The sequence below is a fragment of the Stieleria mannarensis genome (assembly GCF_014154935.1).
Taxonomy (GTDB): Bacteria; Planctomycetota; Planctomycetia; order Pirellulales; family Pirellulaceae; genus Stieleria; species Stieleria mannarensis.
Genome location: NZ_JACEHH010000013.1, coordinates 1 through 57671, shown reverse-complemented (window position 1 = coordinate 57671; position 57671 = coordinate 1). Strand labels below are relative to the sequence as shown.

The following is a 57671-nucleotide window of genomic DNA, read 5'->3' as shown; positions in this document are numbered from 1 at the left end:
CGCCGTCGCAACCGCGCTGCCGAACCTGCCGCGAATGGTCTCCACGGCGGAGTATGCCGCCAGCGGTATCGATATTTTTAACGCCGTGCTGGCGCGCCATTCGGTGGCGACACTCGGCTATTGCCTGTTGGCATTTTTGATCAGTTACTTCTTTTTGAAAGCTCGTGAGATCGCGGCATGAATCAGTCGACAGCTTTTCGTCGCAAGATCATTTACTTGGTGATCCTTGTGGCCACCCTGGTCCCGCTTTATCTGCTGGGGCAGCCCTCCGATGGAACGCCCGATTCGGGCGGGCAACTGGCAACGATGCGCCAGCAATACGGCATCGCCGAAAGCGATCTCGGTGAGATCAGCCCGGCCAGCGAGACGATGAAACTCGCGTCGTTGGGATTGCGTGGCGTCGCGGCGACCCTGCTGTGGGAAAAGGCGCACAAGTATCGCGTGTTGCACGAATGGGACCGCCTGAAAGCGGCACTGAACAACATCGCGCTTTTGCAGCCGCACTATGACAAAGTCTGGGAACACCAGGCGCACAACCTGGCCTACAACGTCTCGGTCGAATTCGACGACTATCGCCAACGCTATGAAATGGTCCGCGAAGGCACCGAGTTCCTCACCCGTGGTGTCCGCCAAAACCGCAAGGCGCCGCGGTTGATCTGGTACACCGGTTGGTTCTACGGACAAAAGATCGGGATGTCGGACGAGAAACGTCAGTTCCGTCGCCTGTTTGCCGACGACACGGTGCTGCACGATTCCTTGGCCGACCAAGGCATCGCGGTCGACAGCAGCGAAGCCCTCGGCCCGTTCCAAAAACCGGACAACTGGCTCGTCGGACGCCTGTGGCTGAACCACGGCTATGACGTCGTCGATGCCGGTGTCGCCATCCGTCGCCAAACCCCGATCAACTTCTATGAAACCGGACCGAAGTGGTCCATCAAACACGCCGAAGCGATCGAAAACGAAGGGGTTCTGGATCAACGCGCCATTAGCGCCTGGACCAAAGCCTCCGAAAACTGGGACCGTTTCGGCAAGCGGAGCATCCCCACGCTCGCCCGATTTACGGTCAAATTGGGATCCCTGGCGGACCTGTTGAACGAACGCGGCGAACTCATGGACCGGTTCCGTGAACTCGCCGGCGACGTCTACCTGGACATGAAGCAAGAAAAGATTGATGCCCTGCCGATCGACATGCGAAACGTCTATGAGAAGAACCCGGAGGATCGCACCGCGGCCGGCAAGCAGGCCATGCCCAACATCCTGATGGCGATCGAACCCAACCCGGACGAAGTCACCCAGCGATTGCCCGCCGAGAAACAACTGCCCGCCCTGCAACTCCTGGACGAATTCGAAGACCTGAGTGCCCGGATCCAAAAGACGGATGGCTTGCGCAAACAGATCAACTACGTCTATTGGGAAAGCCTGTCGATGGCGGAACAGGAAGAACGGACCGTCAAGGCGCGCAAGCTGATCTATGACGCGGAAAAAGCCAACCGCGAAGCCGAAGTCGACCTGGCCATCAAACTCTACCTGGAAGCCTTTCAAATCTGGTACGAGATCTTCGAAGACTATCCCGTGCTGACCATCGATGATTCGGCCGAAGACCTGTACGCGTCGATCCGACGCTACATGATCATGATCGACTCCGAAGAGCTTCCCGAAGACTTCCCCCTGCTCGCCTTTACCGAAATGATGCGGCAAGGCTTGGGGCGAACCGGACCGGAAAGCTACGAGCGATTCCGCGAAGAGCAAGCCGAGCTGGCCGCAAAACGCCAGCAGGAGCTGGAGGAAGAAGAACGCCGGCGCGAAGCCGAAGCCGCCGAGGAGATGAAATCCGGAGCGGACCAAGAACCCGCCCCGGAAAAACCGCCAGCCGAGTCGGAAGAATCGCCCGCGGAACCCAAGGCTGATTCAGAGGCTTCGAAGCCAGAGGATTCGAAGCCAGAGGAACAGGAAACGGAATCCGACGAATCCAAGGCGGACGCTTCCGAGCCCGAGGAGGCGAATCCGGAGGTCGCAGAAGAATCCGCTGCCGATGACGACCAAACGGACTCGGACGCTTCGCCGCAAGAGTGAATCGGAATGTCGCCGTGTTCTCCGAACTCGGCGTACCCGAAACGCGGAGCGTTGCTCCGCGCCGACCTCGGAGAGGACGGCGACTATGTCCCGCTACAACTCGGTTTCGATCATCGACCAGGACGCCGAATCGGTCTCGCTCTTCCACAGGCTGGCCAGGTCATTGCCGCTTAGCAGGCACTCAACGACCGAAGCCAGCGGTTCGGGGATGACCATTGCGACGACTTGATCGCGGCCTTTCTTGACGCATTTGCGGAGCGTTTTGTCGACGCGGGCCTTGGCCACGGCCACGGGCTCGCCGCCGGGAGGACAGAAGTCATCGGGGTTCTCGACGCCTTGGCGGTAAACCTTGGGATGATTGCGTCGGACCTCGTCGATCAATTTGCCGTGCCACAATCCGTGGTCCAAGTTCTTGAACGCGTCGATGACCTTGACCTTGACTTCGCGTCCGGCCGTCCGCTGCTCATCGGCCAGTCGCTTGGCCGTCTCGCGCGCCGATTCGCAGGGGGAACAATAAATCGTTTTGACGCTCACGCCCGCCAGTTGCCTGGCCAGATCCGCCGCCTGTTCTGCGCCACGGCTGCTCAGCGGCATGTCCAGACAGCCCTTCATGCGGCCCTGTTCATCGAAATCGGTCGCACCGGGGCGAATCAATAGCACGCGAGTCAAAGTTGCCGAACGGATCATGAGACGGCTCCTGCGATCGCGTCATCGAGTGCCGCGATTGCCGCCGCGTAATCGTCCTGCTTGAAAATCCCCGAGCCGACGACAAACAGGTCACAACCGGCCGCCCTGGCTGCGGCGATCGTCTGCAGATTGATGCCGCCATCGATTTCCAGCATCAGGTCCGGGTGAGACCGCTTCAACGACGCAAGTTTCGCAAGCGCCACCGGGTTAAAGGCTTGCCCGCCGAACCCCGCGTTGACACTCATGACCAAAACCAAATCCACCTCGTCCAGACAGCCGTCCAGTGCCGACAGGTCCGTGTCCGGGTTCAACGCCACGCCGACCCCCACGCCCATCGAGCGGATCTCTCGCGCGACCGCACCGGCATCCTCGACCGCTTCGACATGAAACGTCAGCAGGTCCGCCCCCGCATCGACCATCGGCCGGGCGTATTGCAGCGGATCGCTGATCATCAGGTGAACGTCCATCGGAAGCTCACTGTGCCGGCGAATCCCTTCGACGATCGGCATGCCGTACGTCAGATTCGGCACGAAATGTCCGTCCATCACATCCAGGTGCAACACCTGCGTTCCGGCATCTTCCAGACGCGACAATTCGGTCTTTAAATCGCCAAAGTCACACAACAGCAGACTCGGCAAGACACTCGGCCCGGCGTTGCGTATCAGTTCAAGCTTGTCTTGCGACATGCAGTTCTCTCATCAGATTCGGACGAGCAGACACCGCGTCGGCCCGAGTTTCCCGGACCCTGGAGCCTGCCGAGGCCATCGCCTCGATCCGCTCCAGGAACGCCACCGTCTCGGCGGCCTCCATCGCTGCCGCGAACCCCCGAGGGGTGCCGCGTTCGATCTGCTCCAAATTTGTGAGCGACAGAGTGGTCAAAACACTGGCCAGTTGTCAATTCGACTGACTCCGGCCGGCCTCGCCAATCGGACGAACCCCGCGCCGTTTTTCCCAGTATTTCGCGTCAGGGGCATTTCCAGGACACCTCTAAGGGAACTTAAATTCACCTTAAAAAACATTCGACTCCAGGCCCCGAAAGCCCGAAAATCTCCACAAGACCGCGATACGATCTAAACCGCTGGCGGGGACGTCAGCCTCAACCGAAAGCTCTTTCCGCCCCACATCTGTGAAACTGCCCCATGCGAGTCTTTGTCACCGGAGGGACCGGGCTGCTCGGAAACACCATCATCCGCACGCTCGGTGAACGCGGCCACCAAGTGAGCGCGTTTGTCCGCAGCGAGCCCGATGCCGACGTCTTTGCCGGCTTGGACGTCTCCTTGGTTCACGGCCGACTCGTTCCCGATACAGTTGGGGCTGATGCGGATGGGGCTGATACGGAGCAAGCGACCGACATCGAAGACTCATCCGACGACCCGGTCGATCAAGCGATCGCACAATCCGATGCGGTCGTGCACGCCGCGGCAATGATCCACCTGGGCTGGCATAGGATCGACGAGTCGATGTTGGTCAATTGCGAGAGCACGCGAGGGATCATCCAGTCCTGTATCCGCCACGCAAAGAAACTCGCCTACATCGGCACGGTCAATGCCATCGCACTCGGGTCGCCACACACGATCGCCGATGAAACGACTCCGTTGGATCACGCCGGTGGTCAGGTCCAGTGCGCCTACGTCAAAAGCAAACGCGCCTCGCTGGAATTGGTCCGCCGCTCGATCGCCGACGGGTTGGAAACCGTGATCCTGCACCCGGGCTTCATGCTCGGGCCTTGGGATTGGAAACCCAGCAGCGGACGGATGATGCTGGAGGTCGGGAGGGGGTGGAAACCGATCGCCCCCTCGGGCGGTTGCAGTCTGTGTGATTCACGCGATGTCGCCGCAGGCGTGGTCGCGGCACTGCAGTCGGATTGTCCCAATGGACGCGAGTTCATCCTCGCCGGCCACAATTTCACGTACAAGAAACTGTGGACCGAGATGGCCAATCGGATGGGGACGCGACCGCCGATCCGCGCGGCCGGCCCCGGCATGGAGTACCTGGCGGGATTGGCCGGAGATTTTTGGGGGCGTGTGACCGGAGTGGAACCGGACGTCAACAGCGCCGGCGTGGCGATGAGTAGCCAATACCACTGGTATTCCAGCCGGCGCGCTGAGTCGGAGTTGGGTTATCAGATTCGCCCCGCCGACGAAACACTGGATGCGGCGGCCGAGTGGATTCGTGAACGATTCGTCTTGCCGGCCAAGGCTGAAACGAGCTAGTCTCCGAAAAGTCTTGCTTTTCGACTCTCACGTCTTTCATTGGTCATGATCGGACACGGACGTCCTCCAGTGCCTCGCCACGCCGCGTTCGCCCCCGCAGCGGTCGTCGCCATCGCGACCCTCGCCATCGCGATCCTCGTGCCGGGCATTGTCGCGGACTGCCAGGCCCAAATCCCGCCACAGCCGGTGGGGATGCCTGACTCGGTGGGGATGCCTGACTCGGTGGGGATGCCTGACTCGGTGGGGATGCCTGACCCGGTGGGGATGCCTGACCCGGTCGAACCGATGCCGGTATCGGGTTCGCCGGTCGCTGGCGAAGCAGACGCCGACGCCGCTGCAGGCGCCGCAGCAGACGCCGCTGCCGATGCGGGGGCTCGTCTGGACAGCGCCACACGGCCGTTCGAATTCCGCTCGGCCAATCCCACGTGGCCGTTGGTGGCTGCCGACGACGGATGCCAACTGTCGGTCCGAATCCGAGCCCTGCCACAACATGCCGACCGCGACTTGGTGTTGAGCTATGAATTGATCCGTGTCGACGACGGCGTCATGGTGGGTCGCGAACAAACCGATCTGCGGCTCGACGCGTCAGGCGATTCGACGCAGATCGCGATCGCGGCGTCTTCCCCCCGCATCGCCGGCGTTTACGAAATCCGTTGTCGCTTGACCGAAAAAACCGATCGCATCTGGTCGCGACTGACCGGATCGGAGAACGAACTCGCGTCGGTGCAAACGCCCTGGATGGTGTTTCAAGACCTCGCCGAACCAACGGAAACGCCTTCGCAATCCCGCCCTGCCATCACCCCACTTCGTTGGCGGCCACTGGGGCCGGTCCGGCCGATCGATCCGTCGGACTGGCAACCGCTGGGATGGGTGCCCGACGGGGCGACCAAACTGGTCCCCAAAGTCAAACGCGTCAGCGAATCGCTGCCCTTCACGCCGCGACGAGCCGCCTCGGGGACTGAGCCGCATGAGATCGCTCCCGGTGAATCGTGGATCGGGTTGCTGAGCGATTTGAACGCCCACCGGCCCTATCAGCTGTCTCTCACGCTGGCCGAACCGGAAACCCCGACGACTTCGAAAACCGTCCGCATCGAATTCGCCAACCGTCCCGACTTCGATCCGGTCACCCAGTCACTCTCGATGCAACTGGGGCGCCCGATGGATGTTTCCTCCGAAGACCTCAAGGCCGTCATCACCGAGCAGATTCTGCACCATGCCCATCGGGACAATCAGTTCGTCAGAATCAGCAACGATTCTCCCGACCAGCCCCTTTCGGTCCAGTCGCTGGTCTTGGCCGAATTGGATGCCGACCAATCCCTGCCTGTAATGGTTCGGCCGACGCGCCACGTCGCACTTTGGGTCGAATCCACCGAGTGGCTCTCCGACCTGACCGGCGACCATCTCGACCAACTCACCCACGGTGGATACGCACCATCGACAGTGTTGATGTATTCGCTTTGGAAAGCGACCTCCCGTTTGGCCACACACGCCGCGTGGTGCGGCTACGACGAAGTCTCCGTTCCGATCGATCTTCACCACTGGGAATCAGTCTCCGGCGGACAAACCGCCGACGCGGCCAAGCCGACGTGGATCGCCCAGACGATCGCCCCCGCGATGAATTCTTGGAGCGCGTCAGGCGGACTGCGTGTGCACCCGCGATTGACACACCGACACCGCCGGGTTTCGATCGACGATTCGAACCGGCAACCGCGTCGACCCACGCTGATCGACGGCCGGTCACCGTTGACCTCGCCGCTACGATTGCTGGAATCCTGTGTGCATGCCCCGTCTCACGGCGTCTCGATCCGGGCCACGGAACTGCCGCTGATGCTCAATCAATCCGTTCGTCAGACGATGAACCATTACCGGGAAATCGCAACCGATGCCCGAGCGGTTCGGTCCGCACCGGATTCCGATTACGTCCACATCTTGGTTTCCCAGATGTCACCGGATCCATCGCCCGATCAACCTGCGGCGATCGATCTGACCGTGATCAACACCGCTCCTTGGACCAGCCAAGTCAAACTGCGGTTCTCCAGCGAACAGATCGCCGATTGCAGCCTTCAATGCGCCGACGATCCCAATGCGATTCTTCAACCGGCCGGCGTCCCCGATTCGCGTTTGCTGACGGTTGCCCCGACCTCGATCGTCAGGCTCCGGGTGCGCGGCGAGTCCGAACCGATTTCACTCGCTGCGTGGCAAGGCAACATGGTCGGCGGCGAGCAGACGTTGCAACGACTCAAAGGACACGTCAGTGCGGTGGTCGGCAAGATCGGCACGCTGGCCTCACCGGACGACTACAACGAATTGACCAACGGCGGGTTCGAGATCCAAGGGCAAGTCGGCATCGTCGGCTGGATGCACACTCAATTCCCGGCCGACGCCGTCACACTCGACTCCAGCGAATCGATCGAGGGCAGCCACTCGATCCGGATGACCTCCGACAGTGCATCGGCCGGTCGCATTTGGTTGGTCAGCGAACCCATCCCCGTGCCAACCTCGGGTCGGATGGCCGTATCACTATCGGTCCGCGCCGGCAAACGATCACCCGAATCCAGCGCGGCGACGCCAAGCATCCTCAAGTCGGCCGCATCGACGGCGCCACCGAGCAAACCACCACGTCACCGAATTCGAGTTTCCTTGGAAGGCAATCGACTGCGGAAACCCGTGCGGTTCTCAACCGAATTCGACGTCCCCTGTGACGGACACTGGCAACCCAGACACTTGGTCTTGGAAGCCGATCAGATCCATCGCGAGGAAATGGAGTCGGTGCGGTTGACGATCGACAGTTTGTCGCCGGGAAAACTTTGGGTCGATGACATCCACCTGCACGACGAGTTTCCCACCGCAGCCGAACGCACCGCGCTCCAGGAAAATGCGTTCCTGGCGATTCAGGGTCTGCAGCGAGGAAACTTGAAACCGGCGGCCGGACTGCTAAATAATGATTGGTCGCGGCACCTGATGGCACGATCCGCCTTGCGGGAACCCGCACCACCGGACTCGACCGAGCGGAACCCTTTGTCGGTCGCGGGCGTAGGAAAACAAACCGGGGCGGTCCCGGCTGACCCAGCAACGGACGCCGGCACCACGTCGCCCCACCCCCCGAAACGGGAGAGTGTGGCCGACCGACTGCGTGACTGGTTGCCCAAACCGATTCGTTTTTAGAGAGAACACGGGGCGATGTGGAAGCGTTTGATCAAACGGATGCTCTTGGTCGGCGCTCTACTGGTCGTGTCACTCGGTGCGACCGCGTTTTGGGCGCATCGGGAAACCAAAAAGGTTCCCGAATTCTACGAACGCGCCATCGCCACACCGCCGCCGCAGGAGGTTGCCGAGTCCATCGAACAACTCGAAAGCGACGTTCAGCAACTGCAAGACGATGTCGCACGTCCCGGGGCCTGGGAGGCTGAATTTGCCGCCGAACAAATCAACGCCTGGTTGATCGATCAACTGCCCAAACGGTTCCCCCGGCTCAAGGCCAAAGGATTGCAGGAGCCGCGGATCGTGATCGACGACGGCGTGTTGATGGCGGCCGCGCGTTTCAAGGACCATCGCCTGGATGCCGTGTTGTCGTGCGAGCTAAGTGTCCAGTTGACCGACCAACCGAATCGCTTGGCCATCGCGATCGATCAGATCCGCGCCGGCGCGTTGCCGCTGCCGCTGTCCCAATTCAAAGACCGGATCAAATTGATCGCGTCGAAGTTAAACCTGAACTTGCAGTGGGAAACGCGCGACGGCGAATCGATCGCGCTGATCGACGTGCCCGACCAATACCCGGGGCACAGCGAGGGATCGTTGATCATCGAATCGATCGAGCTGGCCGACCATCAACTGAAAGTGTCCGGACAAACCGGCGATCTGCAAACGTCCACGTTTTCTCCCCAAGGTGCGGTCTACATCCTGGCACAACTGGACGACGAATCGGAATCCGACGCGACACATCCGACACGCGATCCACACCCCGATGGATGATCGCAGCCGGCCAACCCCCGCATCATTCTGCCCCGCATCATTCTGCCATCCTTTCCTGGTTCCCACCGCCGAGACAGCACACCGTCACCTCCCACCGCGTTGCCCCACCCGCTTGATCACCCGTCGTCGTGAAAAACCGAATCTCCGCGGCACCACCGTCGGCAAGACCGCCAGCGTCTCCCGAACGCTGACTCGACCACCGGAGCACCGCTTCAAAACAGCACTCTGTTTGCTGCCGCAATTCATAACCCCCGGTCACCAGCTGCCGCACCGATCCGCGGCCGCCGCCGACCTCGCCTTCAAAATCCAAGTAACGCATGCGGTGGTCGGCCAACCGCAACGCCGGCATCGTGATCGCAGCTGTCTCGGCCCACATCGGCAACGGATCGGTCGCCCACGTCCACAATCGTTCGTCCGCTCGATTCCCCCCAGGATGGAACAGCCAATCCCAGTGCACCGGTCCGGTCGCAATCGGCGGCATTGCCGGTTCCGACTGCCTGGCAGCACCAGAGCCGACGGTGTGAATCAGGATCGTGAATCGTGGCAATCTCGCGTCCACTGGACTCAACGCCCCCCGGCACGTTTCTTGAGGTGCTTTTCCAACAGCACGGCATTGCGTCGATTGGATTTCCAGTACAGGTCAAAAAGGTCGCCGGCGATCGGAACGGATCCCAGTGTCGCATCGACCAGCCAGTTCCCGCACATCCGAACCAACACACCCTTGGGAACCTTCATGCGGGCCGCCTCGGCGATCAACCAGACGCCCATCGCCGCGGTTGCCGCGTCGCCCACCCCGGGCAAAAGCCCCAGCAAACTGTCCAACCCGAATCGCAGCCGCGTTCCCGGCAAGGCGAATTTGTCGTCCATCAATCCGGCAAACTTGCCAACCCGTTCCAGACGTCGCTGAACGTCTTCCCACTGCGACATCTCACGCACTCCCGTTTGTCGTATTGGCATTGCCCCAGACGCCCAAGTTTACCTATAGCAACCTAAAACGATCGAGAGGGTGATTCGGCAAGGAGGCCGAAGTGGGGATCTTTTCCAAACGTCGACGAAAGAACTCCTTCAGCAGTTCGATTCCGCTGCTGCGCTGGTTGGGCCCGGGGGCAACCACGCTGGGAGTGTTGTACGCGGTCTACATGCTGTTGACCGGGGGCTTGAGTTTTTCCTCGCTGGATGGATTGCTGACCCCGGATCCCGCGTCCGAGTTTCGTGGCGAAACGATCTCACTGGGCGACCGGACCGACCGGCCGGCGGATCGCATTCGTGTTGCGACGTTTAACATTGAACATTTCGCCGACAAAAAATCCAGCATTCGCACCAACGAACACGGCGTCGATGTGTTGGGAACGATCGCAAGAATCGTCAGCACGTTTGATGTCGTCGCGATCCAAGAACTGCAGGGGGCCGACGGCATCGCCCTGCAGCGTCTGGTCGCGTTGCTGAATGAATCCGGCGGAAGCTTTGCCGCGACGATGAGCGATCCGATCGGCGAATCCTATCTGGAATCGTACGCCTTTGTCTGGGATCGATCGCGGATCAACCTGGTCCCCGGATCAGCCTACGTCGTGCAAGACCCCGGCAAACGCATGTATCGCGAACCGATGGTGGCGACTTTCGAAACCGTCGTCCCGCCCGATAGCGGACAGCCGCCGTTTCGATTCACCATGATCAACGTGCATACCAAACCCGATCGCGTCGATCCGGACGATCAAGAAAGCGAAATCAACGTGTTGGCGGACGTGTTTCAACGCGTGCGAGATTATGAGTTCCAGCAGTACTCCGAAGACGACTTCATTCTGCTGGGCGATTTGAACGTCAGCGAAAAGAACCTCGGACGACTTAAATCGATCCCCGGTGTGCTGTCGCTGGCCGCGGACATCCAAACCAACATCAATCGCACCAAGACGAACGACCACATCCTGATCGACAGCAGCGTGACCGCCGAGTACTCGGGGCGGCGCGGCGTGATTGACTTGAAGGCCGACCTGGGCCTGACCGAGCAGCAAGCCAACGCGATCAGCGACCACATCCCGCTGTGGGCCGAGTTCGATCTGTACGAACGCCCGCCCGTTCCCAGGGCTGCCGCGACCGCGACCGCCAGCGGCCCCGGAACACGTCTGATTCAATAGGCGAACCCGCTTCAAGGCCCCTCCGCCAACGCTCTTCCGATGTACGATGGCCCTTCCGGGCTGTCGCCCGTGGGGCTCTGCGCGACGACCTCTGGTAGGGAGAGTGTCTTCAGGAGTTCGACAACTTCGTGTCATAACTTAGTGCGTAGAGGGTTGCCCGCTATTAGCCCTTCCCGCTCGAAATGCCTGAGAGAATCGAGGGTAAACCCTCATCGTGGCCCTACAATCGCTACGCCCGTCATGACATACGCGGGGGGGCGTTGGCGAAGAAACCGTTCTTCCCAGGAAACGCCGATTTACCGAGGCAAATCGACATAGCGTTTTGTTACCGCGTTGGATTCCAACGGTTCCCTCTCAATGACCCTCGAAACGGCAAACCGCGTGAGAGCGTGGGACGCAAAGCCATGGGTCCGAAACGCATTTGACGATGCGACCGGATCGCCAGGCCACCGAAGGGGACAAACAGGGTCCGACGCGGGATCCCATCTTTTCTGCCTCGTCCAAACAGGGAACCGATATGTCTCAATCCATCACACGATTCGGTGCCGCGCGCACCAGCTTGATCGCCGGGGGGTTGTGCTTGCTTACCATGCTACATGGCCAGGCGCTTGCCGAAGGCCCCGAACTCTTCATGGTCGAAGAGGATTGGGAGATGACCCTCAATGAGCCCGAGCCGAATATCAATTCGCCTCAAGTCGCCTTCTTCCTTTACCCCGACTCCGATCACGCCGACTGTTACTTTCAGTTGCAGATGAACTACGCTGCCGAAGATGCATACTCCAGCGGCGGTTTTCGCGTCGGTGCGTTTTGCAACGAAGTTCCGGTCGACGAAGAGCGCAGCCCGATCCGCCAATCACTGGCCTGGGACAACGACCACATCGAGTGGACCAGCGCGATGGCCGTCTTCAACGGGCAGTTGATGTTCGCGGTCAAAGACGGCTATGGGATGCAATGGGGACACTTTGGCGGTCCCGAGTACCTGGTGCAGATGGATGACCAGAATCTCCACTGCCTGGATCACTACACGCCCCAGAAGAGTCTCGAGTCGGTCGACATCGGCTTCGGAGCCAACCGTGTCGCCTCGATCCGGCTCAAAACGGTGCGGTTGACCTACACCGACGGTCACACCACGACCATCCATGTCAATCAATTGGCCCACTAGCCATGACTGTCAGTTTGATTGTCAGGTAGCGGAACTCGCCACGAGTTTCGGCCCTCCCGACTCGACGCCGAAAGTGTTGGCGACCTCGGCTACCGTTCGACCCGACATTTGAACTGACATTGAAACGACGTGCCGTTCGGATCCCCATCGATCACTTCATCTTCTCAGGTAGTCTCATGTTCCACACACCCACCACGCGCGACAACGCGCCCCGCTCACGCGGCTGTTCCCCCCAAACAAAAACCAATCGCTATCCGGCCAAACGCCGCAAAGGTTCGGCGCTCGTTTTCAGTGTCTTCCTGGTCGCGGGCCTGTTGGTCGTCTCTGCGGTTGCGATCGACTTTGGACACATCAACGTTTCACGCTCGGAAGTCAAACGGACCGCCGATGCCGCGGCCATGTCGGCGTGCTGGGAATTGTTCGACGGTGTGGTCCAAGGCAACGATGCATCGGTCGTGCAGTGTAACATCAACGACGCGGCCGGCTCGATCGCCGCGAAAAACGTCATCAGCTCACGCGCACCGACATTGAATGCCGCCAGTGACATCGAAATCGGATTCTACGACAGGAACAACCCTGGCGTCCTCGATACATCCCAACCGTCACGATTCAACGCCGTCCGTGTCCACGTCCGCCAAACCGAAGCCCAAAACTCCGCGATCCCGTTGTTCTTCGGTTCGGTCACCGGCCGAGCCGAACAGTCGCTGCAGGCACATTCGACCGCCGCTATGTTTAAAACCATTTCCGGATTTCATGCGCCCAGCAATGCGGAAGAGACACTGGACATCTTGCCCATCGCACTCGACCTGGAAACCTGGGAAAAGGTTGTCGCTAACGAGACCGAAGACAACTACAGCTATTCCGGCGGAACGATCTCGTCCGGCAGCGACGGTTTCTGTGAATGCTCGCTCTACCCGACCGGTACCGGTTCGCCAGGCAACCGGGGGACCGTCGATATCGGAGGTGCCAACAACAGCACCAGTGACATTAGCCGTCAAATCGTGCACGGCATTTCCGCCCAAGACATGGCCGACTTAGGTCGCCCGCTGGAATTTGATTCCAACGGCGAACTGGAACTCAACGGCGACACCGGGATCAGTGCGGCGATCAAAGACGAACTCGCATCGATTATCGGCCAGCCGCGAATGATCCCGATCTTCACCAGCGTGAACGGAAACGGCAACAACGCCATGTACACGATCGTCCGCTTCGAAGGCATTCGGATCTTGAGCGTCAAACTGACCGGTCCGATGAAGAAGAAACACGTCACCATCCAGCCGGCACCGATGGTCGCCCGCTACTCCGTGTTTAAAGAAGCCCCGATCGAAGAAAGCGAGTTCTTGTTCACTCCGGTCATGCTGGTTGACTAGCAGATCCGGAATCGAACTCGATAGAAACTCCCGCTCGGGCCCACGTGGGCCCGAAACACCAACTTCAACACCACCCTGAAATGTCAGTCAATCCAGTGAAACATCGCCAACGCAAAAGGGCTTCGCGTCGCGGAGCCGCGACGGTCGAATTTGCCTTGATCGTCCCCGTCATGTTGACCTTCACCTTCGGGCTGATCGAAATGGGACGGATCAGCATCATCAAGGAGGCGGTCGTCCAAGCATCGCGCGAAGGCGCCCGCGTGGGGATCCGGCCCACGGCGTCGATCGAAGACATCCAGGCACGCATCAACGAAGAGCTGGCGATCATGAACATCAGCAGCGCCAACGTGGTCATCACGCCGTCCTACCTGGGCGAAGCCGAACCTGGGGACGACATCCGAGTCCGCATCACGATCCCGATCACCGACGTTAGCTATGTGCCCGGGTTCTTTGCCTTTGAAGGCATGGACATCGTCGCCGAAACCGTGATGCGGCGCGAAAGCACGGGATGATGCGGCGCGCCCATTGTCAGCACATGGCGTGAACCGGTGGCCGCTGATCGCGTCCCCGCGCCGCACGCTGGTCGCTTGTTGAATTGATCCGACGCAGTGGTTCACATGCTGGCCCAATGCGTGAGCGAGGGGCCACGGTGGGTGACTTAAGAGAACCTGCAAACCAGGACGCGCCGCTCGCTTACGCTTCCCGCTGGCAGGGGTCGGCGAAGTATCGATTGAGGAACTCTTTTCGATCACCTTGTTCGGCGGCGAATTGAACCATTGCGTACAGTCGTTGTTGATCGCGGCGTTTCTTTTCGGCCAATTGCTCGTCGTCTTGCAACCTGGCCGGCAGCGGCGCCTGCACTTCGAAACACTCCGGAGGCCGTGGACCGGCCACCACGCCATGTCGATCCAGAATGGAGATCGCGGTGGCGATCCGATGATCGTGTTTGCTGCGGCGCTGCAGTTGACGGTTCATCCATTCCAATCCGAACGCGCGGCATTGTTCGCCATGCTCGGCCATCAACTGATACAACCGGGTGTAGAACGCGGCGTCGGGATTGGACCATTCGATGAACTGCATTTGCGTCATCAAGTCTTCTTGCGCGTACAACCACACGCAGCGACTCGGTCGACCATCGCGCCCCGCGCGGCCGATCTCCTGGTAATACGATTCGATCGATCCCGGGGTCTCGGCATGCACGACCAATCGAATGTCTTCTTTATCAATCCCCATCCCGAACGCGTTGGTCGCCAACACCAGATCGGCCTCGCCGGTCATGAATTCGTCCTGCACTCGCCGGCGTTGACGCCGGGGCAGATCCCCGTGGTAACAAACGTGATCGATTCCCTCGGCCAGCAAGTGATCACTGAAGCGTTGCAGCGTCTTGATCAACGAGAAATAGACGATTCCGCTGCCGGATCGGTACTCCGGATCAGCGATCACGTCGCGGAGACGGGCCAATTTTTCTTCTTCGTCGTAAACCTCCATCACGTCCAAGTGCAAATTCGGCCGATCGATGCCGGCGTGGAACAATTTGATCTGCGAGGCGTCGATCCCGATTTGTCGGTAGATGTCCTGGCGGCACTCGGCGGTCGCGGTCGCGGTCAGAGCGATCGTCGTGGGGTTGCCGATCGAGTCACGGATTTCGGCCACACGCGTGTAGTCGGGCCGAAAGTCGTGTCCCCACTGGCTGACACAGTGTGCTTCGTCGATCGCCAACAGGCTGACCGTGCGGCGTGACAAGGCCTCGCGAAAGTCATCTTTGCGGAACCGCTCGGGGGTCACAAACAGCAGCTTGTACCGCCCTCGGGCCAGATCGTCATAGCGTGTCAAACGCGTTTCGCGGTCCAACGACGAATTGATGAAACTGGCATCGATCCCACGCCGCAGCAGGGAGTCGACCTGATCTTGCATCAGCGCGATCAACGGGGAAAGGACCAGGACGATCGATCGATCGGCGTCGGCACTTGACAGCGACGGAATCTGATAGCAGAGCGATTTGCCCATACCGGTCGGCATCACAACCATCGCATGCCCCCCGGCCAAGACGTGATCGATGATCGCCGCCTGTCCGGGACGAAAGTCATCGAATCCGTAATAGCGGCGGAGCAGTTCCTTGGGGGGTGGCGCATTCATGCCAACATTGTTCACGGACAATCCCTTCTGGGAACGGGGCGAGCCGCGTTTTTTGCGTTGCGCGGCGTAATCGTTCATATTAGCCCCTCACCTCTCTTGTCCGACCTCTCCGCTCCTCTTGGATGACCGCCACGTGAACGACGAATCGATGATCGATTTTGAAGATCTTGACAACGCGGAGGGCGAAACGGAACTTTCGCCTCCCGAACTCTTCGCGGCCAATCTGATCGAATGGTCGCTGGAACGACATGCGAGCGATCTGTTTGTTTCCGACATCGACGGCGCGGTTCTGATCTCCGTTCGGCGACTGGGACGAATCGAACCGGTGCGAAAACTCGCCCGCGACTACGGCCGCCGTCTGCAAGGACACTTACGCGTGATCGCCGGTGCCGATGCCGGCGAATCGGTGCGTCCGGTCGAAGGCCGCGGCAACATCACCACCCCGGACGGTTCCAAGGCGCATCTTCGCCTCAGCAGTCTTCCGACGTTGTACGGTCAAGACGTTTCGATTCGACTGTTCGATCCCGTCCGCGGGGCACGACCGCTGGACCAGTTGGGAATGGATTCGGTCGACGTCGAATCGATCGAACATTTGATCGATCAACGCAGCGGATTGATCTTGGTCACCGGTCCGGTCGCGAGCGGCAAGAGTAGCACGCTGTATGCGATGATGAAGCGGCTGAATGATGGCACCCGGAAAATCCACACGATCGAAGACCCCATCGAGCACGCGCTATCGGGTGTCATGCAATCGCAAACCAACACCCGTCTCGGACTCGGGTTTGCCGAGCTATTGACCGTGGTGCTTCGGCACAGCCCCGACGTGATCATGATCGGCGAGATTCGGGATCGCCAGACCGCCGAGACGGCGATCCGCGCCGGGGCGAGCGGGCAACTGGTGTTGGCAACCGTCCATTCGACCAGCACCGCCGAAGCGGTCGACATGATGCTGCAATACGACAGCGATCATCAGTTTCTCGCAAACGCCCTGTCGGGTGTGATCAATCAGCGACTGGTCCGTCGACTTTGCCCGGTCTGTCGCAAACCGTCCAGTGCCCCCCACGACGACGGAGAGATCCCGGAGCGGATTCGTTGCCGCATGCAAGATGCACCACCATCCGTCTTTGATCCCTTCGGATGCCACCTGTGCCACGAAGGCGGCTACGACCAATTGATCGCGTTGCCGGAGATCATGTTGGTCGATGAAACGATCGAAGCGGCGATCGCCAAGCGGGTCTGCGCGACCGAATTGGAAACGATCTGTGCCGAAGACGGCATGCTGCGGCTGGCCGAAGTCGCGCACAGTTACGTCCTACGCGGGCTCACGTCGCTGGACGAAATCAATCGCGCCGTGACCGACCCGCACATCGCCAGCATGCGACGCCGCGGAAACAAGTCGGGATGAGCCACTAGCGATTCATTCCTTGGTTTCGTCTTCCGGCTCGGGACGCGCTGGCGGCTGGCCGCTGGCGGCTTCGGACGCTGTGTTGTCCGCTTCTTCATCGCCCGAACCGTTCTCGGCGTCACCCTCGGATTCCGGCCGACCGCCGCCACCGCCGCCACCGCCACCGCCGGCCATCTCCTCCTCGTCGTACGATGCCGGGGGTTCATCATCCGGTGCCGACGCGATCGGACGATCGGGAGTCACGATGTCGGCCGCTTCGTAAACGAATTTTGCGTGACGGTTGAACATCAAACCGTCCCCGTTTTTCATGTACACCGCGTACAGCTTGTGCGGTTTGACGATCAGCCCACCCGGCCAATGAAACACTTCGACGGTGTAGCGGCCATCATTGAACGTCTCAACCGGTTGTTTCCCGATCAGCTCTCGAACCTGTTCATTGGACAGAAATCCGGCTCCTTTGCGATTGGCCGCCATGCTGGCTTCGGCGATCTGATCGTAAGCGGTGTTGACCGCCGGCCGGGCCACCAAGTAGTCGTACGCAAGTGCGGCGACCATCAATCCCAGCAAACCGTACAGCACGATTTTTCGAGCGCCGCCGCCGCCGGAGTCGCTGCGGGGCGAGGATTCATCCTGGGTTCCGGCCGATGCCTGGGGAGTCTCTGACATAAAACTGCCTTCGAAAATGATTGGGGAAAAGAGGAGCGTCAAGAATCGCCCTACGTTGTACTAAAGGTTTTTCAAGGCGTGGGATCCGCGACCGCTCGGCGGCGCGATGAATGCCAGAAAAACAGACTCTGGCACCGGTTTCCTGAACCGCTCTTCCCCGGAACGGTTCCACAGCCGGCGGTCAACGCGTGAAGGACAGTCGCACCGGGCCGGCCGAGTGCGAGATCATCGCGACCGGAGCCTGGGGCGTGGCGACGTCCCAGCGTGCCGCCAAGTAGCGAAGGTAGGCCGCCTGATCGACGTTGACACCGTCGCCGGACTGGAAACTGTCCACCAGGCATTTGATCAAAACCTTCAGTTTGGTCTTGGGCAAATGCGAAAGCGTTTCCACCGCATCGACCAGCAGCTCGCGACAGATCTGGTCCCCGGGGAGAAACTCGACTGACTCAAGGCCCGTGGCCATCCACAGTCGTTGGAATCGCAGTTCCCGCATGTTCACGGCCGATGGGGAACCGGAATCGAAGCAGACCGCCAAAGAGAAGATCTCGGCTAGTTCCTCGGTGCATCCGCGACAGTCGTTCATCGTCACACGGGCAGGCACCTGGTCGTCGACGATCGCATCGACGAAGACCTGGGTCCAGAACCACGCGGTCCAGGCGTCCTCGGGCAAGGCCCCATTGATCGTTTGAAGCATTCCGATCACCGACGCGTCTTCGGTACCGAGTGCGGTCGAAAAGGCCAGTTCCGTCAACGCGAATCGCTCGGTCGCGTCCACATCACCGATGCACTGCCACAACATCTCGGTCGACTCGGCCGCCGACTGGTCTGGCAGTTTTTTCATCAGAGAACGCAACTCTGGTTCGTACAACAACAAGGATGGAATCGTAACCAGCAAGGCTTTCGGATCGCGATACAAGTCCACCTTTGCCGCATCGACAGCGGCCAACGCCGATTCGACCTGATCCAGATCGACCAATTGTGAAGGATCAAATGCGTGTGCGTCGTTGTTTTCATAGGTCGGGACTCCATCCCAGGAACGATCGACCAGCCGGATGCGTTTTCCCATCGCGGGATGTGAACCGAACAGTCCGCCCGATCCGCCGGATGCTTGCGAGAACATCAAGTGCCCCAGCTTGCGCGATTCCGCTCCGGCAATCCTGCCACTACGGTTGTGCCCCAGGATACGTTTGAGCGCTTCGGCAATCGGCTCGGATGATCCAAGCACCGTTGCCGCCAACCGATCGGCACGCAATTCACGCCGTCGATTGTTCATCGCCATCGCCACCGCACCGGCGCACGACGAGATCAATCCCATCGGCCAGATCATCATTCCGAACAACAGCAACAAACAACCCCACTGAATCGTCCGCATCGCCGAGCGGTGATTCGACGAACCGCCGAACAACAGGTTCCAGCCCGTTCGCAGCATCCATTCGGCGGTATGACGAACGCTGTTGACACCCAACTCCAGCGCCAACAATCGCATGTTGTGGACCATATCGCCACTGGACAGGTGCGCGAATTCATGCGCCAGCACGCCTCGCAATTGCGTCTCGTTTAAATGCCGTAAACCGTGCGTGACGACCAGCACGGATTCGCTTTTTCGCCGCCCGGCAATGAACGCATTGATCCCTTCCTCCTCCGGTAAGATGTACAGATCTGGCGCGGGAACATTAAAGCGGACCGCCAAGTCATGCACGACCTTGGGAACCAAGTCCAGATGTCCGGCATCGGAGAACGTCAGCAACGGTTCGGCGCCCAGGTCATCGACCAGCTTGGATGCGCCGGCCGCCAGACGACGCAATTGATAGATCGTCGCAATGTTGACGATCATGACAAACACGACCGCCCCGACCGCAAAGCCGACCAGGAAGTACCAACCGACAATCGGCATCTGCTGCACGACTTCGCGCACGTCGCCAGCCCATGCCGCCTGATAAGCCGCGTCCCATTGCTCGATGTACACACCGGTCAGCACCTCCTGCTGGCCCGATGCCTGCCTGAATTCCTCCGGGATGAACTCATAGCGCATCAAATTGATGTACGCATAAACGCCGAACGCATAGCCGCAAGCGAGCCCACAAAACAAGAAGGTTTGAATTTGAGCGATGATGCTGAAAAACATCATCGATCCCCAAGACATCAGATTGCGCATCACATCGCCCGGAGCAAAAAAATTTTCGACAGATCCAGCAGAACTTTAGCTCGCTAAACGTCGACACGCCCGGCGCCGAAACGGGGTCAGGCAAAGGGTAGTGGACGACGCGAGGAGTCCCCGCAGCCGGCAATCCGAATGGATTCGTCGATTCCCCAGCTGATATGGGTCACTCGGGTTGTGACGCTCCGAAGGATTGGGTGGCGAGGGCACGCCGCAAAGGCCTGTGGTCACATCAGGGCGCAAAAAAAGGCGGCTCTTGTCGGCGAGCGACCCGACTCGTTCGAGTCCCGATCCTTGCCCCGAATCGATTGGTCGCGATCACCGACGAAGACGCCGCCTTTGCCCCGTGCCCCTAACAGCCCGTGCCCCTAACAGCCCGTGCCCCTAACAGCCCGTGCCCCTAACAGCCCGTGCCCCAAGAGTTCAGTGATTTGCCGGCCTTGACCTTGTGATCGCAAGCATGTTCGATCCGTTGAACCTGTCGCGTCGGCGGCAAGAACGCCTGCCCCGCGTGCTCCGTCCGCCCCACATGCTGCGGTATCCCCACATGCTCAGTGCGTCGCGACCTGTTCGCTCGAGAATCAAGTGGCGGCTCAGAGGAATGTTCCGGCGTTGCCGCCGGAACATTCTCCAAGAGCCCCATTGGTTCTGCGGATTCTTTCCGTGATCGAAGCCCCAGCCTCCGTACCAAGATTCTTCCGGTGAATCAATAACTCCATCGATGGGCGGAGTATTGCTCAACAGGCCGTTGGTTTTTAGAGAAGAAACCGAAAAGCGATGCGGGAACCCGCAACGGGTGGGGTCGATCGTTTAGGTATCCAGCATGTCGGCTTCGATGACCATCCGCACCAAGTCGACCACCGATTCGGCTTGCAACTTGGTATAGATCTCACTGCGGCGGTTTTCGACCGTTCGCACGCTGACGTCCAGACGATTGGCGATCACCTTGTTCGGTTTGCCGGCCACCACATAGGACAACACAGTGCGTTCGGACGGCGTCAATTCGTTGATCCGTTCCCGAATCGCTTGGCGATGCGCCTCTTCGACCCGCTTGCGTGCATCTTGGGCCAGCGCTTTGCGGATCGCGTTCCAAAGATCATCGTCGACGTAGGGTTTGTCCAACAACGTGATCGCGCCACGCTGGATCGCTTGGACGGTGACCGGCGTTGTCGCAAATGCGGTCAGAACGATCACCGGCAACAACGACCCCATGTCGCTCAGTTCCGCCTGCAATTCCAACCCGCTCATCCCCAGCATGCGGATGTCGGTGACCAAGCACCCCGGCTTGTCCTTGGTGTAATACGCCAGAAAGTCTTCGGCCGATGCAAAGGCCATCGACTCCAACCCCATCGAACTGACCAACGCACAGACCGATTCCCTGGCACGCTCGTCGTCATCGACGACAAAGATCACTTGTTGCTGCCAAGACATCGAATACGTTCACCCCAAGACGACGGATGGAAAACGGAACACGGCGCCAAGAAACGCCCGTCAACTCCCAACTGCAGGGTACCGGTATACCACCGTGGGCGACGCCGTGTGGACATCAGTGTCGAGTTTTTTGACAGAGTTTTCAATCAGCCGGCGCCAGTAGAGGGGGAGATTCGACAGGATTCAGCCGACTCAGCCGCGGAAAACGTGTGCCGCCCCCCATGGGATCGATTCGCCCGCTGGTTCGGTTCTCGTCGAAATCTGAACATTAATACAGGCCAGTTCATCGTACAACGCGACTGAGCCGAGTCTGTTCGGGGCTGAAATCATTCCTCGATCCGCGTGACGATCGCCGACGTCGGAGTCAACATTCCCCTGCGGATTCGGCCATTGGCGACCGATCCTGACCGTTTGTCCTCATTGCCGCCGAATCGGTTCACGCCGCCGGAATCAGCATGGATCGCGCCCAAATCACGAGCCATGTTCTATCGCGAGCTGTCCGATATCGCTCGCCCCCGATAGTCCCCGACGCGACCCACCACCGGCGAAAAACTCAGATGATCCGACCCCGTCAACCGCTCCAGCATTCCGATCCACTCGACACGCACCAGAAGGCGCTCGACGTCAACCTGGATCCCCGCCGCTACGGCACCTTCGCCGAAATCGGTGCCGGCCAAGAGGTGGTGCGTTGGTTCTTCCGTGTCGGCGGCGGCGCCGGCACGATCGCCAAGAGCATGTCGGCTTATGACATGAAGGTCAGCGACGCGATCTACGGCCGCGCCGCACGCTACGTCTGCCGCGAACGGTTGCAGGCCATGTTGGACTATGAACACACATTGAACCTGGACCGGTTGAGCGACGTTCGCGGCGAAACGACGACCTTCTTTACATTCGCCGACACCGTTTCGGCGCGAAACTACCACGGCACCAACGCTTGCCACGGTTGGATGGGCATCAAATTTCAAGCCCACCCGCAAGACGAAGACAGCCAGATCATCCTCCATGTTCGCATGCTCGATGACGAAGCCGCCTTGCAACAGGAAGCCCTCGGCATCGTCGGCGTCAACCTGGTCCACGGCGCGTTCGCTTTGCACCACGAGCCGGAATTGCTGGTCGCCTCGCTGCTGGACGGATTGTCGACCTCGCGGATCGAGATTGACATGATCGAATTCTCGGGCATCGCCTTTCGACACGTCGACAATCGCCTGATGAGTCTGAAACTGGTCGAATTGGGACTCAGCGGCGCCGCCATGTTCGCCGCCAACGGAGAAGTGCTGCAGCCGTCGGAATTCTTTTACCGCAAAGCCATCCTGGTCGAACGGGGAAGCTTTCGTCCGGTTTGCAACGTCAACCTGGACATGCTGCACAGCGCCGGCCAGCAGTTTTCCAAGCACCCCAACGTCGTCGGCAAGGAGGTGGTCCCGGTGATGGAACTGACGATGAACAACTTGAAAGCCGCCGGTGAGATCGACCTGAGCGACTTCCTGGCCCGAGCCGACGTGATGGCCGCTTGCGGAATGCCCGTGATGATCTCCGACTACTTCCAGTACTACCGACTGGCCGCCTACCTGTCGCGCTACACCAAAGAAAAAATCGCGATCACGATGGGTGCCGGCAGCCTGTTGGAATTGTTCGACGAACAGTATTACACCGGACTTCCGGGAGGCATCCTGGAATCCTTCGGACGAATGTTCAAGAACGGATTGCAGGTCTACTGTTACCCCATGCTGGATGCCGAATCCGGGGAACTGATCACCTGTGACAACCTAAAAATCGATCCGCAACTTCAACACCTGTTCGCGTACCTGCGCGACTGCGGTGGCATCATCGACGTGCAAAATTACGATCCGGCCTGCTTGAAAGTCCGTTCGAGAGAGGTGTTGGAAAAAATCAAATCCGGCGACCCGGGTTGGCAATCGATGGTCCCCGAAGCCGTCGCCGAAGTGATCCAACGCCGGTGCTACTTCGATTACCAACCCTGCGAGGCGTTGGAAGGCGTCTGAGGTTTCGCCCCGACCAATCCGGTCGCACAACCAAAGAAATAGGATCGCCGGCTGGGATCGAGTCCGGCCTGTCGGAACGCCGCGACCGCGGTGTGACAATCGCCAAAGGCGACGGTGTAGACCCCCAGCATGCGATAGTTGTCGGGATTGCCCATCAAGATCCGCCCGATGATGGGGATCAACTGGTGCAAGTAAAACAGGTAGGGAACGCGAAGCCAGCGAGCGGGCGGCACCGAGATCTCGATGAAGGAATACGAGCCGCCGGGTTTCAGGATGCGATGGACTTCGTGTGCCAAGGCAACCGTCTGATCGAGTGAAAACGTCTTCAGCCCGAACGAACAGACGACTCGATCGGCCGATGCGTCAGGAATCTCGCTGCCCAGTGCGTCTTCTTCGCGAATGTCCAATTCGCACCCCAGTCGCCCGTCGTGGTTCTGCCAAGCCTTGCGACACATGACCGGAGAATTGTCGACCGCGATGATCTTGCCCCCTGGACCGATCCGTTTGGCGATCGCCGGGCAAAGCTCGCCCATGCCGGTCATCAAGTCGACCACGGTCAATGATTCGCGATACGACAACTGCTCGATGCACTGCCGCCGCCAACGACGACAAAAACCGAAAGACGAGATCAGATTGACGATCCCGTAGGTCGCCGACATCTCATCGAACAGCTGACGAACAAAATTCGGGTCATAGATCTGTACCATTCTGCCCCCTCCATCATTCTGCCCCGTATCATTCTGCCCCCATCGTTTTGCCCCCATCGTTTTGCCCCCATCGTTTTGCCCCCATCGTTTTGCCCCCATCGTTTTGCCCACATCACTCGCGACGAAACGGTTTTCGCCACCAAGCCCCCGCGCCACGCCGCTCCTCCGGCGGTTCATCGATCAGCCGCTGCAGCGACTCCCCGACCCTCGCACACGCATCGGTTTCACGCAGTTCGATGCCATCGGTGATCCGTTGGATCCAACGCGATGCATTCCGATCATGTCCCTGGAAACACTGCGTTGCGATCATCGAGACCAATCCAACGGTGTCGCAACGAATGCGACCGGCAAGCGTCTGCGATAGGTCGCTATCCCACACCGCCGAGGATTCCGACCAGGCGGCGCCCCCCGACGCGGCATCGATCAGGTTGATCTGCGATCGGTGATCAACGACCAGATTGTTGATCGTCACACTGCCATGTGTGGCCCCCACGCGGTGTGCGGCCGCGAGTGCAAACGCCACACGCACCAGCATCGAAAACCGTTGGTTCGCATCCGATCCCGAAGCGTCCTGTCCGAATGGATTACCGAACACCCAAGGCCGGACCACGGCCAGGTGGCCGTTGTTAATGGCCGCGATCCGCGGTGCGACCCAGGCGGGATGTGTCACGTTGCTGGTTGCTTCACAGAGATCCAGAATACGCGTTCGCTGCAAACGCTCCAGCGTCGCCGGCAGCGGGATGATCTTCATGGCCACCGTGTCACTGTGCTGCGTATCGCGTCCCTTGACCAACCAACAGCGCCCACGCGGCAACTGCATCGTCGCGATACAGCGGGCTCCGACCATCCACTCGGGCGGCTTGATCGGGATCGGCACATCGATCGAATCGTCTTGGCCAATCGCTTCATCATCCCGACCACCGCCGGCCGGCGCCCCGGCGATGGTCATCTGCCGCTGGGCGACCGAGCAATCCCATTGAAGACTATCGCCGGGCGCGTCGGTGGTGGAGCCTTGAGGAACCTCGGTGGGGCGAAACTCCAAGTGAATCAGCTGGCGAATCGGATCGGCCAACTCGGGGAAACGTTCGATGAAAAACTCGGCATCGCAACGCTCGTCCAGTTCGCGGCGAACACACAGCTCGGCGTCGATCAGGTCTAGGAGATCGTTCTCACCGTCGGCAAGCCTTGGAAACTGTTCCAGGTAATCCTCCGCAACCACGTCCCGGCCGCGACGACGTTGACCGATCAAGTCGACCGCGGCCAATTCCACCAGCCCACTGGCGGGCAACGAGGTCAGGTCGACCAAGCTGGCCAGCGGCGCGACCGGATGCAATTCGCGCCGGCGCTGCAACCACCCGATCAACTCATCGATCGCGGCACCCTCCGGCGGTTGATCGCGGTCTTCATAGTCGGACGAAGACGAGGGCGTGAACTCGCCCATCACTGCGACCCCGGCAAACCGATTTCGTCGCGGGCGCGATCGAGTGCCCGACGCACCCGCATTCGCGCTGTGTCGGGTTTGATCCCCAACCGTTGGCCGATTTCGTTCCAATCGTGGTTCTGCAACATCATGTCCAGGGCGAGTGCATCGCGATCGCCAAGAATCGACCGCACCCGATCGGCCACCTCTTTCCGCAACGCGATTTGGCTGGGCGACGTTTGCCCCCCACGCAGTTTGATGTCCTCGACCGGCGTCGCTTCGTTGCGGCGGAAATCGCGGCAGTGGCGAGCCAGGGTTCGAAACGTATCGACCACCTCGTTGTCGATCGCGCGCAGGATGTACGACAACACATCGTCCGCCGTTAGTGACTCGGCGTCGGCGCGTTTTGCCAGATCCACCATCACTTCGTTGCAGATGTCCATCGATTCGGTTTGCCCGGTCAACCCGTATTGCCGCAGACGCGTGCGGGCGCGGCGCCGCAGCTGGCCGCCGAAGTTTTGCCACACCTGATCCAAAGACGCGGCCTCGGGGTGCTCGCCGGGCGAATCGGTATCGTCGTGTTGTGGTTCATCGGACATCTGCATCGGGCCTCCGATTCAAGTTTATCGCGGCCGATGCGATCGCGGCAAATCGGTCATGGCGTCCTGCACGGCAGTGGGAGTCAGGAGAGGGGTGGCAGAATGATACGGGGCAGAATGATACGGGGCAGAATGATACGGCACTGCGTCACACCTACTCCTCTTGGTGCTCTTGCTTGGTCTCCAAAACCTCGACCGCCGTGTCCTGCGTCGACTCCAGCCGCCTGGCACCGACGATCGCCAGGATGCCCAACACCAACAACAGCGTTCCGCCGACGCGCAACGCGGAAACCGGCGTCCTAGGGTTGCCGAGCAACCCGTAATGATCCAGCAACAACGCCGCGACGGTTTGGCCGGTCATGACGGCGGCAAACCAGGGCAGTGACCCGATTCGCGGGACGATCAACAGCGACGTCGACACCATCACCACGCCGATCGCGCCGCCGAACCAAATCCACCACGGTAAACTGCGCGGCGACACCACAAACTGCGGCGGAAAACCGCCCAGTGCCAACGTCAACACCAACAGAATCGCCGTCCCGCTGCCGAACGAGATCAGCGACGCTTGCAGAGGGTGCGCGACGCTCTTGCCGAGTGACCCATTGATACTCGGCTGTGTCCCGAGCAGCCCGCCGGCCAACAGGCCGACGCAAATGGCGATCAAAAAGAACGTGGTGGAGTGGTTCAAGACGAACCCAGAAACGGTTGAAGCAATTCGACGGTCCCGGGGTCACGCAAGGCGAGTTTTCCGAAGCCACGCACGCAACCGGCCTCCATCGCCGCCTGCTGATGTTCTTCGTAATTGGTGACCAACATCACCGGCACCTGGCCGACTTCCTGGTCCGCCTTGATCTTTTTGACAACTTCCATGCCGTCGGAATAATCGCGATCCAGTTTTCGGTTCACGGTCACCAGCGCGACGTCGCGCCGGCGGAGCAACTCCAGAGTCTCCTCCGCGTTGTGCGATTGCACCACGACGGCGTCAAAATTGGAGGTCACGAACTGACGGATCGAATGAAAATCGGGACCGCAATTGCCACAGTCGACAACAGTCTTCGTCATTTCGATTGCTTCTCGATGGCGAACAACTTGTCTTTGGTGCTGATGTAGATCCGGCCATTCGCGGCGATCGGCGTGCTGTAAACACTGCTGCCCATGTTGATCTCCTCGATCGGCTCGTTGTACTGCGGTCCGAACTGGAAAATCGCGACATCGCCGTCTTCGTCTCCGACGTAAACGTGGCCGTCGGCGATCAGCGGGCTGCCCCAGCTTTGGGCGAACATGTCATAGGTGAAGTGGACCTTGGCCTGGCCATTTTCGCCTCGGGCGTCCAAGCAGTGCAGCAATCCGGAGAAGTCGGCGACGTAGATCACGTCGTCTTTGATCGCACAGGTGCCGATCGTGCGGTGCATTTCCTCTTCAAAGTCGATCTCGCCGTCGTCGTTGTTGTCCGACAGCGAGTAGTGCCAGACCACGGCCGAGTTCGGGTTGTCGACCGCGATTTCGCCCTTTTCCGGTTCAACGGCTTGAATCCGTTTGTGCGGAATCTCGGTCCGCGTGTCACCTTCGACCTTCATCGCCAATTGCGGCGACACATTGCCACGCTTGTTGGGGTCGATGCACCAGAAGTGACCTTCGCCCTCACCGTGCTCCGGGTCTTGGCCGACAGCGATGTAAACCAGGTCGTTGTAAACAACCGGGGTCGCGATCAGATTGTTTCGCGTTCCTTCACCGCCGATGACCCACTTGGACTCTTTGGGATTGCAGTCGAATTTCCACAGCAACTCGGGTTTTCCATCGACGCCCCCGTCGGCTTTAAAGCTGTACAACCAACCGTCACCGCCACAGAACAGAACTTGCGGGACGCCACCGAGCACGGCAACCGTGGGGCTGGACCATTGACCGTGCAGGATGTTGGATCCCGGCGATGAGTCTTGCCACAGCAATTCGCCGGTGTTCTTGTTCATGCACAAGAACGTCGGTGCGTCCGGGGCCGGCAGGTTCAGGTGAGATTCGTCCAAACCGTTGCTGGTGTTGACGAACAGGTAATCGCCGTAGCTGGTCACGCTGCACGAGCACATGTTGTGTTGGCTGGTGCCCAGTTCGGTCATCATGTTGAAGATCCAGATCGTGTCGGCATCGCGTTTGTCCGACACGCCCAGTTTTTTGAACACGCTCAACCGCGGGCCGGCCTTTTTCAATTCAAACGTGCGATCGACGCCGCCGAAGTTGCCGCTTGCGACCCAGCTGGCGCCTTCATTGACGGACTCGATTTTGACGTCGCCGCTGACTTCTTCGCCGGCGGTGGCGAGTGCTTCGACCAGGGCATCGGAAAGCTTGCCTTCGCCGAGCGCGGCCACCGCCGCCTTGCCCTCGTCACTTGCGAGCATCAATTCGGCGACGAACGCCACTTCATCCTTCACCGGGCCGTCGTCTTCATTGTCATAAAACCCTTCGGTGTCCAGACAACGGACTTCGCCACGGCTGGTGACGAACCACAGCCGATCGCCCTCGACCAACGGGGCACAGCAGATTCCCTGCAGCGGCCAATCGTGGACGCGGCCGGTGATCAATTTTTCGCTGCTGTGTTGCCACAAAAATTCTCCGTCGGCTTCGTTGAACGCCAACAAACATCCCAAGTCGACCTTGGACGGGTAACGTTTCAGGTGCCCGGCTCCGTTGTTGGTCCCGACGAACACGCGACCACCGGCGACGACGGGGTTGCCGTACGTTTGGCTGCCCAAATTGGCGTACCAGACGATGTTTTCCACGTCCGTCTTGTCCCACTCTCCGGTGCGACGGTCAAACTTGCCGATGTCCCAGGTCTGCGGCAACCCGGTCACGCCGGGGGTGTTGTTTCGCAGCCGCGATCCGCCCCACTGCGGCCAATCCTTTCCGGCCTCGATCACTTCGTTGGGGTCGGAATACTCGGCAACCAACGTGGTCGCGTCCGAACGGCTGCCCGCGTCGGCATCGGCGGCCGGTTTGGCAGCCACCTTGGCGACAGGCTCGCTGGCTGCGGGCTCGCTGGCCTCAGGCGCGCTGGCGGCCGGCTCAGCCGTTTCAGTTTCAGCCGTTTCGGGTTCGGCTGGTGCCGGCGTTTCGGCGACGGGCTCAGCAGCCGGCAATTCCAGCGTTTCCGGTTCGGCCGGCATCGGGATCTCGGCGACCGGCGTTTCGGCCGCGACGGTGGTGTTGGCGGTCGTGTTGGATGCCCAGCCGGCCGACACCGTCGTGTTGCTGCCGGTGGAGTTGCTTCCCGACGTGTTACTGGTTGCCGCGGCACGTGGCACGGCGGTCGGCGGTTTGCAACCGCTCAGCGTCACGGTGGCGAGCGTGCCGAGACAGAAAGCAGCCAAAATCATCGAGAACGCCGAGAGTTCTTGTTTTCGCATTGCGATGGGGTCAGTCGACCGAAGTGTGGGGTGGGAAAGAGCGATTCGGAGGGAAAACCAATTCTAGGTGACACGACTCATGAATCAATTCCATCAGCCGTGTGACTTTCAGCTGGACGATCGTGGTGATCACTCGTCGCTGTTTTCAACGACTTCGATATTGTCCAGATAAATCTCTGCGACCTTGGCGTTGCCGTACAGACCAGGGCTGGCATTCAAGTTGGGCGATTCGTCCCGAACCGTCAGCGTCCACTCCTTGGGTTCCTGCTGGTCGCGGGGCCAAACCTTGCCGCGGATCACGGCGACCTGAGCGGGGTCTTGGCTTTCCAAGTCGACACGCAACTTCATGCGATACCACTGGTCTTCCGACCAGGGAAACTCCGCGACTCCCGAGGACCGTTCCTCCGACGCCGCCCAGGTTCGAATTTGAACCTGTTGAGCCTCGCCCATTAAGTCGAGCACATAACCGTGTGCCGTCAACCCGATGTCCGGAAGCGCCCCGAGCGCTCGGGCGCCGCGAACGTCGGCCGAAATCGTGTACTCCGCCAAATCGCTCGGCCCCATCCAGGCACGGCTGCGTGCCCCCTTGGGGATGGTGCTGATTTTCGTCAGTGCCGGCGATCCGTCGATTTCGCGGATCACGTGACGATAGCGGGCGCCGACCCAGGACAACGGGGGGTCGGAGAGGTCGTCAAAGGTGAATTTCCAGGGCAGCAGCGGGATGATCCGCACGCGTGCGGTTCCCACGGCCTCTCCCAGTTGCGCGACGACTTGCACACCGGTGTGTGCCGCATCGGACGCCGCGGTCAACGTGTTGCCGTCGACCGACGCCGCATCGCCTTCGACGCGAAAGGTGACTCCCTCGGGGGTTTCCAGCTTTTGGCCGATCGCGTTGAAGACATTCACTTTGTACTGGATCGTTTCGCCGGGGCGGATCACGGCTTCGGTCGGCACGATTTGGACCTGTGCGATCTCGGTGTCCTCGGCGACCGGCGTCTCCTCTCCATAGGCGTCGCTGATCCGCTGGTCGGTCTGTTGGGCCGATTCGTTGCTGATGCAGTACAGATTGCGCGTGCCTTGGAAATACAGCCGTCCGTCGGCGACGATCGGCGAAGCGACAAAGCCTTCGCTGCGGAGCCGTCCGTCGTTGACCACTTCGAACCCGTCCTCGGTCGGTTTGACGATCGACCAGCGGCCATTTTCGGTCGTCACGTAAATCTTGCCGTCGGCGTACAACAGGGCCGATTTCTGGCGGCTGTCGGCAAAGCGTTCTTGTTCGACGATCGCTTCGCCGGTTTCAGCGTCAAAGATCCACATCTTGCAGCGGTCATCGACCAGGTACAAACGGCCGTCGACCAGCACCGGTTCGCTGAACCCCGCGACGACTTCGATTTGTTTCCACAGTTCGGTGGCTTGGGTTTGGTCACCGGTGCCGGAGATCTTCAGACCCGCGACGGCTCCCATCACGTTGGCCAACTCGCCGACGTTCTCTTCGTTGTGGCTGCAAAACACTTTGTCTCCGACCACCAACGGTGCGGCAAACAAGCCTCGCATTGACAATTCATACTTCCACAGCTGCTTTCCGGTGCGGGGTTGAATCCCCCAAACCTGACCGTCGCCGAATCCCATGATCAATTGGCGTTGGCCGTCGATGGTGGCGATGCTGGGGGCGGAATACGAGGTGTCGTAGGGCAGGTCGCGGGTTCCACTGAACCAGACAAATTCGCCGGTCAGCTTGTCCAGGGCCAGCATGCGGTGGTTGGGTTTGGCGTACTCGCCCCAGTTGATGATGATCCCGCTGATGATCACCAAGTCCTCGTGGACGATCGGGAAATTCGTCCGCCCGCCATAGGTGCTGAGCATGCCGAACTGTTCGTGCAACGGGACCTTCCACAGCGTTTCGCCCGTTTTTCCGTCCATGCACTGAAAGATGTCACAGGCCCCCAGCACATAGACGTTGCCGGAATCGGGATCGGCGACGACACTGGTCCAACCGACGCGTTCTCCCGGGACGTCGGACAGCCAGACGTTGTAACTGTTCTCCCAAATCGTCTCGCCGGTCTTGGCGTCCAAGCAGACGACTTTTTCGCCCTCACGCTCGGTGTCGGGCAAATGACGCTGGATGGAGTACAAACGACCATCCATCACCACCGGCGTGCAGAAACTGCCGATGTCGTCGCGTTTCCACAGCAAATGGCTGCCCTCGCCGCCCTTGGCGTCCCAGTCATCGGGCAAACCGGTCGCTTCGGCCGTCCCGTCCATGTTCGGACCACGCCAGTACGGCCAGTCGGCTGCAGCGGCCGAAACGCCGAGCCACAGCATCGGCACCATCAAAAGAAAGCTCAGCGTCGCGTTGAATCGACGGCTGCAATGAAAGATTGATCGCGTCATAGGGAGGGAAAGTTGCAGGAGGGAGGTTGGACAACGCACGTGAGTCTCGTCATTCGTTAGTTTAACTGGACAGACAGCTTAACTGGGCGGACCGAGTAATGGGCTGCTCGTCAGGTGAAATGCCGTCAGTCAAAGTGCTCGTCGGCGGGATCAAATTTTGGCAGGCAAACGATCAGCACTTCCATGCATCCCACCGCACGATGGCGCGTGCCGGGGGGAATCAGGATCGAGGTTTTTGGTTTGACCGGATGCAATTCGCCGTTCAATTCGATCGCCGCATCGTCATCACACTCCAATACGACGTACACCTCGGTGTGTTCGGTATGGTAATGCGTTTGGGCCGATCGATCGATTCGCGTTAGATGAATTGTCCCGGGAAAATCGTCGCGTTGGGCAAATCCACGCCGCGCGATGCCACAGGGGCATTCCACGCCCGGCAACGCTGCCAAATCGACAATTGCGGGGCCTTCAACAGCGGAAATCTGTTCGGCGGGCACTCGTTCGGTCATCAGCTGCCGTCTCCAACGCCGGCGAATGTCCGTTTGGCAGGGGGCACGACGCTCTCCTCACAAAACCGGACTGATTGGGGGGAAGGGAACGACAAATCCACGTCAAGTTTCCTGCACGTGATTCCAGTCGCTCCCCCATGACAATTGAATTTTCGAGCCCCGCTCCGCCAAACTGCGACATCTTGTCACCGTCAAACAGACATCGGTGATGGCGTTCAATTCGGGGAATACATGGTGTGGCAGCCACGTGCAGCCGGGCGGCGACCGCCCTGGCGAGTGGAACGCAGACGCCTCGCGCGGACGCGAAATGGTAGTCTATAGCGTCCACGCGGATTGTTCCACGCGACTAATCCGGGGATCGCCCCCACCCCCGAGATCGCGAGAAAACTGCCCAACCGTCAAAGCTTCGCAAGCTGGCGAAAATGGGGCGGAACAGTAATCTCCGACAGCAAGCGGTCCGATACGGTTAGTGATCCGAGCTGACAGTTTGTCCCGAACACGGACAGACACGCCGGCGAACGATCGACCCAGAATTCCCCGATGCACAGGACGTATCGGGGGATTTGGAAAGCGATTTTGGGGTGCGATTTCGAGTTGCCGATGAACTGGCAAGGCGTTGTTCCACCACGACAAATTGCCATCGAGCTGAACGAAGTCGGCGGACTGTGTAACCCACACCGCGGTCCGCGGGTGCTCGGAGGGTGTCTCAATCGGATGTGATCGCCGGCAACTTCGTCCAGCGAACGCATCCGGGTGGCAATCGAACGCGACCAACAAATCCCGCTTTTCAAATCGACCCGCGTAACAAATTAAGGGAGACGTGGCTCCGATGATCCGGACACTGATGATGATGGCCCTCGTTCTTGGCACCACCGCGTGTTGCCAAACTCAAGGGATGGACTTGCTCCAAAAACTGATGAAGGGCAGCAGCTCTTCTTGCTGTGACAGCGGTTGTGCCGCTGCACCGTGCGGCTGCCAGGCCGATCCCGCTTGCGGCTGCGAAGCCCCTTGCGGTTGTGCCGCCGAACCGGCTTGCGGTTGTGAAGCACCCGCTTGCGGTTGTGCTGCCGAACCGGCTTGCGGTTGCGAAGCCCCGGCGTGCGGCTGTGCCGCTGACCCGGCATGCGGCTGCGAAGTCGCCGCGCCTTGCTGCGAAACCGCGCCGGCTTGCGGCTGCGAAGTCGCTGCACCGTGCGGTTGCGACAGCGGTTGCGACTCGCCTTGCGGCAAGAAGAAGGGCGGACTGCTCGCTGCCCTGTTTGCCAAGCACAACAGCGGCTGCTGCGAACCGGCTTGTGGCTGCGAAGTCGCTGCACCCTGCTGCGAAACCGCCCCGGCTTGCGGCTGCGAAGTCGCTGCACCGTGCGGTTGCGACAGCGGTTGCGATTCGCCCTGCGGCCCCAAGAGCGGCGGACTGCTGAAGAAACTGTTCGGCAACCTCTGCAAGAGCTCTTGCGACAGCTGCTGCGACGCCCCGGCGTGCGACAGCGGTTGCGGATGCGGAGCCACCTACAGCGCCCCGATGGCTCCCGCACCGGCTCCGACCGCTGCACCGGCCACCGATGCCGCCCCCATGCCGCCCGCTCCGATCGTCGATCCGAGTGCGAGCATCTCACAGAAGCGTCGCGTCATTCAAGCCAGTGCCCGCTACGTCCGCTGAAAAAGCGATGCGTAGCAACCGGGTGAATAACCCGGCTGCTGGTCTTCAGACGTGAACCGCGAAAGCGGCTCGGCAGTTCGCTGCCGAGCCGCTTTTTTTTGTTTCAGGTTTCAGGTTTCAGGTTTCAGGTTTCAGGTTTCAGGTTTCAGGTTTCAGGTTTCAGGTTTTGACTCGTTCCCGGGCTCCGCCTGGGAACGGGTATTTACAGAGGCTCCGCCTCTGCACAGGTATTTCCAGAGGCTCGGAACGTGAAATGTATTGCTGATTCATTGCGATGCGTTCCCTCTCTAAAATGGCTCCCCTCTCCCCAACACAGATCGCGCGAAAAATAGTGATCAATCAGTGACGTTGACCGCGATCTGTTTTGGGGAGAGGGGCTGGGGGTGAGGGGCTCGTTATCGATTCGCTGCACATCGATTTCCCCACCAAATCCCCATCGATCCTGTGATGCAATTGTTGCCGGCTCTCTTCACTTCGGCGTGGAATCTCTTCGCTAGATCTCCCACGCTCCAATGCTTCGTCGACGCGTGGGAATCCCCCTCACCCCCGACCCCTCTCCCCCGGAAAACCTGACTCGCTGAAGCTGGCCAGGTTTTCCGGGGGAGAGGGGAGCCAGAATCATCACTTTCGTCTTGCAAAGAGACGCGCCGACCAACCTCTGTCTGGCAACATTGTCTTGCTTGCAAGGGTATTGATCAGCAATAAATTTCACGTTCCCCGCCTCTGCTTGCACGCGGTGTGCGTGGCGGGAGCCAAACCCGCAGTGCGTTCCACGGCGGAGCCTTGGAACGAGTCTGATGGCTCTGCCAGGGAGGGTGAAGAGCGTAAACTCAACTTCTCCCGTCCCGGTCACACTTCGTTGACAAAACGTTACGCTGTAGTCGAAGCGACAGCCCAACTTGGCCCCGCCAACTTGGAACCTGAAACTTGAATCTTGAATCTTAAACCGACCAAAAAACATGTCCGATCTTTCCGAATCGTCCGTCCGTGAACTTCTCGATCGCTACCTGGACCCCGAAACAGGCCGCCCGATGGGATCGATGGGCCAAGTCGTTTCGGTCAGTATCAACGACAAACAAGCCGACATCACTCTCGGTTTGTCCTCGCACTCGCTTCCGATTCAAGACGACGTCCGCGATGGCGTGAGCTCAAAACTGGTCACCGCGTTCCCCGGCGTTCAAGTCAACATCACCTTTCAACCCCACGCGCGGCCGGCGGCGCGTGTCGGCCAAACCGCCTTGCGGGCCAAAAGCGTGATCGCCGTCGGCAGCGGCAAAGGCGGTGTGGGTAAAAGCACCGTCGCGGCATCTCTGGCACTGACCTTGCGACGTCTGGGTAGCCGCGTCGGTTTGATGGATGCCGACGTCTATGGCCCCAGTATCCCGCATCTATTGGGGCTGTCCGGTCGCCCGGGCTTCAGCGAATCCAAGCGGATCGACCCGATCATGCTGGATGACACCCCCGATCTGTCGCCGATGCCCGTGATGTCGATGGGCTTCCTGGTCGATCCGGCCGAAGCCGTGATTTGGCGTGGCCCGATGCTGCACGGTTCGATCAATCAGTTCTTGGGCATGACCGAATGGGGCGAACTGGATTACTTGATCATCGACATGCCGCCGGGAACCGGGGACGTCGCACTCACGCTGTCCCAAGCCATCCCACTGGCCGGCAGCGTCGTCGTCTGCACGCCCCAAGAGGTCGCCTTGCTGGATGCCGTCAAGGCGATCGCGATGTTCCGCAAGGTCAACATTCCGATCCTGGGGATGGTCGAGAACATGAGCGGTTTCCTGTGCCCGGATTGCGGCAAGACCTACGACATCTTCGGTTCCGGAGGGGCGCGTGAAAAGGCCGAACAGATGGACGTTGCGTTCCTCGGCGGTCTGCCGCTGGATATCAAACTGCGGGTCGCCGGCGACGAAGGCAGACTTCCGGCGGTGATCAACACCGACGCCGCCGCCCGCGCGCCCCTGGAACGCATCAGCCAAGCGATGGTCCGCACCCTGGCCGCCCGAAACGCCGCCGCGCCCCCCAAACCAACGCTGCCCACACTCTGACCCGCCGGCGGATCGTTCCCCCCAAGTACGACGGTCCCTTCCGCGCCGTCGCCCCCCTTCCGGGCCGTCGCCCACTGAACGCTCCGCGACGCCGAGCGTCTTCCTCCCGCTCCCCCAACAAAAAAACCGCCCGGGGGGTAACCCGAGCGGTCGGATGGATGGATGAGGCCGATCGGAAATCGGCGAAGAACAAGAAGCTTACTTACGCTTCTTAGCAGCCTTCTTCTTGGTTGCCTTTTTCTTGGTTGCCTTCTTTTTCTTGGCAGCCTTCTTCTTAGTCGCTTTCTTCTTAGCGGCTTTCTTCTTAGCAGCCTTCTTCTTGGTTGCCTTTTTCTTGGTTGCCTTTTTCTTGGCAGCCTTCTTCTTGCTTGCTTTCTTTTTAGCCACGTTTTTCCTCCGCGGAATTGGAAACGATGGCGAGTCATTGTGACTTGCTTGGGGACGTCCCCGACAAGCCACCGGCCACGGCTCACCATTCGCTAGTAAGTGCCAGACAAACGTTGATGCCAGTTATCCAACGGACCATTCAATGCTGTCTGACGTAAACCTGCGATATTTGTACGCGCTGCATGAAATTCCGCAACATGTTTTCGCAAAAATTATGCTTGCAAGACAGTTCGTTCCTGCTACCGCGCGGTTGTCGAACATCAACCGCGTGCGCAACGCCTTGCACCATCGCAAGGTAGCGCGTCAAGCGATGCGTTGACGCCTTGATCGACTTCGCTGACCTCCACATCACCGCATGCGCGTTGACGCAAATATCGATACAGCAATGCGTTGTGCGCATTGATTGGCTTGCGTGTTGGGAACGTCGGACAACGATGCTTGCCTTGCGCAGTGGCTCGACCGCTTGATCATTCGACGTATCCATGCATGTCGAACAACACTCGATACAGCACTTCGAACACAGATCGAACGCATGCAAAACTTTTTAGGATTTTTTTTGCGATCGAGCGTATGTTTGAACTGTCTTGCCACACTTGGTCGTCAATCACACGCTTGTTTGACACATCGATGCGCGCTTTCGTTGCAACGGATCGCTTCACCGAAGCATGCACTGCAACGCATCACGTCATCACAACACATCACTTCGTTGTCGCGCCGGATGTCCGCTAACGCCAACCGCCGTTCATCGGGCTGAGCATCTGGTAGCTGCTGATGCCGAACATCAAAAAGAACACGCCCATCATCGGTTGGCCATGGTTGAACGCATAGAAGGCCAACAAACCGCTGCAGATCACACTGACCCACAACGATTGAGCCACGGTGCCGCCGTTAAGCACGATCAAACTGCGCGCGATTCGACCGCCATCGAGCGGCCAAACCGGAACAAGGTTCAACAGCGCCCACAAAACGCTGGGCAAGATGTAAAACGTCACCAACGCCAACATGCCGCGACTGTCCATCACCGCCCCCTCGGTCACCCATGGCAGGTTTGCCAAAAACGCAGGCATCCAACGGAACGCTGACACTTCGAAACCTGCCAACTTGACCGCTACGATCACCAACAGCGCCGACAACAACTGAAATGCCGGGCCGGCAGCCGAGATGATCAGTTGCTCCTTCTCGCCGATCCGCGCGATCGAACGCCCCGGCGTGTACGTGCTGGTCGGAATCGCCAAGCCGCCAAAGTGATACAGCACGATCGATGATTGAATGCCATAGTGGCGGAACGCCAGCGCATGACCGAGTTCGTGGATCAAAATGGACACCAACAAACACAGCGCCCACGCAATCATCAATGGACCGACGCCAAGCTCTTCGCTGGAAAAGAATCGGCACAAGGAGTAACCGAAAACGACCGCGCCCAACCAAAAGGTCACCGCGATTCGGACGGGGAACCCCAGCAGCGTGAATCGGATGTCGTAGGCGGTCTCGGGGGGCTCGGATAACAACATTTCTGATGCCTGTACGGGCAATAGAGAGTACGGTGCGGACAGGAAAGGAGATGACTCGTCGCGTGGTCCTATTCGCCGGTCTGACCACGACCTTGCCCAGAATACCGCCTGATGCCCCGTCTTCACAGTTCAGGCAAAAGGCGGCAATCGCGAAAAGCGGGCACGCGCGCAAGGAATAAGGCAACCGGCAACCGTTGGTGTCTAGCCTTAAGGCGATTCCCCGTCGCTGCCTCGCAGCGACAATGGGTGGCCAAAGCCTGCACACCACCCCTTATGCCCTGCCCCCTTTCGACCAGTACAAGCCGGAACCGCAAGCGAGCGGAACTGCTGCACCCCTTGCTCGTGTCGCGTGCTCGGATTCGATTCAATTCCGCTCGAAGCAACGCGGTCCAGTTGGCTATAATAGGGACAGCGGCAGCCACGCCCGTCCCGCCTTCCACATGGGTCGTGACGCACTCGATCGCGATGATCCCCCCGATGCCGCGCTCGATCCCACCTCCAATGACCTGCCGAGCAATGATTCAAGCCTTCCCGCCCATCTTTCCGAGGTCTCGACGCAAGGCGAGCTGGATAGCGCGCCTTTGCGCAAGAAACATCATGAATCGCTGGTCAAACGTAGCGATCTTCGCCAGCAGGTGGATCCCCGGTGTTCTCCATGCTCTGGCGAGCGTCGCTTCGTCAAAGTTCATGACCGCCACGCGACGTTACGCAACGCCGACGCTCGCGATTTTGGCAGTGATCGTCACCTCGCAACCGCCACTGCAACACGCGACCGCTGCAGAAGCAGTCCACAAGAAGCAATCGCAGCCATCCGACGGCAGTGAGCGTCACGCGATCACGTTCTTGCGACAAAACTGCTTGGACTGCCACGACGGCAGTGAAGGCGAAGGCGGTTTCGATCTCAATCGACTGGGGCAAGCTGACCTGGCTGGCACATCCGTCCCCGAGAACCTTGCGACTTGGGTCCGCGTGATTGATCGCATCGCCGACGGTGAAATGCCGCCATCGGACTACGGCGAACTGGATGACAGCGACAAAGCGATGTTCCTGAGCACCGCCTCTAAATCAATCGACCAGGCGATCTCGTCGCGCCATCAATCTCTCGGACGCGTGCTCTCCCGGCGACTGACCAATCAACAACTCGAGCGCACGCTCGGTGACCTGTTTGCGATCGCAGCACCGCTTTCGCAATTGATGCCCGACGAACAACGCACCGATGGGTTTCGCAACATCGCCGATGCCCAATCGATGTCCCACTATCATCTCGAAGACCATCTTCGTGTGGTCGATGCCGCCCTGGACCTGGCCTTCGCCCGACTTCGCGACAATCATCCTGAGACCGTGATCAACCTGCCCGCCGAGCGAATCGCGAATAAACGTCCGGGGCAACGCAATCGCGACCCCGAATTGCGTCAAGGTGCGGCGGTCATCTGGTCCGGTGGTGTTTCCTTTTATGGACGCATCTCGCGCAGCAAAGTCGACCGGCCAGGCTGGTACCGCATCACGCTCGATGCGTCCTCGTTGAAGATGCCCGACGACCGCGGTCTGTGGTGTTCCATTCGAAGTGGCAAATGTGTTTCCAACGCACCGCTGATGCACTGGGTCGGCGCCTTCGAAGCGACCGAGTCCCCCAAGACGTTTACCTTCACCGCATGGATCGAAGAAGATCACATGCTGGAAATCCGCCCCGCCGATGTCACGCTGAAAAAGGCTCGCTTCCAAGGTGGGCAGATCGGATTCGGCGAAGGCGAACCGCAAAACGTTCCCGGTGTCGCGATGCACGCGCTGAAGATTGAGCGGATCTATCCCGGCGGAGACCGAGCCGCCGTCAAGCATGCCCTGTTCGGCGACCTGGACGTTCGATACGACCGAAAATCAAAACGTTTTGAACTCCACAGTGACACGCCGGCAGAAGATCTGAAAAAACGTCTGCATGACTTTGCCACCACAGCCTTTCGCAGCCCTGTCACCGAGGAGGTGCTGGCCCCCTACACCCGCCTGATCGATCGCGGCATCAAAGCCAACGACGATCCGATCGATGTGCTGCGACAAGCCTATCGAGCCGTGCTGTGCTCCCCGCGATTCATCTATTTCACCGAAGCGGCCGGACGGCTGAGCGACCATGCCGTTGCCAATCGACTCAGTTACATGCTGACCGGTAAAGCCCCCGACACGGAATTGCGTGCGGCAGCCGACGCCGGACGGTTGTCCGATCCAGATGAGATTGTTGCTCAGACGCGTCGTTTGCTCGATGGCCAAACGCGGCAGTACTTCATCCACGATTTCTCCGACCAATGGCTGGACCTTGCCGACATCGATTTCACCGAACCGGATCGCAGAATGCATCGCGACTTTGACCTGGTCGTTCAATACGCGATGCTCGGGGAAACCCGTCGCTACCTTGAAACGCTGATCGTCGAAAACCAACCGGCGCGGATGCTGGTCGATTCCGATTTCACCTGGCTGAACAATCGACTGGCACGCTACTATGGCATCCAAGCTGACATCGGTCCCTCGCAATGGAAACGTGTTTCGATCGCGGACCATCCCTTTCGCGGCGGCCTGATGACCCACGGTTCGATCCTGAAGGTGACCGCCAACGGGTCCAACACGTCCCCGGTCGTCCGCGGCGTCTGGATCTGTGACCGATTACTTGGCCTGCCGATTCCCGATCCGCCGGCCAACGTGCCCGCGATCGAACCCGACGTCCGAGGTGCCACGACGGTTCGCCAGATCCTTGAAAAACACCGCTCGCAAACCGAGTGCGCATCCTGTCACGCGAAGATTGATCCGCCCGGGTTTGCGCTCGAACACTTTGACGCCGCCGGCAGGTGGCGGGATCATTACCTGACACGTCGCGGCAAGTCGTACAAGCAAGGTCCCCCTGTCGACTCGGCGTACCGGCTTGCCGACGGTCGAGAGTTTGATTCGTTTGTCGCCTTTCGAAATCTGGCCGCCGCCGACGACGACCGCATCGCCCGTAACTTTGCCGCCCAGCTACTCGTCTACGCGACCGGACACGAGATCACCTTCGCCGACCGCAAGACCCTGGACCAAATCGTCTCTCAAACCAAAGCCGACGGCTATCGATTGCGTTCGCTGATCGAAGCCGTTGTGACCAGCCCTACATTTCTGACCAAGTGAAACGATGACGAACCAACACGCCCACGCCGCCGATCGCGAACCGACTCGTTTTCATTCCGCCAAAAGTCGCCTGGCCCGGCGCACGGTGTTGCGCGGCAGCGGCGTCGCCATGTCACTGCCGTGGCTGTCGGCGATGCAAGCTTCCGCGGGAACACCCTCCGATCCCCCGCCTCAACGTTTCGTCTCGGTTTCGATCGGGTTGGGACTGCTGGCCGAAAACTTGTTCCCCGAACAACCCGGCCAAGCGTATTCGCCGTCCCGCTACTTAAAGCAACTGGACGACATCCGCGATCAATTCACGGTCGTCTCGGGCAGCAGCCATCCGGGCGTGTCCAACGGACACCGGGCCGAAGCGAGCATCTTGACCGCGACACCGATCGGGAACAGCGGCAGCGCCAAGAACACCATCTCGGTCGACCAATACTTGGCCAAGCATCTCGGTGGTTCCACGCGTTATCCGTCGTTGGTCCTCAGCACCAGCGGAACGCAAAGCCCCTCGTACACCGACACCGGCGCGATGATCCCGTCGGAAAGTTCGCCCGCACGGTTGTTTGCCACGTTGTTCATTGACCAGTCGAAAAAGGAGCGTTTGCGACAAGCCGATCGGATTCGCAGCGGACGCAGCATCATGGATGTGGTCAACGAAGACGCCAAACGATTGCAACGCGATCTGGGCGCCGGCGACCGCAATCGACTGGATTCGTACTTTTCCAGTGTCCGTGAGCTGGAATTGCGCATGGCCGCCAACGAACGCTGGGCAAAACTGCCCAAGCCGGTTGTCGACGCCAAACCGCCGACCCCGCCGGACGCGAATGACCTGGTCGGCTGCCAAGCCATGATGTTGAGCTTGATGAAACTGGCGCTACAAACCGACTCGACGCGGTTCATCACGCTGAATCTGCCCGGCGGTAATGCCAAGTTGCCGATTGCAGGCGTCGACGAGGGCTATCACACGCTCAGCCACCACGGTCGCGACGCGGACAAGCTGGCCCAGTTGGCGTTGATCGAAGAACAGATCGTTGCGGCCTATGGCGATTTCCTCCGCAGCCTGGCCGGCTTTGAAGAAACCGAAGGCAACCTGCTCGATCAAACCGCCGTCTTGATGACCAGCAATCTCGGCAACGCGTCCAGCCACGACAACCGCAACCTGCCGGTTCTCGTTGGGGGTGGCGGCTTCCGCCACGGACAGCATCTCGCCTTTGATCGCAGCAACAATTATCCTTTGGCCAACCTGTTCGTCTCGGTGTTGCAGCAATCCGGACTGCCGACCGATCAGTTTTCGAGCGGGAAATCGACGATGAAGGGGCTTGAACCGACACGGGCGTAGCCCGCTTTAAAGACTCTAGCCGAATCAGAGTGATGGCCAACGTTCTCGTCACCGGCGCGACCGGTTTCATCGGCACTCAGTTGGTCCGCCATCTTTCATCGCGCGGTGATCGCGTCACGTGCCTGGTTCGGTCCACTTCGGATCGACGCGGCCTGCAAGCCTTCGCCCCACAGTTCCTCGTCGGCGATCTGTCCGACCGGCGATCGCTGGACGATGCCGTCCGTGATTGCGACGTCGTCTTCAATCTGGCGGGAACGACCAAAGCGCTGCGGCAACGGGAGTTTGAACAAGCCAACGTGCTCGGACCACGCCTGTTGGCCGAGGCCTGCGCCGATCGCGACACACCGCCCACGCTGGTCCATGTTTCCTCCCTAGCCGCCGCCGGACCATGCAACGGATCCACCCCGCGAACCGAAACCGACGATCCCACGCCGGTTTCCGACTACGGGAAAAGCAAACTGCGCGGTGAAGCGGCGCTGCTGGAATTTGCCGCTTCCGTTCCGATTTCGATCCTCCGCCCGCCGATCGTCCTCGGCCCCGGCGATCGCGACGGATTCGAGATGTTCGGCGGGATCGCGAAATGGAACCTGCACTTGGTCCCCGGCTTTGCCGACCATCTCTTCTCCGTGATCGATGTCGACGACCTCTGCCACGCACTACAACACGTTGCATCGAGCGGCAAGCGTGTTTGCCACAACGCGACCGATCGCCGAGGCATCTATTTCGCCGCCGCCGACGAAACACCGACGTACGCCGAACTCGGACAGATGATCGGCCGATCATTGGGCAAACAACACGTGTGGATCGTCCGCAGCCCTTCGCCGCTGATCTGGACCATCGCAACGATCAACAGTGGTATTTCCCGGCTTCGCGGCCGGCCACACATCCTGAGCATCGACAAAGCCCGAGAAGCCACTGCAGGCTCCTGGGCCTGCGACGCCACGCGGCTGCGACAAGAGACCGGATTCCAGCCCGCCAAGACACTTCAAGAAAGGATCGATGAGACCACCAGTTGGTACATCGACAACGGTTGGATTAAGCACCGCCCGTAGCGGAAGCCGCCAAGGCTTTCGGGCCCCACTCACGACGTTGCCGCCGAGATCGAAACGCTTGGCGCGTTCCGCGACGGGAAAACGGACCCACCGCCCGTAGCGGAAGCCGCCAAGGCTTTCGGTCCCGCACACCGCGTTGCCGCCGAAATCGAAACGCGTGGCGCGTTCCGCGACGGGAAAACGGACCCACAGCCCGTAGCGGAAGCCGCCAAGGCTTTCGGTCCCGCTCACCGCGTTGCCGCCGAAATCGAAACGCGTGGCGCGTTCCGCGACGGGAAAACGGCCCCACAGCCCGTAGCGGAAGCCGCCAAGGCTTTCGGTCCCGCTCACCGCGTTGCCGCCGAAATCGAAACGCGTGGCGCGTTCCGCGACGGAAAAACGGACCCACAGCCCGTAGCGGAAGCCGCCAAGGCTTTCGGCATGCCAACCCGACATCAACGATCACAACGAAACGCTTGGCGCGTTCCGCTACCTCACGTGTCCACCTTCGCCCGTCTCAGCCGCAGCGCGTTACTCACGATCACCAAATCCGATCCGACCATCGCCATCGCCGCAGTGATCGGATGCAGTTCGCGCAACCAATGCGGTGCCGATTCGACACCGGCCAACACACCCGCGGCGATCGGGAGCAGCGCGACGTTGTAGGCAAAGGCCCAGAACAGGTTTTGCTTGATGTTCCGCATCGTCATCGCCGACAGATGGACGGCCCGCGCGACGCCGCGCAATTCACCGCCCAACAGCGTGACATCGGCCGCTTCGATCGCGACGTCGGTCCCGGTTCCGATCGCGATTCCGACGTCGGCCTGGGCCAGCGCCGGGGCGTCGTTGATGCCGTCGCCCACCATCGCCGTGAATTCGCCCCGCGACTGCAAGTCTTGAATCCGCTTCGTCTTGTCACCCGGCAACACTTCGGCCATCACGTCGTCGATTCCAACTTGATCGGCGACCGCACGGGCGGTGTGTTGGTTGTCGCCGGTCAGCATCGACACCGTGATGCCCCGGCCGTGCAACCGCCGAATCGCTTCGGCAGATTCTGATTTGATGGTGTCGGCGACCGCGATCAAACCGACGATCGCTCCGTCACAGACAACCCACATCACGGTCTTGGCCTGGCGCTGCAACTCGGCGGCGCGATCCTGCAATTCGTTGTCGACCTGCGAGTGCTGCTGGATAAACCGCAGATTGCCCACGTACACGCGTTTTCCGTCCCACCTGGCCGAAACACCTTGACCGGACGTTGTCTGGACGTCATCGGGCATCGACGTTTCCACGCCCAATCGCTCGGCTTCGGCCAGAATCGCCGCGGCGATCGGATGTTGGCTGCCTCGTTCAACGCTGCCCGCCATCGCGATCAATGGCTCAGCGTCTAAATCGGAAAACGTGATCGTATCGGTGACCACTTGCTCGCCGCGCGTGATCGTGCCGGTCTTGTCCAGGACCACATGATCGATCCGGCCGACACGCTGGATTGCTTCGCTGGACTTGAACAGAATCCCGTTCTCCGCCCCGCGTCCCATCCCCACGGTCACCGCCAGCGGTGTCGCCAACCCCATCGCGCACGGGCAGGAAATGATCAACACCGCGATCATCCGCAAGATCGCAGCGACGGTGTCTCCGATGATGAAGAACCAAACGCAGAATGCGGCCAGCGCGACCGCGATCACGATCGGAACAAAAACCGCAGAGATCTGATCGGCCAGCTTCTGGATCGGTGCCTTCGTCGCCTGGGCGTCGGCAACTTGTTTGACGATTCGCGCGAGTGCCGACTCGGCGCCCAAGTGCCTTGCCTCGATCGTCAGCACGCCATCGCCGTTGATCGTTGCACCGATCACATCGCTTCCGACGGGCTTTTGGACCGGCATGCTTTCGCCGGTGATCATGCTTTCGTCCACCACGCTCTGGCCGGCGATCACGACTCCGTCAACGGGGATCCGCTCTCCCGGACGCACGATCACATGGTCGCCCAGCACCACCTCCTCGATCGGCACGTCGACTTCGTTGCCATCACGCACGATCCGCGCCGTTTTGGCTTGCAGATTCAAAAGTGACGTGATCGCACCGTTGGTTCGCGTCTTGGCACGACCTTCGATCCAGTGACCGACCATGACCAGGGCGATGATCGTGGCGGAGGTTTCGAAGTAGACGTGAGTGCCCAGCAGCTCGCTGCCTGCGGTCAACAACAGCATCACCGCCACGCTGAACGCGTACGCCACCGACGTGCTCATCGTCACCAACACGTCCATGTTGGCCACTCGGCTGCGCAGCGACCGAAACGCGCCTTCGTAAAATGTCCGGCCGACGTAGAACTGCACCGGCGTCGCCAGGGCGAACATCAGGTAATTCACCCAACCGGCGTGGGCCCACGGTCCCCAGAGGCCGAAGTCTCGCCCCATGCTGAGCACAAACAACGGCAGCGTCAACGCCACGCCCAACCACATCACCCGCGTCGCGTGCTGTTCCCTCCGGTGGTCTTCCTCCGTCGTCTCGCGATCCCCCGTTTCCACCTGAAACCCGGTCTGACGGATCACGTCGGCCAATTGGGTTTCGTCGGTTTTCGCAGGGTCGTAGTTGACGACCACATTGCCGCCGGCAAAGTTCACGACCGCCGAACGCACGTCCGGTTGCCGCAACAACGATCGCTCGATCGATCGCGCGCACCCCGCGCAAGTCATCCCCGACACGTTAAATTCCGCCCGTCGGTTTCCGTCAGCAGTGTTCAATTCAGACACGTTCTCGATTACTTCCTGATGAGTCTTGGTCGTCCACCCGGTGTTCATCCACCAGGATCCGGACCGAGGGCGAATCCAAATCGTCGTACTGGCCGTCGCGGATGCAATACAGGCATGCCAACAATCCGCCGCCACCGAGCAGCAATGCGATCGGCAATGCGATGTACAGCACACTCATTTCGAAAAACACCTCAATAGCTCGGATACAAGCAACAAGCGATTCAGCAACCGTTGGTGTCTAGCCTTGAGGCGATTCCCGGTCGCTGCAAGGCAGCGACAATGGGCGGCGAAAGCCTGGACACCAACACATTCGCTCGGACCGCTATTCTGCATGATCGGCAAACGTCGGCCAGGCGAGCGTCAACGACAACACGGACACCGAACTGATCGGCATCAAAACCGCCGCGACCAAGGGGCTGATGAACCCCAAGATCGCCAGCACGACGGCGATCACATTGTATGCCAGCGACACCGCGAACGTCGTGCGGATCAAATGATTCGTCCGTCGCGACGCGTCCATCAGGTCCGCCACGCTCTCCAGCATCCCCGAAGCGACAAACACCGGCGCCGCTTGCAGGCTCACCTCGGCCCCCCCGCGCACCGCGATCCCCACGTCCGCCGCCGCCAACGCCGCCGCGTCGTTCGCCCCGTCACCGATCATCACCACCGGCCCCACACCATCGGTGGTCACTCGTTTCAACTTGTCTTCCGGTGAAAGGCCGCCCAGCGCATTTTGCGGATCGATGCCGACCCGGCGCGACACTTTGTCGACCAACTCGCGGTGATCCCCCGACAAAATCCCCACCCCCCAGCCGGCCCGTCGGATTCGATCGACCGTCGCTTTCGCGTCACGTTTGACCGGATCAGCGATCGCCAGCACCGCGATCGCCAGGCCATCAATGGCGACAATCACCGGTGTCGTTTGATTTTCCAGACAACGCTGCGTCTGATCCAAAATTTCCCTCGAGGGAACGACGCCTCGGCGACGCAAGAAGGTTTCATTGCCGACGTCGACCCGTCTTCCTTCGCAGCGGCCCGAGATTCCTCCAGTGCTCAACTCGATCGCGTCCACCTGCGGCGGCGGCGCAAGATCCAACCGATCCGCTTCGCGTAAGATCGCGTCGGCGATCGGGTGACAACACTCGCGTTCGATCGCCGCGGCCAACCGTAACGCCTCGACCGGACCGTCAACCAACTCCGCCCGCGGACGTCCTTCGGTCAATGTGCCCGTCTTGTCAAACCACACGGTGCCGCGGCCGCTAAGCTGTTGCAGCACATCGCCGTCGCGGATCAAGATCTTTCGCTTTGCCGCCCGGCCGAGCGAAACCGCGATCGCAAGCGGTGTCGCCAAGGCCAACGCACACGGACAGGCGACGATCAACAACGACGTCGCATGGGCCGTCGCGAGGTCGATTCCGTGACGCGCCCAAGCGGCAAACGCGATCACCGCCAACAGCGTCACCACGATGACAAACACGCCGCCGATACGGTCGGCCAATTGCACGATCGGTGTTCGCTGTGCCATCGCCGCCTCGACCGATTCCATCACCCGACCGATGCGACTGTCCGACCCGATCGCTTCGACTCGCACCGTGATCGGACGCGACAGGTTGACCGTGCCCGCGGTCACGCCGTCGCCGACGCTCGCTTCCACCGGGACGCTTTCACCGGTCAACAACGATCGATCGACCATCGTTTCTCCGTCGACGATCCGCCCATCAACGGGAATGCTCTCGGACACGTTGACCCGGATCACCTGCCCCGCAGCGAGCGAATTGACCATCACCCAACGCGAGGGAGCATCGGCGGAATCTTCATCGACCAATCGGGCATGCTGGGGCGTGATCCGCAGCAGCAGATCGACCGCGCTGGCCGCACGATGCTGTTGTCGGAATTGAATCCAACGCCCGATCAGCAACAAGAACACCAGCATCGCCAGCGAATCAAAATAGACTTCGCCGCTGCCGCTGATCGCGTTGACCAACCCGACGATCGTTCCCACCGACAGCCCCAGCGCGACCGGCAGGTCCATGTGCGGCGTCCAGTTTCGCAGCGCCGCCAGCGCACTGACGAAAAACGTCCGGCCTGGAAACGCGACCGTGGCGATCCCCAACACCGCCGCGGCGATCCGTAGAAACAGCCGGTGCTCGCTGGCAACACCCGACGCGTCACCGGCATACAGTGCGATCGCAATCCACATCGCATTGGCCGCGCAAAAACCCGCCACGGCGATCTGCATCAACAGCCGACGGTTCTCCTGGCGAAACCGGTCCACCGGTTCGGTCGTCAGCGGCGACAGCGTGTAACCCAACTTGCCGATCAGATGGGCGATCTCGCTGAGCTTGATCTGCTCGGGATCGAAGACGACCTGAACGGTGTGCCGATTCAGTTTGACCCGCGCCAAGTGCCAACCGCGCGTCCGCCCGGCGACGTTTTCGATCAGCCACGCACACGCCGCGCAGTGTAAGCCGCTGACCGACAGCTCTGTCGACAGGCTGCCGTCGGATCCACGTCGGGGCGCCGAGGCCCCCAGATACTGATCGTCGTCAAAGCAGTCGTAGCGCGACGCGTCCGCTTTGGCAAACACGCCGGCCGATCCGCCCGACCGGTCGCGGATCGCGTAGTAGTCGTCCAACCCCCAGCCATGAATCAACTCGTACGCCTGACGGCAACCTCCGCAACAAAACACCCGTGTCGGATCGTCGGCGCTGCTGCAAACGGTCGGCAACCCACAATGCACACAAGGGATCTCACAGCGCTGTGGCTGAGCGGTCGAATCGGCTTGCGTCGTTGATGCGGTCGATGTCACGGCGAGTGCTTCGTCAACATTCAATTTTGAGGTGGGACTGTGAAAAGGGATTTAGCAATCGTTGGTGTCTAGCCTTTAGGCGATTCCAGGTCGCTGCTCCGCAGCGACAAGCGACGGCCCGGAAGGACCGTCGTACCTGAGCAGCGACCGTGGGCGGCTCAAGCCCAATGCCACCTAAAGTATGAGCCGACGGCGCTAGCCGCGGGCCTTGGATTGCCCTTCGAGACTCGTAAGGCCCAAGGCTAGCGTCTGCGGCTCAATTTGCGATCGAAAGTTCCTTACCTCTATTCGTGAATCGCCAGGTGAACCCAGTTCAAGCAATCGATTCGATGCCTGCCCCTCAATCTTGCCCAGGTAACGAGTCCGGCGAATCCTTCACCTGACAGCACGGCAGCACCTTCTCGCCGGATTGTTCGACTTGCTCGATCGTCGTTCCCGACGACTTCAGTTCCTCCAGCGATTCCAAACCACTGAATCCGCGCCCCGAGGCCGTGAAGCAGCCCGCAAAAATCAGCATCAGCGCGGCCAGCCCCGGAACCAGTCGTGAAAATCGAAGCGACAACACCCGCACCCCGGCGACCAAACCGACCAACGCCGGGACACTGCCCAGCCAAAATGCCGCCATCACGATCGCCCCACGCATCGGGCTGCCAGTCCCCGCCGCGATCAACGCGAACAAATACAACCAGCCACACGGCAGCAGCGTCGTCAACAATCCCGTCGCAAATCCGCGACCGGCGATCGGCAACCGAAAGATATACGGCCTCAGTTTGACCAGCACCTTTCCCACCGCCGACGGTGCCGCAGAAACGTTCTTGGATCGGCCCCGATAGAGGCCCCAAAGCTTCCATAACCCCATCGCGATCATCGCCGCACCGACGACCCTGGCCGCGGCAACCTGAATCCCCAGCGTGTCGCCGCCGATGTCGATGAGGTTGCCGACCAACCCGGCCACCGCCCCGGCCAGTGTGTACGTCAGCAATCGCCCCAGGTGGTAAAGCGTGGTGGATGTCACCAAGGTGCCGCGGCTGACCTGGTCGCCGCCGCCGCTGGCCCAAATCGCCAGCGGGCCGCACATGCCGACGCAGTGCATGCTGCCCAAAACACTGGCGGTCACCACCGCCGTGACCAGTACAAGGATTGTGTCCATCGCTAGCGTTCGATGTTGAAGGTCAACGACTGTGCCACCGGCTCCGAAGCGCCCTCGATCTTCAGCTCCAGTTGCCAAATGCCCGGTCGTCCGGCAGGCACAAGCGCCAAATAATTCCCCTCGCCGATCGACTTCAGTGCGACCGGGCTGACCTCGTCGGCCCGCGCGTGGTGGTACAACTTGCCGCCGACCACCAAGCCGTTGATCCCATCACCCTGTTCGTCGGTGATGTTCAATTCGATCGCTCGCATGCCCCGATCGTCTGCGACATCCGATGCGTCGAAGGTGACGGTCCACCCCAGTCGGTCGGCCGCCTCCAGCGTTCGCCGTGCCTCGTCCCAGTTGAGCGCCCGGTTGTGGTAATCGGGCACGACGGCGGCCGACGGATCGCCGATCGCCAGGTGCATCACCAGCCCCATGATGGTGCTTTGGATCACAAACAGAAACACAACCAATGCGATCCAAAACCGCTTGGCGCGTCGTTCTGCCGACTCGATGGATTCGATCCCAGTCGCCGTTGCCATTTAACGGGGTCCTAAAAGAGAAAATTCGACTTCGCGAACATTGTCGCTTTCGTCTGAAATCGTCGCCGGCACGACCTTGCGACCGCTGCCACGCGTCATCGAGCCCTTGAACGTGACGTGGACGGGAACCAACACCGACTGGCCGGGCTCCAGATCCATTTTTTCTTCATCCAACACTTCGATCGTCACGTCGCCGGAGTCGGAAACCAACGAATACTGTTGCGGCTCGGAGGTGCGATTGACCAGACGAATGCGAAACTCGTTGGACGCCGTGCCGTCGGGATACATGGTGAACGGGGCACCACCGGGGCGAATGATTCGCGCGTCGAACCCTGATTTGGTCGAAATCGCAAACACCAGCCCGCTCAGCAATACAAACAGAATCACCGGGTACACGATCGTGCGGGCGCGGAACATCTTCATCGCCTTTCCCGCGATCGAATCCTGAGAACTGTAGCGGATCAGCCCCTTGGGCGACCCGACCCGCTCCATCACCACATCACAGGCGTCGATGCACTGGGTGCAATTGACGCACTCCATCTGCAACCCGTCTCGGATGTCGATACCGGTCGGACAGACGACGACGCACTGGTTGCAATCCACACAGTCACCCGCACCGTCACCGGCGGTGTGCTTACCCCGTTTTCGCGGTTCACCACGGACGTGATCATAGGCCACGATCATCGACTGTTCGTCCAGCATGACCGACTGGAACCGACCATAGGGGCAAGCGATCAAACAAAGCTGTTCGCGGAAGAACATGAAATCGAACAGCATCAGTCCCAGCGTCGCCGCCATCACGACAAACGCGACCGGGTGTTCGATCGGAGAACTGGTCACCCACTCCCTCAACTGGTCGGTGCGGACAAAGTAGGCCAGGAAGGTGTGGGCCAGAAATCCACACAACAAGACATACACCACGAATCGAGCGATCTGCAGCGGAAACGAGACACTCCGCTTCGGCTTGCCACCCTTGCCCACCGTGCCTTCGAACAACCGATCGATCGGGCGGAACAGAAACTCCATGTAGACCGTTTGGGGACAGGCCCAGCCACACCAGGCACGCCCGGCGATCGCGGTGACCAGGACGATGGAGACGAACACGGTCAACATCAACAGTGCCAGCAACAGCGTGTCGGTCGGCAGAAACGTCCGCCCCAGAATCGTAAACTCGCGGGCGGCGATGTCCAACAAGATGACGGGTTTACCACCGATCCTGAGGTGCGGGACCAGCACAAACACCACCATCAACACATAGGCAACGATGCGTCGACGTTGCCACCAGGCCCCCATCGACAATCGCGGTCGCAACCAGCGCCGACTGCCATCCCGCTCCATCGTGCTCAGCACGTGTTCGGGAGCGTCCAACAACGCGTCGTTGCCCGGTACAGTCTTGTTCATTTCTATTCTGTTCAAATCCTCCACGTACTCTCGACGTTAACTCAATAACCGCAGGGTAGCGGAAGCCGCCAAGGCTTTCGTCATCCCCGCGATTACACCGCCGCAGCGAAACTCTCGGCGAGTTCCGCTACGTGAAATCAAACGACTACGACTTGGCGTCGCCCTCTTCCCCCGACTCTTCCTCGGCCACCGGCTCCGGCCACGGCGCGATCTTGTTCCCCTCTTCCGGTCGGCCGCCTTCGACGTTCTTGCCACGTAGATTGGCCACATAGGCCGACACCAAAACGATCTCGTTGATGTGCAGCCGGTTGGACCACTTTGGCATCGCTCCATTTCCGGCGCCGTTGTTGATCACTTTGCCGATGTCCGCCAACACGGTGATGTTCTTGAACGCCTCGTCGGTCAAGTTCGGGCCGACCTTGCCTTCGCCCTCGCGGCCGTGGCAGGAGACACAATTGGCGCGGAACACCGACTCGCCGACCTTGACCCAGCTGTCTTTGGCCATGAATTTGGCGATCGTCGGACCATCCACTTTCAGGTCCCCGATTTCGGCAAACTGCAACCGCGTGTTCTCCGCCAACGCGACGCCATACTGATCTTCGATCGATCGTCCTTTCGCCCCGTTGTGGTAATACACCCAGTAGAACGGACTGAAAACGATCGACGCGATGAACAACCACTTCCACCAACCCGGCAGCGGATTGTCATACTCTTCGATGCCGTCATAGGCGTGGTCAGTCTTTGGTGCTTCACTCACTGCGAGGGTCCTCGATACGATCGCTTAATGGAATGGCGGCAAACTTTTCCGTGGCGTGATTGCTCAGACGAAACGCTCCGAAAAAGATCAGAATAAAGGTGACGACAAACAGCGCCAGTGCGACTTCGGCACAGGCGGAATAGTCGATGAAGGAAACTAGGTCTTTGATCATGGCTTTGGGTTTGCTGGAGGTTTCTCACTCGGTTTCGTCGTCGGCTTCGGTTTCCGACGCTGCATCTTCCGATTCAACCGCGGTCTCGGCCGCCGCATCACCGCCGTTTTCTGCGGCCTCCGGTTCGGGCGTGGCGAACAAATCGATCCCGATCCGTTGCAGGTAGGCGATCAACGCCACCGCTTGCGTGTCCATCGTGCTGGCCGGCCCCCCCTGGGCGACGATCTCCGCGGCAATCCGCTCGGCCTGCTTGTAAGCGACCTCGGCGGTATTGTTCAGATCCTCGTCGCTGTACGGGGCACCCAATTGCCACGCCGCTTTGACGTGCGGTGCGATGGCGTCGAAATTCATTTCTTCGGTCAACAAGTGCTCGTAGCTGGGCATCACCGAACCCGGCGAGACGTAGGCCGGATTCTCGAAGTGTCGCCAGTGCCAGAAACTGCTCTGTCGACCGCCCTCGCGTGCCAAGTCCGGCCCGATGCGACGGCTGCCCCATTGGAACGGGCGGTCATAGATGAATTCGCCGGGCTTGCTGTATTCGCCATAACGTTTGGTTTCGGCCACGATCGGACGAATCATTTGGGAGTGGCAGTTGTAGCAACCCTCGGAAACGAAAATGTGACGTCCGGCAAGCTCCAGCGGCGTGTACGGTTTGACCGTCGCGATCGTCGGCACGTTGGACCGGATCAAGAACGTCGGCACCAGTTCGAACAACGTTGCAATCACCACCGCCAGCGTCGTCAACACGGTGAACTTGACCGGCAATCGCTCCCAACGGCGGTGCCAGCCCATCCTGGCCCAAACGCTCAGACTCTTCGCCGAATCCAACATCGGCACGTCGTCCAAGTCGCTTTTCGGCTTGGGTTCGTCTTGATAGTCATCCGTCAGCCGTGGTGCCGAGTAGACCGGGACGTCATAGCTGTCCGGTCGCCCGAACCAGGTGAACAAAGCGTTGATGCACAACATCACGATGCCGCCGACGTACAACGCACCGCCCAGCACACGCACCCACCACAGCGGGACGATCGATTGGACTGTCTCAATAAAGTCCGGGTATTGCAGATTTCCCGTTTCGTCCATCGCACGCCACATCAGACCTTGCATCAGTCCGGCGGCATAGATCGGCACGATGTACAACAGGATCCCCAGCGTGCCGGTCCAAAAGTGCAAACTGACCAGTTTATCGCTCCAGATCTTGGTCTGGAAGATTCGTGGCAACAGCCAGTACAGCATGCCGAACGCCATGAACCCGTTCCAACCGAGCGCACCGGAGTGGACGTGGGCGATTGTCCAGTCGGTGTAGTGGCTGAGCGAGTTGACCGATTTGATCGACAACATCGGGCCTTCGAACGTCGACATCCCATAGAAGGTCACGCCGACGACAAAGAATTTCAGCACCGGATCGGCGGCGACCTTGTGCCAGGCACCGCGTAGCGTCAACAAACCGTTGATCATGCCGCCCCAACTGGGCATCCACAGCATCAAACTGAACAGCATCCCCAACGTGCTGGCCCACTCCGGCAACGCCGTGTAGTGCAGGTGGTGGGGACCGGCCCAAATGTAGATGAACACCAACGACCAGAAGTGGATGATGCTCAATCGGTAACTGAACACCGGTCGGTCGGCCGCCTTGGGCAGGAAGTAGTACATCAGTCCCAAAAACGGCGTGGTCAGGAAAAACGCCACCGCGTTGTGGCCATACCACCACTGCATGAAGGCGTCCTGAACCCCCGCGTAAACGCTGTATCCTTTGAACAGTCCGGCCGGAACAACCAGGTTATTGAACACGTGCAAGACCGCCACCGTGACGATGGTCGCGATGTAGAACCACAACGCCACGTACATGTGGCGCTCGCGGCGGTTGATCAACGTCATCAGAAAGTTGCCACCGAAAATCAGCAACCAAACCACCGCAATCGCAATGTCGATCGGCCACTCCAATTCGGCGTACTCGCGCGATTGAGTGATCCCCAGCGGCAACGTCACCGCCGCGGCGACGATGATCGCTTGCCAGCCCCAAAAGTGCAGCCGGCTGAGCGTGTCGCTCCACATCCGGGCCTTGCACAACCGCTGGGTGCTGTAATAGACCGCCGCGAAAATCGCGTTACCGGCGAACGCAAAAATCGCCGCGTTGGTGTGCAACGGTCTCAGCCGCCCGAATGACAGCCACGGGATCCCCTCGGTCAACGTCGGCATCACCAACAACAATGCGACGAACAACCCCGCCAGGGTGCCTACCAGCGCCCAAACGATCGTCGCCGTCGCGAACAGGCGAACGATCCCGTCGTCATAGCTGAATGACTCCAATACAGTCGAGCGTTGTGTCGTGGTCCCATCTGCTGCATCGGCTTGCTCCGATTGATTCGCGACATGCGTGTCCATCAGCGGCGTTCATTTTTGGTCAGTGATTTCCTTGCGGTCAAAACGGGGACGACCGCGACAAGCCCGCTGTTTAACAAATTTGGTGCCGAAGGCGGAGTGTTAATTCGAATTCTGGACCCCACAGCGGCGAAACGCCGCGAAACGCACACCCAGCGTGACGGTTTGCCGCATCTAAAATACCGAAATTCGTGCCCACGTGCACACCCATGCGGGCCGGCGCGCCCAGCCGCACACGCTCCGCCCGACTTCTTCGTCGCTCGAGCGCGAACCACCGCCGCGGCGACAACCCCGACCAAGCATTTTGTGTCTTTCACACCGCCTTGCGGGCAAATTGGTTGCCGATCACCTCCGGATCGGCACTCCGTTTGCATTGTCTCGGTTGCAACTCAATTTCGGCCCCAACGCGAACGCTCGCAACGGAACGTCACGCAACAGAAAGGAACATGAAGATGATCGAACGGGACACGATTCACCGACGTGGGCAAGCTCTGGAAGATCAATACTTCCAACGTGTCGACCAGGAACTTTTGCGCAAGCTTCGCGAGAAAGACGAACGTGAGGAACGGTTGGCGGAACTGACCAAGGCGACCGGGGTCCGCGACGAGCGTGTGGCCACCCACTTGGTCGAAGCCGGCATCAATGCGTCCAACATCGCCGCGATGACGCTGACACCGCTGGTCTTCGTCGCCTGGGCCAGCGGCTCGGTGACGCCGGAGGAACGCAAGAGTGTGATGAGTGCGGCGCTGCGGCGAGGCGTCAGTTCCAACCCGCTGGCGTTCCGGTTGCTGGAACAGTGGCTGCAATCGCGTCCACCGCGAGACATGTGGGGGTTGTGGAAGGAATATGCCGCGGGCGTTCACCACACCCTGCCCGCCGAAACCGCCAATAAGCTTCGCCAGCGGTTGCTGGAACAAGCCAAGGAAGTCGCCATGGCCTCCGGCGGCGTGCTGGGCGTGGGAAAGATCTGCCCGGCCGAACAACGCGTCCTGGACGAAATCGAATCCACGTTGCCGACGCGGACCGACGGCTAACCGGACAACGTCAGTGCCTAGTCATGCCAGCCCGAAGCGTGAGCGAGGGGCGTTACGTGGCCCCTGGCTGACGCTGCAAGCTGGCATCGGCAGATCATCCTTTATCATCCTACCGCCCCCAGACTCAACCCATGCGCCGCACCAACCTCCTCTCATTCGCCCTGATCGCCGCCGTTCTGCTCCCCGCACTCGCCACTTCCCCTGCGGCCGCGCAAGACCCGAGCGGCGGTGAACGCGTGGCCCCGGACAACGTCGCCCCCTTGATGCGTCGCAAGCTCGATCGCGCCAAAAACATCTTGGAAGGCTTGACGCTGGAACAGTTCGACAAAATCGCCAGCAACGCGCGGTCATTGCGGTTGCTCAGTATGGAAGCCGGCTGGAATGTCGTGCAAACCGAAGAGTATCGAAAACAAAGCGACGACTTTCGCCGCGCCTGCAACTCCGTCGAAAAGGCGGCCGACGCCAAAGACATCCACCGTGCGGCGTTGGCCTATGTCTCACTGACCGTCCGCTGCGTCGAATGCCACAGCTACATGCGCGAGAACAAAATCAAGCTGGCGGAATTGGAGATTCAAGACCATCGCACCGACAAGGCGAATCTCGATCATTCAGACGTATTGTCCTCAACGGTCCTCCCCTAAACCTGCAACCACCACGTTCCCCGGCAGTTCTCGTCGTCGCCAAGTGCATGAATCAACCCTCGCGGGCAGGGAGGGTCGAGCGTCGCGAGGGGAGGGTCGATTCGCGGTGTTTGAGTGCATTCGAGCCACAGGCAACCCTCCCCGCTCCGAGCGGAGACTCCTCCGCGGCCCAGCCAATGGGAGGGTGAATTCGACTCAGCGATGAATCGCCCGCTTGGCTTGGTGCCTCTGCCACTCATCCCAGCTATTCCCTCCTGAGCCGCGCAGCGGACACCCGCAGCACCCTCTCAACCGAAACGGCTGAGTGTAGAACCGCTGTCCTCAGCTGTTCCCGGTGGCCGCGCAGCGGACACCCGCAGCACCCTCTCAGCCGAAACGGCTGAGTGTAGAACCGCTGTCCTCAGCTGTTCCCGGTGGCCGCGCAGCGGACACCCGCAGCCCCCACGCAGCCGAAACGGCTGAGTGTAGAACCGCTGTCCTCAGCTGTTCCCGGTGGCCGCGCAGCGGACAC

General features: G+C 60.2%; 48 protein-coding genes and 1 riboswitch (1 of these 49 running past the window's edge). Of the genes, 18 read left to right on the top strand and 30 right to left on the bottom strand.

Going from position 1 to position 57671, the window contains the following annotated elements; all coding sequences use genetic code 11:
• On the top strand, nucleotides 1-181 hold the 3' end of the coding sequence (locus tag H1B37_RS10980; protein WP_182866701.1) for an ABC transporter permease. It extends 1715 nt beyond the left edge of the window; 181 of the gene's 1896 nt are visible here — the last part of the coding sequence; the start codon falls outside the window, past its left edge; the stop codon is at nucleotides 179-181.
• The gene (locus H1B37_RS10975) at nucleotides 178-2073 is read left to right on the top strand and encodes an IRE (iron responsive element) (protein WP_182866700.1); all 1896 of its coding nucleotides are present in this window, start codon (nucleotides 178-180) and stop codon (nucleotides 2071-2073) included. Before H1B37_RS10980 ends, H1B37_RS10975 begins: the two co-directional genes overlap by 4 nt.
• Before the next feature lie 93 nt (nucleotides 2074-2166).
• On the opposite strand, the gene H1B37_RS10970 is transcribed toward H1B37_RS10975, so the two are convergent.
• Together H1B37_RS10970 and rpe are read right to left on the bottom strand one after the other, a co-directional pair.
• Nucleotides 2167-2760 carry a histidine phosphatase family protein gene (locus H1B37_RS10970; RefSeq protein WP_182866699.1) on the bottom strand — a complete coding sequence of 198 codons (594 nt, stop codon included), beginning with the start codon at nucleotides 2758-2760 and terminating at the stop codon, nucleotides 2167-2169.
• The gene (rpe, locus tag H1B37_RS10965; RefSeq protein WP_182866698.1) at nucleotides 2757-3446 is read right to left on the bottom strand and encodes a ribulose-phosphate 3-epimerase; all 690 of its coding nucleotides are present in this window, start codon (nucleotides 3444-3446) and stop codon (nucleotides 2757-2759) included. The genes H1B37_RS10970 and rpe overlap by 4 nt, the downstream gene beginning before the upstream one ends.
• A 453-nt stretch (nucleotides 3447-3899) precedes the next feature.
• Between rpe and H1B37_RS10960 the strand changes: the two genes are divergently transcribed.
• The 3 genes from H1B37_RS10960 (at nucleotide 3900) to H1B37_RS10950 (ending at nucleotide 8945) form a co-directional block, all read left to right on the top strand.
• Nucleotides 3900-4973: an NAD-dependent epimerase/dehydratase family protein gene (locus tag H1B37_RS10960; RefSeq protein WP_182866697.1), complete on the top strand. Its 1074-nt coding sequence runs from the start codon at nucleotides 3900-3902 to the stop codon at nucleotides 4971-4973.
• A 69-nt stretch (nucleotides 4974-5042) separates the two neighbouring features.
• Complete coding sequence (locus H1B37_RS10955) at nucleotides 5043-8138, top strand: hypothetical protein (RefSeq protein ID WP_182866696.1); 3096 nt, start codon at nucleotides 5043-5045, stop codon at nucleotides 8136-8138.
• A 15-nt stretch (nucleotides 8139-8153) separates the two neighbouring features.
• The gene (locus H1B37_RS10950) at nucleotides 8154-8945 is read left to right on the top strand and encodes a hypothetical protein (protein WP_182866695.1); all 792 of its coding nucleotides are present in this window, start codon (nucleotides 8154-8156) and stop codon (nucleotides 8943-8945) included.
• Nucleotides 8946-8982: 37 nt separating this feature from the next.
• On the opposite strand, the gene H1B37_RS10945 is transcribed toward H1B37_RS10950, so the two are convergent.
• Entirely contained in the window at nucleotides 8983-9492 is a 510-nt protein-coding gene (locus tag H1B37_RS10945) for a hypothetical protein (protein ID WP_182866694.1), read from the bottom strand.
• Between the two features lie 17 nt (nucleotides 9493-9509).
• A complete protein-coding gene (locus H1B37_RS10940; RefSeq protein ID WP_286177623.1) occupies nucleotides 9510-9902 on the bottom strand; it encodes a DUF4112 domain-containing protein in 393 nt (130 codons plus the stop codon).
• 71 nt (nucleotides 9903-9973) lie between these two features.
• On the opposite strand from H1B37_RS10940, the gene H1B37_RS10935 reads away from it, so the two are divergent.
• From H1B37_RS10935 to H1B37_RS10920, 4 genes are all read left to right on the top strand, one after another.
• Nucleotides 9974-11077 (top strand): exonuclease/endonuclease/phosphatase family protein, encoded by a 1104-nt coding sequence (locus H1B37_RS10935; RefSeq protein ID WP_182866693.1) that lies wholly within the window; start codon nucleotides 9974-9976, stop codon nucleotides 11075-11077.
• A gap of 361 nt (nucleotides 11078-11438) precedes the next feature.
• Nucleotides 11439-11531, top strand: a riboswitch (cyclic di-GMP riboswitch).
• Between the two features lie 63 nt (nucleotides 11532-11594).
• On the top strand, nucleotides 11595-12239 hold the full coding sequence (locus tag H1B37_RS10930) for a hypothetical protein (RefSeq protein ID WP_182866692.1): 645 nt from the start codon (nucleotides 11595-11597) through the stop codon (nucleotides 12237-12239).
• A gap of 176 nt (nucleotides 12240-12415) precedes the next feature.
• On the top strand, nucleotides 12416-13609 hold the full coding sequence (locus tag H1B37_RS10925; RefSeq protein ID WP_182866691.1) for a pilus assembly protein TadG-related protein: 1194 nt from the start codon (nucleotides 12416-12418) through the stop codon (nucleotides 13607-13609).
• An 80-nt stretch (nucleotides 13610-13689) separates the two neighbouring features.
• Nucleotides 13690-14121 carry a TadE/TadG family type IV pilus assembly protein gene (locus tag H1B37_RS10920; protein WP_220498155.1) on the top strand — a complete coding sequence of 144 codons (432 nt, stop codon included), beginning with the start codon at nucleotides 13690-13692 and terminating at the stop codon, nucleotides 14119-14121.
• 181 nt (nucleotides 14122-14302) lie between these two features.
• On the opposite strand, the gene H1B37_RS10915 is transcribed toward H1B37_RS10920, so the two are convergent.
• Nucleotides 14303-15745: a RecQ family ATP-dependent DNA helicase gene (locus H1B37_RS10915; protein ID WP_182866689.1), complete on the bottom strand. Its 1443-nt coding sequence runs from the start codon at nucleotides 15743-15745 to the stop codon at nucleotides 14303-14305.
• A gap of 148 nt (nucleotides 15746-15893) precedes the next feature.
• On the opposite strand from H1B37_RS10915, the gene H1B37_RS10910 reads away from it, so the two are divergent.
• The gene (locus H1B37_RS10910) at nucleotides 15894-17150 is read left to right on the top strand and encodes a GspE/PulE family protein (RefSeq protein ID WP_220498154.1); all 1257 of its coding nucleotides are present in this window, start codon (nucleotides 15894-15896) and stop codon (nucleotides 17148-17150) included.
• A gap of 12 nt (nucleotides 17151-17162) precedes the next feature.
• On the opposite strand, the gene H1B37_RS10905 is transcribed toward H1B37_RS10910, so the two are convergent.
• The 4 genes from H1B37_RS10905 to H1B37_RS10890 form a co-directional block, all read right to left on the bottom strand.
• Nucleotides 17163-17816 (bottom strand): hypothetical protein, encoded by a 654-nt coding sequence (locus H1B37_RS10905; protein WP_182866687.1) that lies wholly within the window; start codon nucleotides 17814-17816, stop codon nucleotides 17163-17165.
• 181 nt (nucleotides 17817-17997) lie between these two features.
• Nucleotides 17998-19959, bottom strand: a complete 1962-nt coding sequence (locus H1B37_RS10900; RefSeq protein WP_220498153.1) for a M48 family metallopeptidase — start codon at nucleotides 19957-19959, stop codon at nucleotides 17998-18000.
• Nucleotides 19960-20784: 825 nt separating this feature from the next.
• Complete coding sequence (locus H1B37_RS10895; RefSeq protein ID WP_147870724.1) at nucleotides 20785-21405, bottom strand: response regulator transcription factor; 621 nt, start codon at nucleotides 21403-21405, stop codon at nucleotides 20785-20787.
• 326 nt (nucleotides 21406-21731) lie between these two features.
• On the bottom strand, nucleotides 21732-21887 hold the full coding sequence (locus H1B37_RS10890) for a hypothetical protein (RefSeq protein ID WP_182866685.1): 156 nt from the start codon (nucleotides 21885-21887) through the stop codon (nucleotides 21732-21734).
• 75 nt (nucleotides 21888-21962) lie between these two features.
• On the opposite strand from H1B37_RS10890, the gene H1B37_RS10885 reads away from it, so the two are divergent.
• A complete protein-coding gene (locus H1B37_RS10885; protein WP_182866684.1) occupies nucleotides 21963-23408 on the top strand; it encodes a TonB-dependent receptor in 1446 nt (481 codons plus the stop codon).
• On the opposite strand, the gene H1B37_RS10880 is transcribed toward H1B37_RS10885, so the two are convergent.
• The 10 genes from H1B37_RS10880 to H1B37_RS33765 all read right to left on the bottom strand — a co-directional run bounded on the left by H1B37_RS10880 (nucleotide 23375) and on the right by H1B37_RS33765 (nucleotide 34061).
• Nucleotides 23375-24115: a class I SAM-dependent methyltransferase gene (locus tag H1B37_RS10880; RefSeq protein ID WP_182866683.1), complete on the bottom strand. Its 741-nt coding sequence runs from the start codon at nucleotides 24113-24115 to the stop codon at nucleotides 23375-23377. The two genes, H1B37_RS10885 and H1B37_RS10880, sit on opposite strands and share 34 nt — an antisense overlap.
• A 112-nt stretch (nucleotides 24116-24227) precedes the next feature.
• Complete coding sequence (locus H1B37_RS10875; RefSeq protein ID WP_182866682.1) at nucleotides 24228-25556, bottom strand: protein kinase family protein; 1329 nt, start codon at nucleotides 25554-25556, stop codon at nucleotides 24228-24230.
• Nucleotides 25556-26134 carry an RNA polymerase sigma factor gene (locus tag H1B37_RS10870; protein WP_182866681.1) on the bottom strand — a complete coding sequence of 193 codons (579 nt, stop codon included), beginning with the start codon at nucleotides 26132-26134 and terminating at the stop codon, nucleotides 25556-25558. Before H1B37_RS10870 ends, H1B37_RS10875 begins: the two co-directional genes overlap by 1 nt.
• 154 nt (nucleotides 26135-26288) lie before the next feature.
• Nucleotides 26289-26822, bottom strand: a complete 534-nt coding sequence (locus H1B37_RS10865) for a DMT family transporter (protein WP_182866680.1) — start codon at nucleotides 26820-26822, stop codon at nucleotides 26289-26291.
• Nucleotides 26819-27196, bottom strand: a complete 378-nt coding sequence (locus H1B37_RS10860; RefSeq protein WP_182866679.1) for a response regulator — start codon at nucleotides 27194-27196, stop codon at nucleotides 26819-26821. The genes H1B37_RS10865 and H1B37_RS10860 overlap by 4 nt, the downstream gene beginning before the upstream one ends.
• The gene (locus tag H1B37_RS10855; RefSeq protein ID WP_182866678.1) at nucleotides 27193-29529 is read right to left on the bottom strand and encodes an outer membrane protein assembly factor BamB family protein; all 2337 of its coding nucleotides are present in this window, start codon (nucleotides 29527-29529) and stop codon (nucleotides 27193-27195) included. Before H1B37_RS10855 ends, H1B37_RS10860 begins: the two co-directional genes overlap by 4 nt.
• A gap of 129 nt (nucleotides 29530-29658) precedes the next feature.
• Nucleotides 29659-31920, bottom strand: a complete 2262-nt coding sequence (locus H1B37_RS10850) for an outer membrane protein assembly factor BamB family protein (RefSeq protein WP_286177622.1) — start codon at nucleotides 31918-31920, stop codon at nucleotides 29659-29661.
• A gap of 125 nt (nucleotides 31921-32045) precedes the next feature.
• Nucleotides 32046-32429 carry a cupin domain-containing protein gene (locus tag H1B37_RS10845; RefSeq protein WP_182866677.1) on the bottom strand — a complete coding sequence of 128 codons (384 nt, stop codon included), beginning with the start codon at nucleotides 32427-32429 and terminating at the stop codon, nucleotides 32046-32048.
• A gap of 888 nt (nucleotides 32430-33317) precedes the next feature.
• Entirely contained in the window at nucleotides 33318-33938 is a 621-nt protein-coding gene (locus H1B37_RS10840; protein WP_182866676.1) for a hypothetical protein, read from the bottom strand.
• Nucleotides 33939-34061, bottom strand: a complete 123-nt coding sequence (locus tag H1B37_RS33765; protein WP_286177621.1) for a hypothetical protein — start codon at nucleotides 34059-34061, stop codon at nucleotides 33939-33941.
• 987 nt (nucleotides 34062-35048) lie between these two features.
• Here H1B37_RS33765 and H1B37_RS10835 point away from each other — a divergent pair.
• Entirely contained in the window at nucleotides 35049-36143 is a 1095-nt protein-coding gene (locus tag H1B37_RS10835; RefSeq protein WP_182866675.1) for an Mrp/NBP35 family ATP-binding protein, read from the top strand.
• A gap of 198 nt (nucleotides 36144-36341) precedes the next feature.
• Here H1B37_RS10835 and H1B37_RS10830 read toward each other — a convergent pair whose 3' ends face one another.
• Complete coding sequence (locus tag H1B37_RS10830; RefSeq protein ID WP_286177638.1) at nucleotides 36342-36530, bottom strand: hypothetical protein; 189 nt, start codon at nucleotides 36528-36530, stop codon at nucleotides 36342-36344.
• A 142-nt stretch (nucleotides 36531-36672) separates the two neighbouring features.
• Here H1B37_RS10830 and H1B37_RS10825 point away from each other — a divergent pair, with 142 nt between their 5' ends.
• Nucleotides 36673-36849 (top strand): hypothetical protein, encoded by a 177-nt coding sequence (locus H1B37_RS10825; RefSeq protein WP_182866673.1) that lies wholly within the window; start codon nucleotides 36673-36675, stop codon nucleotides 36847-36849.
• Nucleotides 36850-37255: 406 nt separating this feature from the next.
• Here H1B37_RS10825 and H1B37_RS10820 read toward each other — a convergent pair whose 3' ends face one another.
• Entirely contained in the window at nucleotides 37256-38041 is a 786-nt protein-coding gene (locus H1B37_RS10820; protein ID WP_182866672.1) for a site-2 protease family protein, read from the bottom strand.
• A 597-nt stretch (nucleotides 38042-38638) separates the two neighbouring features.
• Between H1B37_RS10820 and H1B37_RS10815 the strand changes: the two genes are divergently transcribed.
• From H1B37_RS10815 to H1B37_RS10805, 3 genes are read left to right on the top strand one after another with little or no spacing between them, the layout of a single operon-like run.
• Entirely contained in the window at nucleotides 38639-41185 is a 2547-nt protein-coding gene (locus H1B37_RS10815; RefSeq protein WP_286177619.1) for a DUF1588 domain-containing protein, read from the top strand.
• Between the two features lie 4 nt (nucleotides 41186-41189).
• Nucleotides 41190-42512 (top strand): DUF1552 domain-containing protein, encoded by a 1323-nt coding sequence (locus H1B37_RS10810; RefSeq protein ID WP_182866671.1) that lies wholly within the window; start codon nucleotides 41190-41192, stop codon nucleotides 42510-42512.
• 32 nt (nucleotides 42513-42544) lie between these two features.
• On the top strand, nucleotides 42545-43564 hold the full coding sequence (locus H1B37_RS10805; RefSeq protein WP_182866670.1) for an NAD-dependent epimerase/dehydratase family protein: 1020 nt from the start codon (nucleotides 42545-42547) through the stop codon (nucleotides 43562-43564).
• Nucleotides 43565-44037: 473 nt separating this feature from the next.
• On the opposite strand, the gene H1B37_RS10800 is transcribed toward H1B37_RS10805, so the two are convergent.
• The 9 genes from H1B37_RS10800 to ccoN form a co-directional block, all read right to left on the bottom strand.
• Entirely contained in the window at nucleotides 44038-46293 is a 2256-nt protein-coding gene (locus tag H1B37_RS10800; RefSeq protein ID WP_220498152.1) for a heavy metal translocating P-type ATPase, read from the bottom strand.
• Nucleotides 46286-46471, bottom strand: a complete 186-nt coding sequence (ccoS, locus tag H1B37_RS10795; protein ID WP_182866668.1) for a cbb3-type cytochrome oxidase assembly protein CcoS — start codon at nucleotides 46469-46471, stop codon at nucleotides 46286-46288. Before ccoS ends, H1B37_RS10800 begins: the two co-directional genes overlap by 8 nt.
• A gap of 144 nt (nucleotides 46472-46615) precedes the next feature.
• Entirely contained in the window at nucleotides 46616-49126 is a 2511-nt protein-coding gene (locus tag H1B37_RS10790; protein WP_220498151.1) for a heavy metal translocating P-type ATPase, read from the bottom strand.
• 316 nt (nucleotides 49127-49442) lie between these two features.
• Nucleotides 49443-50252 carry a sulfite exporter TauE/SafE family protein gene (locus H1B37_RS10785; protein ID WP_220498150.1) on the bottom strand — a complete coding sequence of 270 codons (810 nt, stop codon included), beginning with the start codon at nucleotides 50250-50252 and terminating at the stop codon, nucleotides 49443-49445.
• Nucleotides 50253-50254: 2 nt separating this feature from the next.
• Nucleotides 50255-50776: a FixH family protein gene (locus H1B37_RS10780; protein WP_182866667.1), complete on the bottom strand. Its 522-nt coding sequence runs from the start codon at nucleotides 50774-50776 to the stop codon at nucleotides 50255-50257.
• Nucleotides 50777-52177, bottom strand: coding sequence for a cytochrome c oxidase accessory protein CcoG (gene ccoG / locus H1B37_RS10775; protein ID WP_182866666.1), 1401 nt, complete (start codon nucleotides 52175-52177; stop codon nucleotides 50777-50779). It abuts the gene before it with no gap.
• A 145-nt stretch (nucleotides 52178-52322) separates the two neighbouring features.
• Nucleotides 52323-52934 (bottom strand): cbb3-type cytochrome c oxidase N-terminal domain-containing protein, encoded by a 612-nt coding sequence (locus H1B37_RS34365; protein ID WP_182866665.1) that lies wholly within the window; start codon nucleotides 52932-52934, stop codon nucleotides 52323-52325.
• Nucleotides 52927-53106: a hypothetical protein gene (locus tag H1B37_RS10765; RefSeq protein WP_182866664.1), complete on the bottom strand. Its 180-nt coding sequence runs from the start codon at nucleotides 53104-53106 to the stop codon at nucleotides 52927-52929. The genes H1B37_RS34365 and H1B37_RS10765 overlap by 8 nt, the downstream gene beginning before the upstream one ends.
• 24 nt (nucleotides 53107-53130) lie before the next feature.
• Nucleotides 53131-55488: a cytochrome-c oxidase, cbb3-type subunit I gene (gene ccoN / locus H1B37_RS10760; RefSeq protein ID WP_182866663.1), complete on the bottom strand. Its 2358-nt coding sequence runs from the start codon at nucleotides 55486-55488 to the stop codon at nucleotides 53131-53133.
• 443 nt (nucleotides 55489-55931) lie between these two features.
• Here ccoN and H1B37_RS10755 point away from each other — a divergent pair, with 443 nt between their 5' ends.
• Together H1B37_RS10755 and H1B37_RS10750 are read left to right on the top strand one after the other, a co-directional pair.
• Nucleotides 55932-56519, top strand: a complete 588-nt coding sequence (locus tag H1B37_RS10755; RefSeq protein ID WP_182866662.1) for a hypothetical protein — start codon at nucleotides 55932-55934, stop codon at nucleotides 56517-56519.
• Between the two features lie 131 nt (nucleotides 56520-56650).
• Nucleotides 56651-57160 (top strand): hypothetical protein, encoded by a 510-nt coding sequence (locus H1B37_RS10750; protein WP_182866661.1) that lies wholly within the window; start codon nucleotides 56651-56653, stop codon nucleotides 57158-57160.
• Nucleotides 57161-57671 lie beyond the last annotated feature (511 nt).

Bases quoted from the DNA above. Each gene is read 5' to 3' on its own strand.
- H1B37_RS10975 (WP_182866700.1), top strand. From the start codon at position 178: ATGAATCAGTCGACAGCTTTTCGTCGCAAGATCATTTACTTGGTGATC.
- H1B37_RS10970 (WP_182866699.1), bottom strand. From the start codon at position 2,760: ATGATCCGTTCGGCAACTTTGACTCGCGTGCTATTGATTCGCCCCGGT.
- rpe (WP_182866698.1), bottom strand. From the start codon at position 3,446: ATGTCGCAAGACAAGCTTGAACTGATACGCAACGCCGGGCCGAGTGTC.
- H1B37_RS10960 (WP_182866697.1), top strand. From the start codon at position 3,900: ATGCGAGTCTTTGTCACCGGAGGGACCGGGCTGCTCGGAAACACCATC.
- H1B37_RS10950 (WP_182866695.1), top strand. From the start codon at position 8,154: ATGTGGAAGCGTTTGATCAAACGGATGCTCTTGGTCGGCGCTCTACTG.
- H1B37_RS10940 (WP_286177623.1), bottom strand. From the start codon at position 9,902: ATGCCAATACGACAAACGGGAGTGCGTGAGATGTCGCAGTGGGAAGAC.
- H1B37_RS10930 (WP_182866692.1), top strand. From the start codon at position 11,595: ATGTCTCAATCCATCACACGATTCGGTGCCGCGCGCACCAGCTTGATC.
- H1B37_RS10925 (WP_182866691.1), top strand. From the start codon at position 12,416: ATGTTCCACACACCCACCACGCGCGACAACGCGCCCCGCTCACGCGGC.
- H1B37_RS10920 (WP_220498155.1), top strand. From the start codon at position 13,690: ATGTCAGTCAATCCAGTGAAACATCGCCAACGCAAAAGGGCTTCGCGT.
- H1B37_RS10915 (WP_182866689.1), bottom strand. From the start codon at position 15,745: ATGAATGCGCCACCCCCCAAGGAACTGCTCCGCCGCTATTACGGATTC.
- H1B37_RS10910 (WP_220498154.1), top strand. From the start codon at position 15,894: ATGATCGATTTTGAAGATCTTGACAACGCGGAGGGCGAAACGGAACTT.
- H1B37_RS10905 (WP_182866687.1), bottom strand. From the start codon at position 17,816: ATGTCAGAGACTCCCCAGGCATCGGCCGGAACCCAGGATGAATCCTCG.
- H1B37_RS10900 (WP_220498153.1), bottom strand. From the start codon at position 19,959: ATGTCTTGGGGATCGATGATGTTTTTCAGCATCATCGCTCAAATTCAA.
- H1B37_RS10895 (WP_147870724.1), bottom strand. From the start codon at position 21,405: ATGTCTTGGCAGCAACAAGTGATCTTTGTCGTCGATGACGACGAGCGT.
- H1B37_RS10890 (WP_182866685.1), bottom strand. From the start codon at position 21,887: ATGGCTCGTGATTTGGGCGCGATCCATGCTGATTCCGGCGGCGTGAAC.
- H1B37_RS10885 (WP_182866684.1), top strand. From the start codon at position 21,963: ATGATCCGACCCCGTCAACCGCTCCAGCATTCCGATCCACTCGACACG.
- H1B37_RS10880 (WP_182866683.1), bottom strand. From the start codon at position 24,115: ATGGTACAGATCTATGACCCGAATTTTGTTCGTCAGCTGTTCGATGAG.
- H1B37_RS10875 (WP_182866682.1), bottom strand. From the start codon at position 25,556: ATGGGCGAGTTCACGCCCTCGTCTTCGTCCGACTATGAAGACCGCGAT.
- H1B37_RS10870 (WP_182866681.1), bottom strand. From the start codon at position 26,134: ATGTCCGATGAACCACAACACGACGATACCGATTCGCCCGGCGAGCAC.
- H1B37_RS10860 (WP_182866679.1), bottom strand. From the start codon at position 27,196: ATGACGAAGACTGTTGTCGACTGTGGCAATTGCGGTCCCGATTTTCAT.
- H1B37_RS10855 (WP_182866678.1), bottom strand. From the start codon at position 29,529: ATGCGAAAACAAGAACTCTCGGCGTTCTCGATGATTTTGGCTGCTTTC.
- H1B37_RS10850 (WP_286177622.1), bottom strand. From the start codon at position 31,920: ATGACGCGATCAATCTTTCATTGCAGCCGTCGATTCAACGCGACGCTG.
- H1B37_RS10845 (WP_182866677.1), bottom strand. From the start codon at position 32,429: ATGACCGAACGAGTGCCCGCCGAACAGATTTCCGCTGTTGAAGGCCCC.
- H1B37_RS33765 (WP_286177621.1), bottom strand. From the start codon at position 34,061: ATGACGCGACGCTTCTGTGAGATGCTCGCACTCGGATCGACGATCGGA.
- H1B37_RS10835 (WP_182866675.1), top strand. From the start codon at position 35,049: ATGTCCGATCTTTCCGAATCGTCCGTCCGTGAACTTCTCGATCGCTAC.
- H1B37_RS10825 (WP_182866673.1), top strand. From the start codon at position 36,673: ATGCTGTCTGACGTAAACCTGCGATATTTGTACGCGCTGCATGAAATT.
- H1B37_RS10820 (WP_182866672.1), bottom strand. From the start codon at position 38,041: ATGTTGTTATCCGAGCCCCCCGAGACCGCCTACGACATCCGATTCACG.
- H1B37_RS10815 (WP_286177619.1), top strand. From the start codon at position 38,639: ATGAATCGCTGGTCAAACGTAGCGATCTTCGCCAGCAGGTGGATCCCC.
- H1B37_RS10810 (WP_182866671.1), top strand. From the start codon at position 41,190: ATGACGAACCAACACGCCCACGCCGCCGATCGCGAACCGACTCGTTTT.
- H1B37_RS10805 (WP_182866670.1), top strand. From the start codon at position 42,545: ATGGCCAACGTTCTCGTCACCGGCGCGACCGGTTTCATCGGCACTCAG.
- ccoS (WP_182866668.1), bottom strand. From the start codon at position 46,471: ATGAGTGTGCTGTACATCGCATTGCCGATCGCATTGCTGCTCGGTGGC.
- H1B37_RS10785 (WP_220498150.1), bottom strand. From the start codon at position 50,252: ATGGACACAATCCTTGTACTGGTCACGGCGGTGGTGACCGCCAGTGTT.
- H1B37_RS10780 (WP_182866667.1), bottom strand. From the start codon at position 50,776: ATGGCAACGGCGACTGGGATCGAATCCATCGAGTCGGCAGAACGACGC.
- ccoG (WP_182866666.1), bottom strand. From the start codon at position 52,177: ATGAACAAGACTGTACCGGGCAACGACGCGTTGTTGGACGCTCCCGAA.
- H1B37_RS10765 (WP_182866664.1), bottom strand. From the start codon at position 53,106: ATGATCAAAGACCTAGTTTCCTTCATCGACTATTCCGCCTGTGCCGAA.
- ccoN (WP_182866663.1), bottom strand. From the start codon at position 55,488: ATGGACACGCATGTCGCGAATCAATCGGAGCAAGCCGATGCAGCAGAT.
- H1B37_RS10755 (WP_182866662.1), top strand. From the start codon at position 55,932: ATGAAGATGATCGAACGGGACACGATTCACCGACGTGGGCAAGCTCTG.
- H1B37_RS10750 (WP_182866661.1), top strand. From the start codon at position 56,651: ATGCGCCGCACCAACCTCCTCTCATTCGCCCTGATCGCCGCCGTTCTG.